The sequence below is a fragment of the Duganella guangzhouensis genome (genome assembly GCF_009674535.1).
GTDB classification, from domain to species: domain Bacteria; phylum Pseudomonadota; class Gammaproteobacteria; order Burkholderiales; family Burkholderiaceae_D; genus Rugamonas; species Rugamonas guangzhouensis.
Map to the genome: position 1 here is coordinate 1 of NZ_WKJK01000017.1, position 57671 is coordinate 57671.

At 63.8% G+C, this 57671-nt stretch carries 45 protein-coding genes, 1 pseudogene and 2 riboswitches (1 of these 48 running past the window's edge); of the genes and pseudogenes, 30 read left to right on the top strand and 16 right to left on the bottom strand.

The window, feature by feature from the left end; all coding sequences use genetic code 11:
• The coding region (locus GJ699_RS25970) for a phosphopantetheine-binding protein (protein WP_154381861.1) at window positions 1-971 on the top strand (971 nt) is incomplete at its 5' end.
• Window positions 972-974: 3 nt separating this feature from the next.
• Window positions 975-7121: a non-ribosomal peptide synthetase gene (locus GJ699_RS25975; protein ID WP_154381863.1), complete on the top strand. Its 6147-nt coding sequence runs from the start codon at window positions 975-977 to the stop codon at window positions 7119-7121.
• Window positions 7122-7169: 48 nt separating this feature from the next.
• On the opposite strand, the gene GJ699_RS25980 is transcribed toward GJ699_RS25975, so the two are convergent.
• Both GJ699_RS25980 and GJ699_RS25985 read right to left on the bottom strand, forming a co-directional pair.
• Window positions 7170-9344 (bottom strand): TonB-dependent siderophore receptor, encoded by a 2175-nt coding sequence (locus GJ699_RS25980; protein ID WP_195763652.1) that lies wholly within the window; start codon window positions 9342-9344, stop codon window positions 7170-7172.
• 46 nt (window positions 9345-9390) lie between these two features.
• Window positions 9391-10851, bottom strand: coding sequence for a diaminobutyrate--2-oxoglutarate transaminase (locus GJ699_RS25985; RefSeq protein ID WP_154381867.1), 1461 nt, complete (start codon window positions 10849-10851; stop codon window positions 9391-9393).
• 132 nt (window positions 10852-10983) lie between these two features.
• Here GJ699_RS25985 and GJ699_RS25990 point away from each other — a divergent pair, with 132 nt between their 5' ends.
• Window positions 10984-13326 (top strand): penicillin acylase family protein, encoded by a 2343-nt coding sequence (locus GJ699_RS25990; protein ID WP_154381869.1) that lies wholly within the window; start codon window positions 10984-10986, stop codon window positions 13324-13326.
• Here GJ699_RS25990 and fhuF read toward each other — a convergent pair.
• A complete protein-coding gene (fhuF, locus tag GJ699_RS25995) occupies window positions 13308-14060 on the bottom strand; it encodes a siderophore-iron reductase FhuF (RefSeq protein WP_154381871.1) in 753 nt (250 codons plus the stop codon). The two genes, GJ699_RS25990 and fhuF, sit on opposite strands and share 19 nt — an antisense overlap.
• Window positions 14061-14212: 152 nt before the next feature.
• Here fhuF and GJ699_RS26000 point away from each other — a divergent pair, with 152 nt between their 5' ends.
• Window positions 14213-15868: a cyclic peptide export ABC transporter gene (locus GJ699_RS26000; protein WP_154381873.1), complete on the top strand. Its 1656-nt coding sequence runs from the start codon at window positions 14213-14215 to the stop codon at window positions 15866-15868.
• Window positions 15865-17100, top strand: coding sequence for a PepSY-associated TM helix domain-containing protein (locus GJ699_RS26005; RefSeq protein ID WP_154381875.1), 1236 nt, complete (start codon window positions 15865-15867; stop codon window positions 17098-17100). Before GJ699_RS26000 ends, GJ699_RS26005 begins: the two co-directional genes overlap by 4 nt.
• Before the next feature lie 7 nt (window positions 17101-17107).
• Here the strand turns inward: GJ699_RS26005 and GJ699_RS26010 are convergent, their stop codons facing one another.
• Together GJ699_RS26010 and GJ699_RS26015 are read right to left on the bottom strand one after the other, a co-directional pair.
• On the bottom strand, window positions 17108-17674 hold the full coding sequence (locus GJ699_RS26010) for a manganese efflux pump MntP (protein WP_154381877.1): 567 nt from the start codon (window positions 17672-17674) through the stop codon (window positions 17108-17110).
• 28 nt (window positions 17675-17702) lie between these two features.
• Window positions 17703-17839, bottom strand: a riboswitch (yybP-ykoY riboswitch).
• 55 nt (window positions 17840-17894) lie between these two features.
• Complete coding sequence (locus GJ699_RS26015; RefSeq protein WP_154381879.1) at window positions 17895-19076, bottom strand: methyltransferase domain-containing protein; 1182 nt, start codon at window positions 19074-19076, stop codon at window positions 17895-17897.
• A gap of 189 nt (window positions 19077-19265) precedes the next feature.
• Between GJ699_RS26015 and mqo the strand changes: the two genes are divergently transcribed.
• Window positions 19266-20984: a malate dehydrogenase (quinone) gene (gene mqo, locus GJ699_RS26020; protein ID WP_154381881.1), complete on the top strand. Its 1719-nt coding sequence runs from the start codon at window positions 19266-19268 to the stop codon at window positions 20982-20984.
• A gap of 35 nt (window positions 20985-21019) precedes the next feature.
• Here the strand turns inward: mqo and GJ699_RS26025 are convergent, their stop codons facing one another.
• Complete coding sequence (locus GJ699_RS26025) at window positions 21020-22192, bottom strand: ABC transporter substrate-binding protein (protein WP_154381883.1); 1173 nt, start codon at window positions 22190-22192, stop codon at window positions 21020-21022.
• 217 nt (window positions 22193-22409) lie between these two features.
• Here GJ699_RS26025 and GJ699_RS26030 point away from each other — a divergent pair, with 217 nt between their 5' ends.
• A complete protein-coding gene (locus GJ699_RS26030; RefSeq protein ID WP_154381885.1) occupies window positions 22410-22919 on the top strand; it encodes an SRPBCC family protein in 510 nt (169 codons plus the stop codon).
• Here the strand turns inward: GJ699_RS26030 and GJ699_RS26035 are convergent.
• Window positions 22864-23805, bottom strand: a complete 942-nt coding sequence (locus tag GJ699_RS26035; protein WP_154381887.1) for a LysR family transcriptional regulator — start codon at window positions 23803-23805, stop codon at window positions 22864-22866. The two genes, GJ699_RS26030 and GJ699_RS26035, sit on opposite strands and share 56 nt — an antisense overlap.
• Window positions 23802-24677, bottom strand: a complete 876-nt coding sequence (locus GJ699_RS26040; RefSeq protein ID WP_154381889.1) for a LysR family transcriptional regulator — start codon at window positions 24675-24677, stop codon at window positions 23802-23804. The genes GJ699_RS26035 and GJ699_RS26040 overlap by 4 nt, the downstream gene beginning before the upstream one ends.
• 99 nt (window positions 24678-24776) lie before the next feature.
• On the opposite strand from GJ699_RS26040, the gene GJ699_RS26045 reads away from it, so the two are divergent.
• From GJ699_RS26045 to bioB, 13 genes and pseudogenes are all read left to right on the top strand, one after another.
• Window positions 24777-25277 (top strand): lactoylglutathione lyase family protein, encoded by a 501-nt coding sequence (locus GJ699_RS26045; protein ID WP_154381891.1) that lies wholly within the window; start codon window positions 24777-24779, stop codon window positions 25275-25277.
• Complete coding sequence (locus GJ699_RS26050) at window positions 25270-26262, top strand: zinc-binding dehydrogenase (RefSeq protein WP_154381893.1); 993 nt, start codon at window positions 25270-25272, stop codon at window positions 26260-26262. Before GJ699_RS26045 ends, GJ699_RS26050 begins: the two co-directional genes overlap by 8 nt.
• Window positions 26263-26290: 28 nt before the next feature.
• The gene (locus tag GJ699_RS26055; RefSeq protein ID WP_154381895.1) at window positions 26291-27409 is read left to right on the top strand and encodes an NADH:flavin oxidoreductase/NADH oxidase; all 1119 of its coding nucleotides are present in this window, start codon (window positions 26291-26293) and stop codon (window positions 27407-27409) included.
• A gap of 2 nt (window positions 27410-27411) precedes the next feature.
• The gene (locus GJ699_RS26060; RefSeq protein WP_229262299.1) at window positions 27412-28830 is read left to right on the top strand and encodes an MFS transporter; all 1419 of its coding nucleotides are present in this window, start codon (window positions 27412-27414) and stop codon (window positions 28828-28830) included.
• Between the two features lie 322 nt (window positions 28831-29152).
• A riboswitch (guanidine-I (ykkC/yxkD leader) is annotated at window positions 29153-29262 on the top strand.
• Between the two features lie 56 nt (window positions 29263-29318).
• Window positions 29319-30320: an ABC transporter substrate-binding protein gene (locus tag GJ699_RS26065; RefSeq protein WP_154381897.1), complete on the top strand. Its 1002-nt coding sequence runs from the start codon at window positions 29319-29321 to the stop codon at window positions 30318-30320.
• A 5-nt stretch (window positions 30321-30325) separates the two neighbouring features.
• Window positions 30326-31159 carry an ABC transporter permease gene (locus tag GJ699_RS26070; RefSeq protein WP_195763653.1) on the top strand — a complete coding sequence of 278 codons (834 nt, stop codon included), beginning with the start codon at window positions 30326-30328 and terminating at the stop codon, window positions 31157-31159.
• Between the two features lie 3 nt (window positions 31160-31162).
• Complete coding sequence (locus GJ699_RS26075) at window positions 31163-32011, top strand: ABC transporter ATP-binding protein (protein ID WP_154381901.1); 849 nt, start codon at window positions 31163-31165, stop codon at window positions 32009-32011.
• Complete coding sequence (locus GJ699_RS26080) at window positions 32008-32778, top strand: urea amidolyase associated protein UAAP1 (RefSeq protein WP_154381903.1); 771 nt, start codon at window positions 32008-32010, stop codon at window positions 32776-32778. Before GJ699_RS26075 ends, GJ699_RS26080 begins: the two co-directional genes overlap by 4 nt.
• Before the next feature lie 9 nt (window positions 32779-32787).
• Window positions 32788-33435, top strand: a complete 648-nt coding sequence (locus GJ699_RS26085; protein WP_154381905.1) for an urea amidolyase associated protein UAAP2 — start codon at window positions 32788-32790, stop codon at window positions 33433-33435.
• Between the two features lie 8 nt (window positions 33436-33443).
• Entirely contained in the window at window positions 33444-37052 is a 3609-nt protein-coding gene (gene uca / locus GJ699_RS26090) for an urea carboxylase (protein ID WP_154381907.1), read from the top strand.
• 11 nt (window positions 37053-37063) lie between these two features.
• On the top strand, window positions 37064-37936 hold the full coding sequence (locus tag GJ699_RS26095) for a TorF family putative porin (RefSeq protein WP_154381909.1): 873 nt from the start codon (window positions 37064-37066) through the stop codon (window positions 37934-37936).
• Complete coding sequence (gene atzF, locus GJ699_RS26100) at window positions 37926-39713, top strand: allophanate hydrolase (protein WP_195763654.1); 1788 nt, start codon at window positions 37926-37928, stop codon at window positions 39711-39713. The genes GJ699_RS26095 and atzF overlap by 11 nt, the downstream gene beginning before the upstream one ends.
• 10 nt (window positions 39714-39723) lie before the next feature.
• Window positions 39724-40536, top strand: a pseudogene (gene bioB / locus GJ699_RS26105) (biotin synthase BioB); the annotation flags it as partial.
• A gap of 47 nt (window positions 40537-40583) precedes the next feature.
• On the opposite strand, the gene GJ699_RS34730 reads toward bioB, so the two are convergent.
• The 3 genes from GJ699_RS34730 to GJ699_RS26115 form a co-directional block, all read right to left on the bottom strand.
• Window positions 40584-40952, bottom strand: a complete 369-nt coding sequence (locus GJ699_RS34730) for a Fic family protein (protein WP_229262300.1) — start codon at window positions 40950-40952, stop codon at window positions 40584-40586.
• 142 nt (window positions 40953-41094) lie between these two features.
• Window positions 41095-41532 (bottom strand): Fic/DOC family N-terminal domain-containing protein, encoded by a 438-nt coding sequence (locus tag GJ699_RS34735; RefSeq protein ID WP_229262301.1) that lies wholly within the window; start codon window positions 41530-41532, stop codon window positions 41095-41097.
• Window positions 41533-41575: 43 nt separating this feature from the next.
• Window positions 41576-42457: a DMT family transporter gene (locus tag GJ699_RS26115; protein ID WP_154381913.1), complete on the bottom strand. Its 882-nt coding sequence runs from the start codon at window positions 42455-42457 to the stop codon at window positions 41576-41578.
• A gap of 46 nt (window positions 42458-42503) precedes the next feature.
• Between GJ699_RS26115 and GJ699_RS26120 the strand changes: the two genes are divergently transcribed.
• Entirely contained in the window at window positions 42504-43061 is a 558-nt protein-coding gene (locus GJ699_RS26120; protein ID WP_229262302.1) for an XRE family transcriptional regulator, read from the top strand.
• A gap of 70 nt (window positions 43062-43131) precedes the next feature.
• Window positions 43132-44529, top strand: coding sequence for a branched-chain amino acid transporter BcaP (gene bcaP, locus GJ699_RS26125; protein WP_371867673.1), 1398 nt, complete (start codon window positions 43132-43134; stop codon window positions 44527-44529).
• On the opposite strand, the gene GJ699_RS26130 is transcribed toward bcaP, so the two are convergent.
• The 4 genes from GJ699_RS26130 to GJ699_RS26145 all read right to left on the bottom strand — a co-directional run bounded on the left by GJ699_RS26130 (window position 44499) and on the right by GJ699_RS26145 (window position 49185).
• Complete coding sequence (locus tag GJ699_RS26130; RefSeq protein WP_154381915.1) at window positions 44499-45521, bottom strand: XdhC family protein; 1023 nt, start codon at window positions 45519-45521, stop codon at window positions 44499-44501. The two genes, bcaP and GJ699_RS26130, sit on opposite strands and share 31 nt — an antisense overlap.
• Complete coding sequence (locus GJ699_RS26135) at window positions 45521-47710, bottom strand: xanthine dehydrogenase family protein molybdopterin-binding subunit (protein ID WP_154381917.1); 2190 nt, start codon at window positions 47708-47710, stop codon at window positions 45521-45523. Before GJ699_RS26135 ends, GJ699_RS26130 begins: the two co-directional genes overlap by 1 nt.
• 10 nt (window positions 47711-47720) lie before the next feature.
• Window positions 47721-48179 carry a (2Fe-2S)-binding protein gene (locus GJ699_RS26140; protein WP_154381919.1) on the bottom strand — a complete coding sequence of 153 codons (459 nt, stop codon included), beginning with the start codon at window positions 48177-48179 and terminating at the stop codon, window positions 47721-47723.
• Window positions 48180-48285: 106 nt separating this feature from the next.
• Window positions 48286-49185 carry an AraC family transcriptional regulator gene (locus GJ699_RS26145; protein ID WP_154381921.1) on the bottom strand — a complete coding sequence of 300 codons (900 nt, stop codon included), beginning with the start codon at window positions 49183-49185 and terminating at the stop codon, window positions 48286-48288.
• Between the two features lie 203 nt (window positions 49186-49388).
• Here GJ699_RS26145 and GJ699_RS26150 point away from each other — a divergent pair, with 203 nt between their 5' ends.
• The 5 genes from GJ699_RS26150 to GJ699_RS26170 all read left to right on the top strand — a co-directional run bounded on the left by GJ699_RS26150 (window position 49389) and on the right by GJ699_RS26170 (window position 53905).
• Window positions 49389-50057: a carboxymuconolactone decarboxylase family protein gene (locus tag GJ699_RS26150; RefSeq protein ID WP_154381923.1), complete on the top strand. Its 669-nt coding sequence runs from the start codon at window positions 49389-49391 to the stop codon at window positions 50055-50057.
• Between the two features lie 2 nt (window positions 50058-50059).
• Window positions 50060-50479 carry a (R)-mandelonitrile lyase gene (locus GJ699_RS26155; RefSeq protein WP_154381925.1) on the top strand — a complete coding sequence of 140 codons (420 nt, stop codon included), beginning with the start codon at window positions 50060-50062 and terminating at the stop codon, window positions 50477-50479.
• 114 nt (window positions 50480-50593) lie between these two features.
• The gene (locus GJ699_RS26160; RefSeq protein ID WP_154381927.1) at window positions 50594-51643 is read left to right on the top strand and encodes an NAD(P)-dependent alcohol dehydrogenase; all 1050 of its coding nucleotides are present in this window, start codon (window positions 50594-50596) and stop codon (window positions 51641-51643) included.
• Window positions 51644-51650: 7 nt separating this feature from the next.
• Window positions 51651-52847, top strand: a complete 1197-nt coding sequence (locus tag GJ699_RS26165; protein ID WP_154381929.1) for an MFS transporter — start codon at window positions 51651-51653, stop codon at window positions 52845-52847.
• Window positions 52844-53905, top strand: a complete 1062-nt coding sequence (locus GJ699_RS26170) for an AAA family ATPase (RefSeq protein WP_154381931.1) — start codon at window positions 52844-52846, stop codon at window positions 53903-53905. Before GJ699_RS26165 ends, GJ699_RS26170 begins: the two co-directional genes overlap by 4 nt.
• Here GJ699_RS26170 and GJ699_RS26175 read toward each other — a convergent pair.
• On the bottom strand, window positions 53893-54786 hold the full coding sequence (locus GJ699_RS26175; protein ID WP_154381933.1) for a LysR family transcriptional regulator: 894 nt from the start codon (window positions 54784-54786) through the stop codon (window positions 53893-53895). The two genes, GJ699_RS26170 and GJ699_RS26175, sit on opposite strands and share 13 nt — an antisense overlap.
• 124 nt (window positions 54787-54910) lie before the next feature.
• On the opposite strand from GJ699_RS26175, the gene GJ699_RS26180 reads away from it, so the two are divergent.
• The 3 genes in view from GJ699_RS26180 to GJ699_RS26190 are tightly spaced (at most 10 nt apart) and all read left to right on the top strand, a layout consistent with a single transcriptional unit that may run on beyond the window.
• Window positions 54911-56038 carry an HlyD family secretion protein gene (locus GJ699_RS26180; protein ID WP_154381935.1) on the top strand — a complete coding sequence of 376 codons (1128 nt, stop codon included), beginning with the start codon at window positions 54911-54913 and terminating at the stop codon, window positions 56036-56038.
• Window positions 56035-57606, top strand: a complete 1572-nt coding sequence (locus GJ699_RS26185; RefSeq protein ID WP_371867674.1) for an MDR family MFS transporter — start codon at window positions 56035-56037, stop codon at window positions 57604-57606. Before GJ699_RS26180 ends, GJ699_RS26185 begins: the two co-directional genes overlap by 4 nt.
• 10 nt (window positions 57607-57616) lie before the next feature.
• A protein-coding gene (locus GJ699_RS26190) for an efflux transporter outer membrane subunit (protein ID WP_154381938.1) crosses the window boundary here: on the top strand, window positions 57617-57671 show its beginning. Its footprint extends 1370 nt past the window's final position; the window shows 55 of its 1425 coding nt (coding positions 1-55); its start codon is at window positions 57617-57619; its stop codon lies off the right edge, out of view.

The following is a 57671-nucleotide window of genomic DNA, read 5'->3' on the forward strand; positions in this document are numbered from 1 at the left end:
AGCTGATTAACAGCTACGGCCCGACCGAAACCGTCATCACGTCGGTGGTTCAGGACTGCGCGGCGTACCTGCAAGGCGACTTGCCGCTGCCGGCACAGATGCCGATAGGCCGGCCACTGGCTGGCCGTCATTGCCATGTGCTGGATGCGAACCTGTCGCTGACGCCACCGGGCGTGCCGGGCGAGCTGTATATCGGCGGCCCGCTGCTGGCACGTGGCTACATGGGCCGCGCCGGCCTGTCGTCGGAGCGCTTTGTGGCGGACCCGTTTGACGACGCGGGCGGGCGACTGTACCGCACCGGCGACCTGGCGCGCTGGAACAGTGCGGGCCAGCTGGAGTATCTGGGTCGTACCGACCATCAGGTGAAAATACGCGGCTTCCGCATTGAACTGGGCGAGATCGAAGCGCGCTTGCTGGCACTGCCGGACGTATCGGCCGCAGTGGTGGTCGCACTGGCCGCACCGGGTGGCAGCCAGATGCTGGCCGCCTACGTCGCAGGCGCACCTGGTGCAGCGCCGGACGCACAGGAACTGCGCGCCGTACTGGCCGCGCAACTACCAGACTACATGGTGCCATCCTCGTTGACCGTGCTGGACGCGTTGCCGCTGAATGCCAACGGCAAGATCGACCGCAAAGCGCTGCCGGCACCAGACTGGGATGCCGGCCAACGTTACGAAGCGCCGCAAGGCGCGGCGGAACAGGCATTGGCCGCGATCTGGTCGGAAGTGCTGGACCTCGAACGCATCAGCCGTCATGACAATTTCTTTGAGCGGGGCGGACATTCGCTAACGGTCATGAAGCTGGCGGCGGAACTGCGCCAGCGCCATGGTGTCAGCATACCGCTGCGTACCGTGTTCGAATCACCAACGATTGCAGCGCTGGCCGCCATCCCCGCGCTGCAAGGCTTGAATGGCAGCGCCAATGGCGATCTCGCGGCAATCGATGCCTTACTCGCAGAACTGGAATCCTGATATATGCAATTTGATCCACTCCAACTCGCCGAGCGGGTTGCCGCTTTACCCGCAGAGAAGCGCAAGGTTCTGCTGCAAAGATTGACCGAACAAGGTGTCGATGTCGCTGCACTGCCGATCGTGAAAGCGCCTCGCACTGGAGCGCTGCCGCTGTCTCATGCTCAGCGCGGCCTATGGCTGACATGGCGTCTCGCGCCAACCAGCGCGGCCTACAATATGGAAGGCACGCTGGTGCTGCGCGGTGCGCTCGACGTGGCCGCCATGTCCAGCGCTGTCGATGCGTTAGCGGAGCGGCATGAAGTCTTGCGCACCGTATTCCGCGCGACGGCTGATGATGATGCCGAACAGCTGATTGTGGCTGGCAGCGGGAACGCACTGGAGATCGTCGATCTGTCGGTGCTGGCAGCGGAAGCACGCTTGGCGCGCGCCGCTGAACTGGTCGCGGAAAACGCCAGCACGCCGTTTGATCTGGAATCCGGCCCGGTATGGCGCGTGCGTTTGCTGAAACTGGACGCGCAAACGCATTGGCTGTCTATCGTGGTTCACCATATTGTTGCCGATGGTTGGTCCGCCTCCGTGCTGATGCGCGATCTGGGCGCCTTGTATGCGGCGCACGCGGGAAAGTCCGCCGTTGCGCTGCCTGATTTGCCGATCCAGTTTGCCGACTACGCGTTGTGGCAGCGCGACTGGGCGGCGGCGGGAGAGCTTGATCGCCAATTGGCTTACTGGCAGACCAAGTTGGGTGGCGACCATGCGCCGCTGGCATTGCCCCTCGATCGCGCGCGTCCGCGTGAACGTTCCGATGCGGCGGCGCGCCATGCTTTCGTGTTGCGCGGCGCGAGCGCTATCGCAGTTCAGGCGCTGGCCGAAAAACATGGCTGCACGCGCTTTATCGTGATGCTCGCGTTGCTGAAGCTGACGCTTGCCCATCTTTGCGGCGCGCAGCATGTATCGGTTGGTTCGCCGGTCGCCAACCGCCAGCGCGCGGAAACGCAAAATCTGCTTGGCTATCTGCTGAATGTTCTGGTGCTGCGCACGCGCGTGGATCTGGGCGCCAGCTTCGATCATCTGTTGGAACAGGTGCGCTCCACGGTGCTGGATGCGCAGTCGCATGCGGATTGTCCGTTCGATCTGCTGGTATCGTCGCTGCAAGTGCGGCGCGAGGCGGGCGTGCATCCGCTGTTTCAGGTCAAATGCACGGAACAGCAACAGGTGGCTGGTGTCGCCGGTTTCGGCGGATTGGAAACCAGCGTGTACGACGGCGCGGCCAAACTGGCGCACTTTGACCTGAGCCTGGACTTTGCCGCCAAGGATGGCGAGATTGTTTGTGGGCTGGCTTATGCGTGCGATATTTTCGATGCCGGAACGATAGCGGCTATCGCCGATCTGATGGAAACGCTGCTGCTGCGCGTCGTCGGCGCGCCCAATCAGGCGCTGGCCAGCCTGCTGCCTGAACGCGGCCTGGCGCATTGTGCCGGGGAGACGCGGTCGCGCGATCTGGACGATGATGTGCTGACGTGTTGGCGCCGCGCGGTGATCGCAACGCCGGATGCGGCGGCTGTACGTTATGAAGAGCAGGTTGTCAGTTTCGCTCAGCTGGATGGCCTGAGTGATGGTCTGGCATTGCAATTACGCGAACAGAGCGTGGGACCGGAAGTCCGGGTCGGTGTCTATGCTCCGCGCTCGGCTGAACTGGTACTGGGGATGCTGGCGGTCTTCAAGGCCGGCGGCGCCTATGTGCCGCTGGACCCGGCGCTGCCGCCAGAGCGCCTGCGTTATCAAGCGCAAGACAGCCAGATCGCGGTGCTGTTGCACGCGGACTTGCCGTCATGGGAAAGCGAGGTGCCGCGACTGGCGCTCAATACCGATGCCCCAGCGAGCAATGCAGGACTGACGCCAGTGCCAGTCACACCTGGTCAGGCGGCCTATGTGATTTACACGTCCGGCTCGACCGGCAAGCCGAAAGGTGTGATCGTCAGCCGTGGCGCGCTGGCGAATTACGTCGCCGGTGTTCTGGAGCGCCTGAGCACAGGCACCAGCAGCATGGCCATGGTATCGACTGTCGCTGCGGACTTGGGACACACCGTACTATTTGGCGCCTTGTGCGCCGGACGTTTGCTGCACCTGATTTCGGCCGAACGCGCTTTCGATCCTGACCGTTTTGCCGAGTACATGGCGCGTCATCAGGTCGGCGTGCTGAAGATCGTTCCTAGTCATCTGCAGGCACTGCTCAGTGCCGCCGATCCGGCTGCCGTGCTGCCATCGGATTGTCTGATTGTCGGCGGCGAAGTCACACGCTGGCCATTGCTGGAGAAATTGCATGCGCTGCGGCCTGCCATGCGCGTGCTGAATCATTACGGTCCCACCGAAACAACGGTAGGCATCCTGACGCAGCGCGCGGAAGTTGCCACCCGCGCAGCGGCCAGCCTGCCTTTGGGGCATCCGCTGCCCAACAGCCAGGTGTGGGTACTGGATGAAAAATTGGAAGCCATGCCGATTGGTGGCGTAGGGGAGTTGTATCTGAGTGGTGCCGGCGTGGCGCGCGGCTATCAGATGCGTCCGGGTCAGACGGCCGAGCGTTTTGTCGCGCATCCGTTTGCAGAGGGCGAGTGCATTTACCGCACCGGCGACCGTGTGCGCATGCTCGACGATGGCGCGCTGGAATTCCTCGGACGCGTCGACGATCAGGTCAAGATAAGGGGCTACCGCGTGGAATTGCGCGAGCTGGTGCAAGCCCTGTTGTCGCAGTCCGGCGTGGCCGCCGCCGAAGCGATCGCCCGGGATGGCGAGGATGGCCGCAGCCGTTTGTATGCTTACGTCGTCGCGCAGGCCGGCCAGCAACTGGACGGAACTGCCCTGGCTGCGCGGCTGGCTGACAGCCTGCCCGACTACATGGTGCCCAGCGCGGTCATGGTGCTGGATGCGATGCCACTCAACGCCAACGGCAAGATAGACCGCAGGGCTTTGCCGGAACCCGCGCGTGCCGCAGTAGCAAGCGATGCGCCGCAAGGCGTTATGGAGCAGGCCTTGGCCGAGGTTTGGTGCGAGGTGATGGGACTTGACAGCGTAGGCCGCCATGATAACTTCTTTGAACTGGGCGGTGACTCGATACTGAGTTTGCAGATCGTGGCGCGCAGCCGCAAGCGTGGCTACAAGATCGCCCCCAAACAGCTGATGGAGCGGCAGACGATAGCCGCGCTGGCGGCACTGGCGCAGCCTTTAGCCACTGCGACGCCGCCTGTCGCCTTGCCGGCCGCACCAGTTGCACCAGCGGCACCGCAGGCCGCCGGTCTGCTGCCGGTGCAGCAGTGGTTCTTCGAGCAGGAATTCGCGACACCGACGCATTGGAATCAGTCCATACTGCTGGCTGGTCCGGAAGCCGTCGATGCTGCGGGCATCGGCGCCATCATCGCGCAGCTGGTTCAGCACCACGAGGCGCTGCGGACCCGGTTCTTCTCTGGCACGACTGGCTGGATGCAGCAGCCTGGCGTCGCGGGAGACATCTTCCGTAGCGTGGATTTGAGTGGCGAAACAGATATCCCGGCCGCCGTGACACGTGTGGCATCGGAATACCAGCGCAGCCTGCGTTTCGATCTGCCGTTCCGCGCGGTCTGGATGCAGCTCGGCACCGGACGCGGAAACCGCCTGCTGCTAGTGGCACACCACCTGATTGTCGATGGTGTCTCTTGGCGCGTCATACTGGAAGACTTGCAAACCCTGTACGCGCAGAACGGCGCCGCATTGCCGGCTAAGACCAGCACTATCCTCCAGTGGGGCGACGCGCTGAACCGATATGCGCGCAGTCCGTCGCTGACCACGCAGTTGCCATATTGGCGTGCCCTGACGGCCACCGAGCCGTCGCTGCCCGCCGACCACCCAGACGCCAGTAATACGCTGGCAGATGCGCATACCTTGCAAGTTCACCTGGATGCCGAACAGACCGCGCAATTGCTGGGCGCCGCGCACAAGGCGTATCGCACTCAGGTCAACGATCTGCTGCTGGCGGCGTTGACGCGCACACTGTGCACATGGGCGCAGCGTGACAGTGTGCTGATCGAACTGGAAGGCCACGGCCGCGAGGATTTGTTTGACGGCCTGGATCTGAGCCGCAGCGTTGGCTGGTTCACGGCGCTCTATCCGGCACGGCTGGAAGGCGCTGCTGTGGATGCGGGCGCACTGATACAGTCGGTCAAAGAGCGGCTACGCCAGGTGCCGGATCGTGGCCTTGGCTACGGCGTGTTGCGCTATCTGACGCGTGATGCCATGCTGAGTAACGCCGCCGGAAAACCGCAAGTGACGTTCAACTATCTTGGCCAGACTGGCCAGACGCTGCGCCAGGATACGCCATGGCAGTTGGCGTCGGAGAGCGCTGGCACCAGCCGTGCGGCGGATAGCACGCGCCGTAGCTGGTTCGATGTCGGCGCGATAGTGTTGGATGGCCGCCTGCAATTGAGCTGGACGTTCAGCCGCGCATTGCACGCTGATGCGACCGCGATGGCGCTGCTGAACAGCTTCCGCGACCAACTGCAACTGCTGATCGCGCATTGCCGCAGCGGCGCAAGCGGGGTTACGCCGTCTGATTTTCCATTGGCGGGACTGAATCAGCAGCAGCTGAATGCCGCTGGTCTGCCATCCGCGCAGCTGGAAGACTTGTACCCGTTGTCGCCGATGCAGGCCGGGATCATGTTCCATCGCATGCTGACGCCGGCCGGCAGCGCGTACGTCAACCAGCTGGCTGTCGATATCGACGGCCTGGATGCGGCGCGCTTTGCGCAGGCCTGGCGCGACGCGGTGGCCCGACACGCGATTCTGCGTACGGGCTTCATTCTGCATGAACAGGGGCCATTGCAGTGGGTCAGCCGCAGTGCTGAACTGCCGGTGCGAGAACTGGACTGGCGTGAACGCGCGGACCTGGCGCCAGCGCTGGAGCAGCTGGAGCAGGATGATCTGGCGCGCGGCTTCGATATGGCGCAGCCGCCGCTGATGCGCCTGACGCTGATACGCGTCAGCGATACGCGCCATCGCGTGATATGGACCCGCCACCATCTGTTGTCTGACGGCTGGAGCAGCTCGCGCCTGCTCACCGAAGTATTGGGTCGTTATGCTGGCAAGCCGCCAGTTGGCGAACCGCCACCGTATCGCGACTACATCGCCTGGCTGGCTGCACGCAATGGGACCCTGGACGGGTCGGCGCGGATGTACTGGAGCGGGTTGCTGGCCGGGCTGGAGCAGCCTACGCGGCTGGCGAACCGCCCACAAGTGCCTAACCAGGACTACTGCTATTACCATGATGTGCTGGATGCGCGCGACACCGCATCCTTGTCCGACTATGCGCGTGCCGAGCGTGTGACCGCGAACACCTTGATTCAAGGTGCCTGGGCGCTGCTATTGCAAATGCATACCGGCCGACGCAGCGTGGCCTTTGGTGCGACAAGCGCCGGGCGACCGCCTGAACTGGCGGGCGTGGAGCAGATGATGGGATTGTTCATCAATACCTTGCCGGTGCTGGCGGCACCGCATGCGCAGCAGGATCTCGGTGAATTCCTGCGTGCGTTGCAGGCGCAGAATCTGGCGTCGCGCGAGCATGAGCAAGTCCCGCTGTACCAGATCCAGCGCTGGGCCGGGAAGCCTGGCCAATCGCTGTTCGATACGTTGCTGGTGTTTGAAAACTATCCAGTCGACCGCGCCTTGCGGCAGGATAGCATGGGCGGTTTGGTCTTCGGCGCCATGAACAGCCGCGAGGAAGTCAATTATCCATTGACGCTGACGATAGACATGGGCAGTACCTTGAGTATCGAATACGCCTATCAGAGCGCGTCGATCGGCACAGCTGCGGTCCAGGCCATGGCGGCACAGTTGCGTAGCTTGTTGCTGGCAATCGCGGGCCGTCAGGTAAGCACGGTTGGCGATGCCGTCAAGTTGCATGCTGCGCCGGAAGGCATCAGCGAACATGCCATGGCTGCGCTGTGGACCGAGCTGCTGGGCGTAGAACGGATAGGACGCCACGATGACTTCTTTGAACTCGGCGGCCACTCGCTGCTGGCGCTGCGGCTGATCAAGATGGTGGAACAACGCCTGCCGCAACTTCGTCTGACGCTGGCGGCTTTCATGCAGGCGCCGACGGTAGCGCAAGCCGTCCGGCAGGCGTAAAAAAACCGGCCGCAGTGCAAACTGCGGCCGGTCTTGAGATGATACTGATTACCAGTGATAGGTGGCGGTGACCAGCACCTGGCGCGGATCGCCGTAGTTGCAGTAGCCGCTGCCGCATTCGGCCAGATAGCTGCGGTCAGCCAGGTTTTTGACGTTCAGCGCATATTTCCAGTGTGCCTGCTGGAAGTTCAAGCCTGCGTCGACAACGGTGTAGGCGGGGACGTGGTAATTTTCGCCGGACGACACGGTGGAGCCGACGTAGCGCACGCCGCCGCCCAGGCGCAGACCAGGCAGGCCCAGAGCCGAGAACTGATAGTCAGCCCAGGCGGAAGCCATGTTGCGCGGCGTGTTCGGTTGACGCGAACCGACTGAAGCCTGGTCGGCGGCGCTGGCCTTGGTGATCTTGGCGTCAGTGTAAGTATAGGAGGTGATCAGGCGCAGGGCGCGGCTGATGTCGGTGCGAGCCTCCAGTTCCAGGCCGCGCGCACGCACTTCGCCCAGCTGCACCGAGTAGTCGGTATCAACCGGGTCCGGCGACAGCACATTGCTTTGGGTGAGCTGGTACAAGGCGGCCGACAGCAGGGTGTTGCTGCCTGGCGGTTGATAGCGCACGCCGGCTTCATATTGCGTGCCCTTGGTGGGCTTGAAGCGATTGCCCAGACGGTCGCTATCGCTCTGTGGCTGGAAGGACTGGCTGTAGCTCACATAAGGCGCGACGCCGCCATCCGCCAGGTAGACCAGGCCCGCGCTGCCGGTGGTGGCGCTGTTTTTCTCTTCGCTCCAGTCGGTGACGAAGTAATCGCTGTTGCGGTACTTGACGTCGTCGTGGCGCGCGCCGACGACAGCGACCCAGCGCTGGTCGACCTTGATCTGATCTTGCGCATAGACGCCAACCAGACGTTCTTTGCGACGATAACCATCCGAGCCGTCGTCACCATATGGCTTGGCGCCATAGACCGGTGCGAACAGGTCCAGTGGCGCGATGAATTGGTAGGCGCGCAGGCGGCGGTTATCGGCATCGCTGCCATCGACGCCAACCACCACCTTGTGCGCCAGCGCGCCAGTGTTGAAATCACTTTGTAAATACGCGTCCACGGTCCACGCTTTAACGTGTTCCATGCGCTGTACCGCAAAGCGGGTCAGGGTGCGCAGGTCATCCAGCAAGGAGTCGCGGCCGGCGTAATTCCAGTGCATCAGCGCGTCGCTGTGGCGTGCCGCGAAATTGAGGCTGGTCTGCTCGTTCAGCTTATGCGAAATCAGTACCGCGATATTTTTGTGGGTGTCTTCCTTTTTATCGGTAGGCTCGCCCAGATTGCGGCCGGGCGGCAGTATGCCGTTCGGGTTGTACAGCAGCGAACCTTCAGGCGCCACGCCCCATTGACGGTTGTAGCGTGATTTCTGATATTGCGCCAGCAGGGTGATCGAGGTATCGGCCGAGGGCTTCCAGGTCAGCGCCGGCGCGACATACAGGCGGTTGTCCGGCACGAAGTCGATGAAGGTATTGCTATTGCGTTTCAATGCCGTGAAGCGATAAGTCAGGCTGCCATCCTCATTGAGGGCGCCGCCGAAGTCGCCGGTGACCTGTTTGCGCTGATAGCTGCCGGCTTCCACGCTGATCTCGTGCAGCGTTTCGGCGGTGGGGCGCTTGGTGACCAGATTGACGATGCCGCCAGGTTCGGCGGCGCCGTACAGCAACGAGGCCGCGCCACGCAGCACGTCAACGCGCTCCAGGCCAAACGGCTCCTGCGTGCCGGTGAAGGTATTGCTGGGCGAGCGCAGGCCGTCACGGCGGATGCTGCTGTTGTCTACGCTGAAGCCGCGCAGCACGATATTGTCTGCATCGCGATAGCCATTGCCCTGGATGCCCACGCCGGGTGTATAGCCCAGTACCTCGCGCAGCGAAGTCGAACCTTGCGCCTCAATTTGATCGGCCGTCACCACTGACACCGACTGCGGCGTTTCGATCAGCGGCGTGTCGGTCTTGGTGGCGCTGGCGCTGCGCTTGGCGACGTAGCCATCCACCTTGCCGGTCGCGGTTTCCGCGATGGCCGTTCCGCTGACGGTCACTGTTGTCAGCGTTTTGTCATCGGTGGCAGGTCCGCCTTGCTGGGCATGGGCCGAGTTGCCGCTGAAGGCCACACCGGCCAGCGCTGCGTGCAGGGACAGCGACAGGACGCTACGGCGTAGGTGGTTTGGACGCGGAAGGTTGTCGTTATTTTTCATATGCGATGCTTTAGTCATACCTGGTTGATAAATCGTGATGGCCCGCTTATGCCGCCAGCGCGGACTGCAAGGGCCGTTGTAAATTGCGCCGCGCGTTTTGCACGGCGACGCTAAAGATGTCGAGTACGTGATCGAGCTGCTGCTCGGTGATGATCAGCGGCGGCAGGAAGCGCACCACGCTGCCGTGGCGTCCACCGAGTTCGATAATCAGGCCGTGGCGCAGGCACTCCGCCTGTATCGATTTGGCCATGGCGGTGGCGGCGGCGGGGTGGCCAAGACGGTTGCTTGCGCCATCCGGATCGATGACTTCGACACCGACCATCAGGCCACGCCCGCGTACGTCTCCCAGTTGCGGGTGCACGCCTTGCAGTTGGCGCAGGCCGCGCATCAGGCGCTGGCCCATGCGTTCCGCATGTTCCGGAATGGCCTCGCGGCGCAGCAGTTCAATCGTGGCCGAACCGGCGGCCATGGCCAACTGGTTGCCGCGGAAGGTGCCGGCGTGTGCGCCGGGCTGCCACAGGTCCAGCTCCTGCTGATAGATCACCACCGACAGCGGCAAGCTGCCGCCGATGGCCTTGGACAGCACCACCACATCCGGCGTGATGTCGCCATGTTCAAACGCGAACCATTTGCCGGTGCGGCCAAAGCCGGTTTGCACTTCGTCGATGATCAATGGCACGCCGGCGCTGCGCGACAGGCCCCGTGCGCCTTGCAGCCAGGCCGCAGGTGCTGGAATCACGCCGCCTTCGCCCTGCACCGCTTCAAAGATGATGCCAGCCGGCGCGGGGACGCCGCCCTCGGGATCGGTCAGCACGGTTTCCAGATAGCTCAGACCCGCCTGGACGCCGGCATCGCCGCCCAGCCCAAACGGGCAGCGGTAGTCATAAGGGTAGGGCATGAACTGCACGCCTTGCTGAATGCCGCCCAGCGGTTTCTTGGGCCCCAGTGACCCCATCAACTGCAGCGCGCCCTGAGTCATGCCGTGATAGGCGCCGTGGAAGGCCAGCATGGTGCCGCGACCGGTCGCGGTTTTGACCAGTTTGAGTGCCGCTTCAACCGCATCGGCGCCGGTCGGGCCGCAAAACTGGATACGGGCGTTACGCGATAGGGATGGCGGCAGGATGTCGAACAAATCCTGCATGAAACGGTCTTTGACTGGCGTGGTCAGGTCCAGCGTGTGCAGCGGCAGGCCGTCGTCCAGCACCCGGCGCAACGCTTCGATGACGACCGGATGATTATGACCCAGCGCCAGCGTGCCCGCACCGGCCAGGCAATCGATGAATACGCGGCCTTCGATGTCTTCCACATAAATGCCGTGAGCCCGCTTCAACGCCAGTGGAATGCGGCGCGGATAACTGCGCGCGCTGGATTCGTGGGCATCCTGGCGCTCCAACAGCGCATTTCGGGTAAAGGTATAAGGAGTGGTCAGCGCATGATGGCGGCTGGCCAGGTCGCGTCCGAGCGCTGCGGCGGATGCGCCGCTTTGCAGTGCGGGTTGTAGGGGCATAGGGGTTCTCCTGGAGTTCTCCGTTAGGTAGTGCTCCATAGACGTTCGAGTACATCGTTTGTTTAATCACTAAACACCGGCGGCGATGAAACGTCTTGAGCGGATCGACAGCATGCAGGGATCAATATGGGTATGAACGCAGTACGGCTGGCCTCCGCGCTGGCCGTGGGAATAACTTTGCTGGCCGCGCCGGCGGTGCAGGCCGAGACGCGGTTGCGCCGCACCACGGACGGCGTGGTCCACGTCCGCGCCACCGACTGGCGCGGGCTGGGCTTGGGCGTCGGCTATGCACAGGCGCAGGATGCCCTGTGCACGCTCGCCGACGCATTCCTTACCTTCGAGGGGAAGCGTTCTTATTATTTTGGCCCCGAGGCCAAGCCGGCGCACCATGCGACGTTCGGCCGCGCGCCGAATCTGGAATTGGATGTGTTTTTCCGCGCCGAGGCGGATGATGCGCTGGTGGCACGCTACCGTGCCGCCCAGCCAGAGGCGCTGCGGCAGATGGTGGAGGCGTATGCCGTGGGTTACAACCGCTATCTGGCGCAAGCCCGGCGCGCGCCTGCGGCGCAGGCACCGGCCTGCGTGCGTCAACCTTGGGTACGGGAGATTAGCGATGCCGATATTTACCGCCGCATGTATGCCGCGAATATCGCCGGTGGCTACGCGCGTTTTATTCCCGAACTGGCCAAGGCGGCGCCGGGACAGGCTGCGACTGACGGCAAGCCGGCGCTAGCCTCAATGGGGGGATTGGGCGGATTGGCCGGCCAGCTGTCGCACACCATAGGCGAATCGGCCGGCCTGGGTAGTAATATGATGGCCTTCGGCCGCCAGGCGACTGGCGCCGATGGCGTCCTGCTGGGGAATCCGCATTGGTACTGGGGTGGGCCGGACCGGTTCTACCAGATGCAGCTAACCATACCGGGCAAGATCGATGTCGCGGGCGTGGCCTTCCTTGGCATACCGGTGGTGATGCTGGGCTTTAACCAGCAGATCGCCTGGAGCCACACGGTGTCGGCGGCCCGCCGTTTCGGCTTGTTTGAACTGGCGCTGGACCCGGCCGATCCCACGCGCTATCTGGTGGACGGCAAGTCCGAGGCCATGCAGCAGCGTGAAATTGTTGTGCCGCTGGCTGGTGGCGGCAGCGTGCGTCGTGTCCATTACAGCAGCCGCTATGGCCCAATCATCGATCTGGGTGGACGCCATCCGGCATTCGGCTGGGGCGCGCAACGGGCGCTGGCGCTACGCGATATCAATAGTGACAACTTCCGTATCTTTAGCAATTTCCTCGACTGGGGTGGAGCGCATTCGCTGGATGAATTCATCGCCATTCAGAAGCGGGGCACGGCCACGCCGTGGGTGAATACCGCTGCGATTGGCCGTGGCGATCCGCGTGTCTGGTACGCCGACATGGGCGCGGCGCCGAATGTGCCGGATGCGCTGCGCAGCGAGTGCTCCGGTGCGTTGGCGAAGTATTTTGCGGCGGTCGATCCCTTGACGCCACTGCTGGATGGCAGCCGCAGTGCGTGCGACTGGCGTAGTGACAGCAATGCGGTGCAAAAAGGTGCGCTGCCCGCCACCGCCATGCCTAATCTGTTGACCGAACGTTATATCGCCAATATGAATGACAGCTACTGGCTGGCGCAACCGGCGACACCGCTGGAAGGCTATCCGCTGGTGCTGGGCGGCGAACGCAAGGCGCTGTCGCCGCGCGCCCGCTATGGTTATCAGCTGGCGGCTTCGCTGATGCGGCAGACGGCTGGCACGCCCGCCGCGCTGGCGCGGCAGTTGATGCATAGTGCGCTGGACCCGCGCAATGAAGCGGCCCTGCTATTCAAACAGCCCTTGCTGGAGCAGGCTTGTACCACACCGGATGTGGAGCGTGCGTGCCAGGTGCTGAGGCGCTGGAACGATAGCGCCAATCCTGGCGATCATGGTGCATTGTTATGGGATGCCTTCTGGTCTGAACTGGACGAGATCCCGGTGCAGGAGTTGTATGCCACGCCGTTCTCCTCTGAGGCGCCGTTGCAAACGCCGGCCGGTGTGCGGGCGGGTGAGGTCCGCGTAGGCCAGGCACTGCAAAGAGCGGTCGCACAGTTGGAGAAAAAAGGTTGGCGGCTGGATGAACCGCTGTCGGCCAGACTGACGGTACACAACGGCGCCCAGGTTCTGAATCTGTACGGCGGCTGCCATGACAGCGGCTATTTCACCGTGGTCTGCCAGCCCGGCGGTGGTTATGCGATGGATGCCAACACCCATGGCAACAGCTATTTGCAGGTGGTGTATTTTGCTGCGGACGGCGTGCATGCGCATACTTTGCTGGCGCACGGCCAGGGCGAACGGGCGCTGGATGGCGGTGCGGCCGATACTGCCGATACGGCCATCGCTCGCTACGTCCGCAAGGACTGGCTGCGCTTCCCATTTACGGAGCAGGAAATCCGTCGCGCGGCAGTCAGCACTCAGGTCTTGCGCGAATAACGCGGATCCAGCGGGCAGCACTCGCAGAACTCGCGATCCGGCATCAGATACACCAGGCAGCACTGGCGATGCAAGGTGTGGGTGATGCTGGTGCCGTCCTCGATCAGCGTTGCGCGGCGCAGGCGGGTATAGAGCGGATTGCGCTCGCCATTGGCGCGCTGCGGATTATCCAGCAGCTGATGGCGGTCGCTGGCGGCCAATCCCCGTAGCCCAAGCTGCGGTTCCAATGGTGACGCGTGCAGCAGCACGCTGTCGATATAGCGTGCCGCGTTCCCCCATAATATTTTCAGCGACACGCCGCTCATGCCCGCAAGTGCGCCAAACAGCGGCGCCAGGTGATGATCAAGCAGGGCGTGATAGCGCTGCGCGAAGCTGTCGCCCGTGTACGGCGTGCCCTGATCCGGCAAATAAAAGCGCCGCACCGCGCCGGCGGCATCGAATTCCAGACGGATGTGTTCCGGCGCGACCTCGAATCGATGACGCAGCAGCGTGGCCGCCACCATGACCGGTGGCAGCAGCGCTTCCAGATAGCTGCGGCTCCATGCCGAAGCGACCGGACGCGGATCGTCGCTGCCGCAATGGCGGGCATGATCCGACAGCACGGCCTTCAGCAAAGCCGGTTGTTGTATCAGACTGGCCAAGGTCGGCGCCTGCGGCGGCGCCGGTGCACAGCTCAGCGCCGCGCCGTACGGTTCCCATTCGCCGCGAAAGATGGGGGCCAGCACCTTCATCATGGGCGGCCTTGGTGGTGAATTGCATGCATGGAGAGCTAGACGGCTGGCGGCGTCAAAAAATTAGTAAACATCCGGCTGGCTCAGACGTCCTAAAGCGGAGCGGGCCTGAAATCCGCCATTTTCATGTTAACTGAGGCTTAATTGAGGTCTTCATGCTGTCTTATCTGATCCGGCAATCCCGCCAGTTGCTGACCGCCGCCGCGCTGGCCAGTATCGTATCCGGCACCTGTAGCGTTTTTTTGCTGGTGCAGGTGAACACGGCGCTGACCGCGAACGCCACCGAACGCGCTGATTTGGCCTGGATATTTGCCGCTGTCGCAGTCGGCACCATGGTGGCACGCATGATTGCGGCCGTGTTGTTTGAGCGTCTGAGCCAGCACGCCCATGCCGAATTGCGCAGCTATATATCGGCACGGGTGGTGGCGACCGACTACCGCAAGCTGGAAGCGCTCGGCGGTGCGCGCGTGCAGTCCGCGCTGTCCGAGCATAGCGCCCGGGTGGCGGACTTCTTTGTCAGCGTCCCGTCCATCATCATCAATGGCATCGTGGTGCTGGGCTGTCTGGTGTACATGGCGTGGCTGTCATGGCAGGTGTTTTGCGCGGCAGTGGTGGTGATCGGCCTGGGATCGCTGGGCTACCATCTGGCGCATTTGCGCGCGATCGGCCATCTGGATACCGCGGCGCGCGAGCAGGACAAGCTGTTCGATTATTTCCGTTCGCTGGTGGACGGCGCCAAGGAACTGCGCCTCAACCGGGCCAAGCGTGAGGTGTTTGCCGGGCAGGTACTGGGCCGCTCGATCGAGACGGTACGCCGCGAGCGTACGCTGGGGATGTCGATTTTCGTGGTGTCCGCCAGTTGGGGCAATTTCCTGGTGTATGGCTTTATCGGTCTGGTGTTGTTTGTGCTGGTCGGCGATGTGCCGGACCGCGCCCGCGTCATGACCGGCTTTGCGCTAATGTTCCTGTACATGATTACGCCGCTGGAGAATTTGCTGCTGAATGTCCCGCGCATCAATCTGGCGCGCGTGTCGGCGCGGCGCATCGAGAGTATCGCCAACGATTTGCCACTGTCGCTGCCATCCACCGTCATGACGCCGCCGGCACCGCTGCGCAGCCTGGTGCTGGACGGTGTGCGTCATAGCTACTATCACGAAGTCCACGACGACATCTTTTCGCTGGGGCCGATCCGCCTGGACTTCGCACCGGGGCAGATCACCTTCCTGGTCGGCGGCAATGGCAGCGGCAAAACCACGCTGGCCAAGCTGCTGGCGGGCTTGTATGTGCCGGAGGACGGACGCATACTGGTCAACGGCGAAAATATCGATGACGCAGGGCGCGACCGCTACCGCCAGCATTTCAGCGCCATCTTCGCCGACTTCCATTTGTTTGACAGTCTGCTGGATGGCGCCGGCGCCGATCTCGATGCACGCGCGAATGCCTTGCTGGCCAAGCTGCATTTGCAGCACAAGGTACAGGTCAAAGAGGGCGCCTTCAGCACCCGCGCGCTGTCGCAAGGACAACGCAAGCGACTGGCGCTGGTGGTCGCCTACCTTGAAAACCGTCCGTTCCTGATCTTTGACGAGTGGGCCGCCGATCAGGACCCGGTGTTCAAGGATGTGTTCTACCGCGAAGTGCTGCCGGAACTGCGCGCCATGGGCAAGGCCGTGCTGGTGATTTCGCACGACGACCGCTACTTCCCGCTGGCCGACCGGTTGGTGCGAATGGAAAATGGCCAGGTCATTTCGGTGGAGACGCACGCCGCACCGCAAATGCGTGAAGCCGCGACGCTGGAGCCGGATCTGGCATGACGCTGTCGGCCCGATTGCTGCCGCAACGCGGTTTGCTGGTTCTGTTGCACCGTTATGTAGGACTGGTGCTGGCGGGTTTTCTGCTCATCGCAGGCATCAGCGGCGCGCTGCTGGCCTGGAACGACGAGCTGGAAGCGCTGGCCGCGCCGGAGTTGATGCTGGTGACGCCGCCGCCCGGCGCGCGTCCGCTAGACGCGCTGCTGCTGCGCGAGAAAATGCTGGCCTATTTCCCGGGCCTGCAACTGCCTTACGCCGCGCTGCACATGGAGCAGGGCCGCAGCCTGATGTACTCGATCAAGCGCCGGCCGCCGGCAGCTGACGGCAGCATCGGCGACGATCAGGCTTTCATCAACCCTTACACTGGTGAGCTGCTGGGCACCCGCAAATGGGGAGATCTGGCGCAGGGACGTAAAAACTGGATGCCCTTTATCTACCGGCTGCACACGTCGCTGGTGCTGGGCACCGTCGGGACGTATGCGTTCGGCGTGATATCGCTGCTATGGACGTTGGATTGTTTTGTCGGCGCCTGGCTGACGTTCCCACCGCGTACCAGCAAGCCAGCGGCAAAGTCGTGGGGCGCGCGCTGGTGGCCGGCGTGGCGTATCCGTCGGGTCGGCGGACATAAACTGGTGTTCGATATGCACCGCGCCGGCGGCTTGTGGCCTTGGGCCTTGTTGTTGGTGATTGCCTGGAGCGGGGTTGCCTTCAATCTGAAGGAAGTCTATCAACCGGTCATGGCCAGTCTGTTTGCGCATCAGTTATCGGAGGATGCGTATCCGCCATTGGCCGAGCCACAGCTGCGGCCAGGCTTGGACTGGCGGGCGGCACGCGCGGTGGCGCGGCGCTTGATGGACCAGCAGGCTGCGCAACTGGGCTTCAGCATCGAAGGCGAGGATGCGCTGATGTACATTCCCGACCGCGCGCTGTATGTCTACGACGTCAAAAGCTCGCTCGACGTTGCACGCGTCAATGGCGTAACGCGCTTGATCTTCGATGCAAATAGCGGTGAACTCCGTGGCCGCTGGTTGCCCAGCGGAGCAGCCGCTGGCGACACCATACGGTCCTGGATCACGCTATTGCATCGCGCCGCAATCGGCGGTGTACTTGGTGGTGTCCCAATTAAAACGCTGATTAGCATGATTGGGCTAGCAACCACGGCGCTCAGCATCACGGGAGTCCTGATCTGGATGAAAAAGCGACGCGCCAGATCGTTGGCTTTGCCAGTCCGATAGGGGAAGATCAGGCGGCGCCAATGTGCTCGTACAGAATGGTGCAACCGATCAGAATCAGCACAATCCCGCCCAGCAGTTCGGCGCGTTTGCCGATCAGCCTACCCAGTGCGCGGCCAACCATCACACCGATGGTCACCATGAGGAAGGTGCTGAAGCCGATCGCCGCAGCGATCACATAGATATTCGCGTTGATGAAGGCCAGGCTGGCGCCCACCGCCATTGCGTCGATGCTGGTGGCAATGCCGGTTACCGCCAGCAGCGCGAAGGATTGCTGGTCCGGCGCGGCGGTTTCCTCTTCATCCTTGGAAAAACTCTCGCGTATCATCATCGCGCCCAGAATCAACAGCATGCCGAACGCGATCCAGTGATCCCACTGCTCGACATAGCGCGCCGCCGCCTGGCCGATGGCCCAGCCAATCAGCGGTGTGGTCCCTTCGATGACGCCAAAGATAAGGCCCATGCGCAGCGCTTGCCTCAAATTTGGTTTTTGAACGGTTGCGCCCTTGCTGACAGCAACAGCAAAGGCATCGGTAGACATGGCGAGGGAGAGGGCGGCGGTAGCTAAGAAATTCATGTGGCTTCCAGTTCGGGCATGACAAAAGGCATGCGATATGGCCCGACTGAGCATATCGCACACCTATGGTCTTGCCAAACCTTGCGGCTGTTCGCACCACGGCATTAGCGCCGAGTATGTTGATGCGAACGCTTCTTATTGTGAAGCAGGCTACTCCCCAGAGGGATGAAAATTATACCTTAGAACCACCAAACCCAGGTCCGACACCCTACAGCTGCGGCTAATCACTGAGCACTTTGTCGAGCGCGGCATGAATGCCGTTGATCACCTCTTGCACATCGCGCGCGTTGTCTTTGTGTTTGAGCACGAACAGGGATTTGCGCGCAGGAGTGTCGGAGAAGAACGCTCCCAGCTTGGCGTGTATCGCCCGTTCGATGGTGCGATCGCGCACCAGTCCATGGGCCGCGAATTGCTGTTCCCACCATACGGGGCTGGCCCAGACCAGGTGGCCGTGCAGCGGCCAGCCCAGCTCGTCGCAATGAAAACGGCCGTACAGCTGCTGTTCGCCCACAGCCTGCCACTGGCTGACATACGTGCCGAACACTTGGCCGAACACGTCGTCGGCGCCGAACATCGGCGAATTCAGATAAAAGTAGCCATCTTTCGACACCAGCGCGGCAATCGCACTGATGTACTGGTCGAATTTAACCGGGTTAAGGTGCTCAATGATGTCCATCGCCAGCACCACATCGAAGCGGCGTTCAAATCGCGCCGTGAGCAGATCGGCGAACACCATGCGGTGCTTGATATTTTGGTAGGCCAGCGCAAAGGCGACGTGACTGACGTCGAGTCCGACCACGTCCACGCCGGCTTCTTCAAGCTGGCTGATGACGGCGCCGGTGAAACAGCCCAGTTCCAGGCAGCTGGTGGCGCCCATGCCTTGCACCAGGGCGGCCGTGATGCGCTTGTCGAGATCGATCTTCACGCCCCACACACCGACCCCGTCGTAATAGCGATGGTGTGCGATGGCATGTTCCATGAAGTCGAAATCGGCGTCGCTGTCAGCCTTGAACAGAAGTAGCGGCACGCCATCGGACGTGGTTTCGCGCTCGTAGCGCTCGGGATGGAGTTGCACCAGGTCGGGTAGCTGGTGCGGCGGGATCAGTTGTTTCAATACGGTCGACATGAATTCGCTCGACGACAGCAGGTCTTTTGCGGCGGCGTCGATGGATTTGCCACTCTCCAGTTGATCGACCAGATTGCTGAGGCCGTTCTGGTCGGGCGCGCGGTCGAGTATGCCACGGTACAGCGCGTCCGCGACGTCGGCCGGCGCGTATTGCAAGGGCGGCTGTGGCTCTGGCGGTGCTGGTTCTTCCTTGCGCGCGCGCACCGGCAGGGGATTCAATTTATCGGCAATTTTCTGCAGTACAGAGCGCGCGGAGGTATGAATTGAAAGATCCATCTTGATCCCATGGGAGTGAGGTGACGCAGCAAGAGTACCATTTTGATAATGTTGAATAGTCACACTTTGTCACTGGTCGCCGATAAATGTTATTCATTATTTTTAACTTTGGTGGAATTTCGGTTAACCACAATGGTTGAACTTTCCGGTGCGCGCTAAGATGCGCGACATTTCTTAAAAGGAACCCCCATGAGTCAGACCAATAATCAGAACACGGCGGCGGACGCCAAGCGCGGACGCTTCTCCCGACGTCGGTTTATCGGCGCGACCGTCGGCGCCGCCGCCGTGTGGGGTGGCTACTCGGCGTTCTTTGGCGGCCAATTCCGCGCCGACAAGGCCGACCGCAAGGTCGATGTGCTGCTGATCGGCGGCGGCATCATGAGCGCGACGCTGGGTGTTTATCTGTCTGAACTTGAACCGAGCTGGACCTTCGAAGTGTTCGAGCGTCTGGACAAAGTGGCGGAAGAGAGCTCCAACGGCTGGAACAACGCCGGCACCGGCCACTCGGCATTGTGCGAACTGAACTACACGCCAATGGACGACAAGGGCAAGGTGCAGATCTCGAAGGCGGTGGAGATCAACGAGAATTTCCAGATCTCGCGCCAGTTCTGGTCGCATCAGGTGCGCAAGGGCGTGCTGGGCAATCCGCGCGAATTCATCAATTCGACGCCGCACATGAATCTGGTGTTTGGTGAAGAAAACCGCACCTTTATTAAGAAGCGCATCGAGGCGCTGAAGGCATCGCCGCTGTTCGCCGGCATGGAAATGACCACCGATCCGGTCAAGATCAAAGAGTGGATTCCGATCATGATGGAAGGCCGTAAAGCCGACGAGGTGGTGACCGCCACCCGCTCGCCGCTGGGCACCGACGTCAATCTGGGCGCGATCACCCGCCAGTTTTACCAGCACCTCGGCAACCACGCCGGTGTGAAGATTTCGACCGGCCACGAAGTGCGCTCGATCACCCGCAACGACGATGGATCGTGGCGTGTGTCGGCGTTCGACATCAAGGACAAATCCAAAGTGCAGACGGTGGACGCGGGCCACATCTTCATCGGTGCCGGCGGCGCGGCGTTGCCGCTGCTGCAGTTGTCGGGCATCCCGGAGGCCAAGCAGTATGGCGGCTTCCCGGTCGGCGGCGAGTTCCTGGTGACCGAGAATCCGGCCATTACCGCGCGCCACCTGGCCAAGGTATATGGCTTGGCCGATACCGGCTCGCCGCCGATGTCGGTGCCGCATCTGGACACCCGCGTGCTGGATGGCAAAACCGTGATTCTGTTCGGCCCGTTTGCGACCTGGTCCAGCAAGTTCCTCAAGAATGGCTCGTACTTCGATATGGCGAAGGCGAGCACGCCGTCCAACATCGTGCCGCAACTGCAGGTCGGCATGCATGAATTCGCGCTGGTCAAATACCTGGCGCAGCAGCTGGAGCTGTCCAAAGAAGAAAAAATGGCGGCACTGCGCCGTTACATGCCGGAAGCCAAAGACGAAGACTGGCGTCTGTGGCAGGCCGGCCAACGGGTGCAGATCATCAAGAACGTGCCGGGCCAGGGCGGTGTCCTGAAGCTGGGCACCGAAGTGGTGGTGTCGGCGGACCGTTCGGTGTCGGCCTTGCTGGGCGCGTCGCCGGGCGGCTCCACCTCGCCGGCGATCATGCTGTCGCTGCTGGAAAAAGCCTTCCCGGATCAGATGAAAACGCCGGCCTGGCACGACAAGATTCGCGAGATCGTGCCGTCCTATGGGCAAAAGCTGAACGAGAATCCGCAGCTGCTGGCGACCGAATGGGCCACCACCGCCGAAACCCTGCAGCTGGCGATTGCCTCGCCTGCACTGGAAGGTTACAGCGCCGGCGTCCAGCCCGCAGACAAGCCGGGGCTGGTGAAGAAAGTGCCGGATATCGCGCTGTAACGACTGGGGCGGCCGTATCCACGGCCGCGCGGCGATTATTTGCCGCTATCTTTCTGGTTGGTGAATTCGTCGAACTCGACGTTGTAGACTTCGTTGCCGACTTTTTCTACCTTGCGCACGTACACCGTTTGCACAATGTCGCGCGTGGCCGGATCGATTGCGATCGGTCCGCGTGGGCTGTTGAGTTTGATGGTCTTCAGAATCTCCATCGCCTTGTCGCCATCGATCTTGCCGTTCAGCTTGCGTGCCACCTCGTAGATGGCCGCCATGCCGTCATAGGCGCCGACCGCCATGAAGTTGGGCCGGCCGCCGTTCGGATTGGTGGCGGCAAAACTCTTCAGGAAGGCCGCATTCTCGGGCGACTTGTGGGCCGCCGAATAGTGGAAGGTGGTGATCACGCCGAGAGTGGCGTCGCCCATCGCCGGCAGCACGTGGTCGTCGGTGAGGTCGCCGGTGGCGATGATCTTGATGCCGGCTTCGGCCAAGCCGCGTTCACGATAACCTTTCATGAACGCGATGCTTTGCTCGCCCGCCGGCACGAAGATGAACACCGCGTCCGGTTTGGCATCCTTGATGCGCTGGATGTAGGGGGCGAAATCGGGATTGCGCAACGGCACCCGGATCGCCTCGGCGACGGTGCCGCCGCCCTTGGTCAGCTCATTCTTGAAGGCGGCTTCGGCGTCGATGCCCGGACCGTAGTCGGCCACCAGCGTGACCACTTTCTTGATCTTGTTTTTGACCGCCCAGGTCGCCATGGGCGCCGAGATTTGCGGCAGCGTCATGGAAAAGCGCGCGATGTAGTTGGACTTGGTGGTGATCACCGAGGTCGCCGCGTTCATGATGATCATCGGCTTTTTGGCTTGTTCGGCGATCGGCGCGACCGCCAGCGCTTCCGGCGTCAGGCCAAAACCGGCCAGGAAATCGACCTTGTCGCGCACCACCAGTTCCTGCGCCAGCCGCTTGGCGATTTCCGGCGCCGGGCCGGTACTGTCCTTAATGATGATCTGAATCTTCTTGCCAGCCACGCTGTCGCCGTGCTGCGCCATATAGGCTTTGATGCCACCTTCCATTTGTTTACCGTAATCGGCGAAGGGGCCGGAAAAGGGGGCGATCACGCCGACCTTGATGGTGTCCTGGGCCCAGCCGGCGGATGCGGCAATGGCCAGCGTGGCGTAAATAGTGAATCTGGCGAGGCGTTTCATGATCATGTCGGTCTCCTGTCGTTGGTGTTTTATGGGACAGCACTTACGCGGACCATGGTATCCAAACCGGGTTCGATTAACAACATGTTGTGCGATGATCGGCCACTATTAAATGACGGTTGATATCAGATTGGCTGATGGCAAGGATAAAATTATAGGATTGGATTTATTTCTGCGTCGGCTACACCATAGCGTTCATGCTAATCAATATCAGGAGTAAGACATGAACGCAATCATCTGGCCAGAGGGCTATGTCCCGGGCTACACCGAAAACTACGTCTCAAATGAAGTCATCGTGGCTGGCCTGAGCGCCGCCGACATCTGGCCGTTGCTGAGCGTGCCATCTCGCTGGCCGGCCTATTACGCCAACTCGGCCAATGTCCGTTTCTATGACGGCAAGGGGCCGGAACTGGCCGAAGGCGACCGCTTCTACTTCGAAACCTTCGGCTTCCCGGTCGAAGCGCAATGCAATGAGTATGTGCCGCCGGTGGCCGGTCAGCCTGGCCGCGTGGCCTGGCATGGCTGGGCCGGCGAAGAGGGCGCCGATGATCGTCTGGACGTGCACCACGCCTGGCTGGTGGAGGATCTGGACGGCGGCCGCGTGCGCATCCTGACCCAGGAAACGCAAAAGGGCAAGCCAGCCGCCGCGCTGGCCGCCACCAAGCCGAATCCGATGATCAACGGCCACCAGGATTGGCTGGACGGTCTGGTGTCGGCGGCGCGGCGCAATTAGCGAATAGCAGTTCGCGCAACCAGCGATGCGCCGGGTTGCGGTGGGTGCGCTCGTGCCAGGCCGCGACTTTGGTGAAGCCCGCCACGTCGATCGGCGGCTTGAATACCGCCAGCCCCGGCATGCCTGCCACCAGCCGGCTCGGCAGGATCGCCACCATGTCGCTGGCACGCAGGATGTCGGGCAGGATCAGGAAGCTCTTGACCGACAAGGTCACTTCTCGCCACTTGCCCAGTTTGGCCAGCGCCTCGTCGGTCACGCCGCGAAAGCTGCCGCCGCTATAGGACACCAGCGCGTGATCCAGTTCACACAGCTGATTGACGGTCAGGCGCTTGCGTCCCTGCAGCGCAGGATGGCCTTCGCGCAGCACGCACACATAGTGTTCCTCAAACAGATTGCGGGCGTGCAGATCGGGCGGCGTGCTGTCCGGCGTCACCAGCGCCAGATCGATGTCGCCGCGCTCCAGCTGCGCTTGCACCTGCTTGTCCTCTATCGGCACCAGCGCGATCTGGATGTGCGGCGCCTGCCGCTTGAGCGCGGACAGGAAGGGCACGGCGATGGCGCGCAAAGCGTAATCGGTGGCGGCGATAGTGAAGCTCAGCCTGGCGTTGGCCGGATCGAAGGCCGAAGGCTGGTGCAGCGCGCCGATCTGGCTGATGATTTGCTTCAGCGGCGCCGCCAGTTCCAGCGCGCGCTGGGTCGGCACGATGCCGCGCTGGGCGCGCACAAACAGTGGATCGTCAAAATTCTCGCGCAATCGGGTCAGCATGCCGCTCATCGCTGGCTGGGTCACGCCCAGGCGGGTGGCGGCGCGGGTGACGTTGCATTCGTCCAGCAATGCCTCCAGCGCTTTCAGCAGATTGAAGTCGAGTGCCTTGATGTTTTTCATTGCTTCCCCATGCGTTGCGACAGGTAGTCGATGGCGCGTTGCGCGCGCGCCGACAGCGGCCATTCGGCGCGGTGAATCAACCACAGCGTGTCGACGATGCCAGTGTCGCACTGGATCACGCGCAGTGCTTCCTGGCGCGCAAAGGCCTGGCGCGCAAAACGTGGAATCACCGTGAAGCCGAGGCCGCGCGCCACCGGTTCCAGGATCAGGCCGATCTGGTTGCTGAAGCCGCTACACGGCATATGGCGCATGCCGGGCGCGTCCGGGAAGCTGCGGCTCAGCAGCCGGGTCGCCATCGCTTGGCCGTCAGGATGGTCGATGAAGCCGAGCGCGACCAGGTCGTCCCAGTCGTGCAGATCGCGCTCGGCCGGCAGCACCAGTTCCAGCGGCTCTTCCGCGAAGCGCTGCGCCGTCAACCGGCTGTCGTCGGGGCGCAGGGTTACCAGGCCCAGTTCGTAGCGATTGTCCAGCACCGCCGTCAGCACTTCGGCGTCGGGCGCAAAGCGGTGCCGCACCACCAGTTCCGGGTTGGCGCTTTGCAGCTCCAGCAGCCAGGGATACAGGCACAGGCCGATGCTGCCGGGCGTGATCAGCGAGATTTCGCCGCCGCCGTCCTCATCCTGGCGCAGGCGTTGACGCAGGCGGCGCTCGGCGTGATCGGCGTCGCGGCAGTAGTCGAGCAGGGCGGCGCCGGCCGGCGTCAGTTCGATCTTGCGCGGGCGGCGGATCAGCAGCGGTCCCAGCTCGTCTTCCAGTTGGCGCAAATGCTGGCTCACCGCCGCCTGCGTCAGGTCGAGACGGGCGCCGGTGCGGGTGAAACTGCCTTCCTCGGCCAGGATGGCAAAGGTGCGCAGCCAGTGGGGATTGAGCATGGTGGTATAAGCAGAATTTATCAAAGCAATAAAGTGTAGCTTATTTTATTTATCGCTGGCGGTCCATAGAATAGCTGGATTACGCTCCCAGAAAGGAAAATGATGTCACCTTACCCACGCAATTTTTCCCACATCGGCCTGTCGGTGACCGACCTCGATGGGGCGGTTAAATTTTATACCGAGGTACTGGGCTGGTATCTGATCATGCCGCCAACCACCATCACCGAGGACGACAGCGCCATCGGCGTCATGTGCACCGACGTGTTCGGCGCCGGCTGGGGTTCGTTCCGCATCGCCCATTTGTCGACCGGCGACCGCGTCGGCGTGGAGATTTTCGAATTCCGCAATGCGGAACGTCCGGCCGACAATTTCCAGTACTGGAAAACCGGCGTGTTCCACTTCTGCGTGCAGGACCCGGACGTTGAAGGCCTGGCCGCCAAAATTGTCGCCGCAGGCGGCAAGCAGCGCATGCCGGTACGCGAATACTTCCCTGGCGAAAAGCCGTACCGGATGGTGTATATGGAAGACCCGTTTGGCAACATTCTCGAAATCTACAGCCACAGCTACGAGCTGACCTATTCGGCGGGCGCCTATGCTTGAGCAGACCAGTTACCGCGCCTGGACCTGGCAAAAGGGCGGCGAGACCGGTGATTTGCGCCTGGAGCAACTGCCGCTGCCGCAGCCGGGCGCCGGCCAGGTTCTGGTGCGCAACCATGTGATCGGCTTGAATCCGGTCGACTGGAAAGTGCTGGGCGAAATGGGCGATGCCTGGCAGCCCGGCCACGTGCCCGGCGTCGATGGCGCCGGCGTGGTGGTGGCGCTGGGGCAGGGCGTGCCGGCGCATTGGCTGGGCCGTCGCGTTGCCTATCATCAGAATCTGCGCCGTCACGGCAGCTTTGCCGAATTCACCGCGCTTGACGCGCGCGCCCTGATGCAACTGCCGGACGCGCTGGACTTTGCCACCGCCGCCTCCTTCCCTTGCCCGGCCCTCACCGCATGGCAAGCGGTGGCCAAGTTGCCGCACATCGAAGGCGGACGCCTGCTGATCAACGGCGCCGGCGGCGCGGTCGGCAACTATCTGGTACAGCTTGCCGTGCGCGATGGCTGGCAGGTCAGTACAATATCGCATCAGCGCCACTGGCCTCGGTTGTGGATGCTGGGCGCCACCGATTGCAGCAGCGGTCCGGCGGCGGCTTCCGCTGAACCGGAAGTGCCGATGGTGGCCAGCTTTGACGCCGTGGTCGATTGCGTCGGGGCCGATCAGGCCGAGCGGCTGGCGCCGCTGTTGCTGGCCAATGGCCACCTGGTCTGCATCCAGGGCCGGATTGCGCAGTGGCCGTGCACTCCGTTCGGGCGCACCTTGTCATTGCACGAGGTGGCGCTGGGCGCGCTGCATGTGCACGGCGCCGACCGCGCCTGGCAAGAGCTGACCGCCGCCGGCGAGCAGATGCTGCAATCGATCGCGGCCGGCCAGATGCAGCCGGAGCCGCATCAGCTGCACGATTTCAGTGTGCTGCCGCAGACGCTGGAAGCGCTTAAGCACCGCAGTTTCTCGGGCAAGCCGCTGATTCAGCTGAGCTGGTAGTCCCGTAATTTTTACCGATGGAGTTTCAATGTCCTTGCTGTTCAGTCCTTACCAGTTAAAAGATGTCACCCTGCGCAACCGCATCGCGGTGCCGCCGATGTGCCAATACAGCGCGGTTGACGGCATGGTCAACGAATGGCATCTGGCGCATTACGCCAGCATCGCGCGCGGTGGCGCCGGGCTGGTGATCGTCGAGGCCACCGGCGTTTCGCCCGAAGGCCGCATCACGCCGGGCTGCACCGGCTTGTGGAACGATGCCCAGGCCGAGGGCATGGCGCAGGTGGCCGCCGTCATCAGGCATGCGGGCGCGGTGCCCGGCATCCAGATCGGCCATGCCGGCCGCAAGGCCAGCGCCAACAAGCCGTGGGAGGGCGACGACCATATTCCAGCCAGTGATGCGCGCGGCTGGGAAACCCTGTCGCCGTCGGCGCTGGCGTTTGGCGGTGGCCTGTCACGCATGCCACGCGCGCTGACGCTGGACGACATCGCCCGCATTCAGCGCGATTTCGTCGCCGCCGCCGTGCGCGCGCGTGACGCCGGCTTCGAATGGCTGGAACTGCACTTCGCCCACGGCTATCTGGCGCAAAGCTTCTTCTCGGTGCACGCCAACCAGCGCACCGACCAATATGGCGGCGACGTTGTCAATCGTGGCCGCTTCCTGCTGGAGACGCTGGCGGCGGTACGCGCGGTATGGCCGGAACGCTTGCCGCTGACGGCCCGCTTCGGCGTCATCGAGTTTGACGGCCGCGACGAGGAAACCTTGGCTGAAGCCATCGGCCTGACCCGGCAGATGCGCGCCGGCGGCCTCGATATGCTGGGCGTCAGCATGGGCTTCTCGACGCCGGAGGCGTCGGTGCCGTGGGCGCCGGCCTTGCTGGCGCCGATTGCCGGCCGGGTGCGCAAGGAGGCCGATATTCCGGTCTCGACCGCGTGGGGCATAGCCGAACCGGCGCTGGCCGAACGCACGCTGGCGGACGGCCAGCTGGATCTGGTGATGATCGGCCGCGCCCATCTGGCCAATCCGCATTTCCCGTATGACGCCGCGCTGGCGCTGGGCGAGGCCAAACCGGCACGCGTGCTGCCGCCGCCGTATGCGCACTGGCTGGGCCGCTATAAAGGCCCGGACGCCACCGTGGCGCAGTCCTGAGCATGCCCGCGATGAGCAACGCCACGCGCGACTTCGATGCGACCCGCCTGCGCTGGGTGACCTGGCTGGTGACCGGGGCGATGTTTATGGAAATCCTCGACGGCGCCATCATCGGCCCGGCGCTGCCGGCCATGGCGCGCGCGTTCGGGGTGACGCCGCTGGAACTCAACATCGGCATCAGCGCCTATTTGCTGGCGGTCGGTATCTTCATCCCGGCCAGCGGCTGGATCGCGGACCGCTACGGCACGCGCCGGGTGTTCATGGGCGCGATCGCGCTGTTCACTGTCAGCTCGGCGCTGTGCGCCATGGTGCACACGCTGCCGTCGTTTGTGGCGGTGCGCATCGTGCAGGGCTTCAGCGGCGCGCTGATGGTGCCGGTGGGGCGCCTGGTCATCCTGCGCAAGATGCCGCAGGAACGGCTGATGGCGGCGATGTCGGCGCTGGTATGGCCGGCGCTGGTGGCACCGGTGCTGGGGCCGCCGCTGGGCGGCTTCATCGCCCAGCACATCGGCTGGCACTGGATCTTCCTGATGAATGTGCCGCTGGGCGTGCTGGCGCTGTTTGCCGCCTGGCGTCTGGTGCCGGACGTGCGCGGCGACCAGCGCACCCGCTTCGACTGGCCCGGCTTCCTGCTGTGCGGCGCCGGCACCTTCACCCTGCTCAGCGGGCTGGAGCGGCTGGCGGGACAAGTCGATGCCGTCAATCTGCTGCTGTGCGGCGGCGGGTTGGTGCTGCTGACCGCCGCTTTCCGCCATTTCGGCCGCGCCAGCGAGCCGATGCTGGCGCTGACATCCTTGAGCGTGCCCACCTTCCGCATCACCGTGTTCGGTGGCACGATGGCGCGGATGGCGATCGGCGCCGCGCCGTTTTTGCTGGTGCTGATGTTCCAGGTCGGCTTTGGCCACGACGCCACCACCTCCGGCCTGCTGGTGCTGGCGCTATTCGCCGGCAACCTGCTGATGAAAACCATCACCACCCAGATTCTGCGGGTGTTCGGTTATCGCCGCGTCTTGCTGGGCAATGGCGCGTTGTGCGCGGCCAGTCTGGTGGCTTGTGCCGCGCTCAACGTCGACACGCCGCTGTGGTTGACGGTGCTGGTGCTGCTGTTTGCCGGCATGACGCGCTCGATGCAGTTCACCGCGCTCGGCACCATCGGCTTTGCCGACATTCCCAAACAGGATATGGCGCACGCCAATGGCTTGTCCAACACCATCAGCCAGCTCGGCATGGCGGCCGGCATCACGCTGGCGGCGATGTCGGTTCGGGTGGCGCACACCGTGCTGGACGGCCCGGCCGCGAACGATTACCGGATCGCGTTCCTGGTGCTGGCGCTGGCGGTCGTGGCCAGCCTGGTCGGCATCGCCCGCCTGCCGCGCGACGCCGGCAACCACTTCATCGACCGAGGCAAGCGCGGCCGCTAATTCAACGGCGTTGATTCTGGCGGTAGAGCCAGGGATGGCGGTGCATGGGCTGCATCGCGATCAGTTTAAGAATGGCGACGGTGATGCGGGCCAGGTGGCGCGGAACAGTATGCATGGGTTCTCCCGGTTGAACGACTCTAGCGTTGAAGAGCAATTCCGATGCCCGCGCCATGCATCCGGTTTGAGCGTCAGCTGCACACATGTGGTGCTCGGTTGCACCATGGAGGTGCCAATCAGGCGCGCGCAGCCCCGAAAAAGCTGGCACAGGTTTTGCTGCACTGATAAGCAACGAGAGGTGGGCCGACGTCAGTTGCGCACATCTTGAGATGGTGGCTAGGGTTCCGGCTGTGTACACACAGCGCTGGTCCGAGAGCCGCCGGTTCTAGCCGCTACGCGGCGGGAGCTACACGGAGGGATAAAAGCCCGGGAGAACGATTACGCCAGTGATCGCTCGCCTCCCGTTTTGTCCAACCTAACGGAGCTCCTACATGCGCATCTTCCAATTGCACCGCATTCTTCGTCGTTCGCTGCTCACGCTGGCAGCCTGCAGTTTTGCTCTGGGCGCGACCGCGCCGGCCCGCGCCGAAATCAAGGTCGGCCTGTCCGACTGGCCGGGCTGGGTGGCCTGGTATGTGGCGGAACAGCAGGGCTACTTCAAAAAGAACGGCGCCGACGTCAAGCTGGTCTGGTTCGGTAATTACACCGATTCGGTGGCGGCGCTGTCGGCCGGCCGCCTGGACGCCAACTCGCAAACCTGGTCGGACACCATGGCGCCGCTGGCCAAGAAGGTCGATCTGAAAGCGGTTCTGGTCAACGACAATTCGGCCGGCAACGACGCGCTGATGGTGTCGCCGAAAATCCATTCCTTCGCTGAACTCAAGGGCAAGCGCATCGCGCTGGAGCAGTACAGCATCTCGCACTTCGTGCTGGCCACCGCGCTGGCAAAGAACGGCATGTCGATCAAGGATGTCAACGTGGTCAACCTGTCGGCTGGCGATGCGGCGGCAGCCTTCATGGCGGGCCGCGTCGATGCCGCCGTGGTGTGGAATCCGTGGGTGAGCAAGATCGAAACCAGCGGCAAGGGCCGCGCGCTATTCACCTCGCGCGACATGCCGGGCCTGATTCCGGACCTGCTGGTCGCCAACGGCAAATCGCTGCGCGACAAGAACAAGCGCCAGGAACTGGTTGGCATGATACGCGCGTGGTTCGAGGCCGAAGCCTATATCCGCAGCCATCCCGATGATGCGGTCAAAGTCATGTCGAAAGTGGTGGGCCTGAAGCCGGCCGAATACAAGGTGTTCCTGCCGGGTACCCGCTTCTTCGGCGCCGCTGAAAATACCACCGCCTTCGCGCCGTCCTCGCCGGAGTCGCTGCTGGCATCCGCACCAGTGATCTACCGCTTCCTCAGCGAGAACAAGCTGATCGCCGGTACGGTGGATTACAGCGCCGGCCTGGATAGCTCGCTGCTGCAAGACGCGCTGAAAAAATGAAGCCGATGCAGAACGACCTTTCCGCTCTGCCCAAGCGGGTGCGCAACCGGCGCTCGCCATGGGCGGTGCACGGCGAGCTGGATGGACGCGCGCGGCTGCTGCTGGCCTGCGTTGGCTTCGGCGTGCCGTTCGCGCTCTGGCTGCTGATCTCCCTCGAAGGCTGGGCCGATCCGGTGTTCCTACCGCCGCCATGGCAGGTGGCCGCGCAGGTACTGGACTGGTACCGCGAGGGCGATCTGACCACCGACATCCTGGTCAGCATCAGCCGCGTGCTGGGTGGTTTCCTGCTGTCGGCGGCGATCGCGCTGCCGCTCGGCGTGGTGATCGCCACCTGCGCACCGGTGCGCGCGTTGCTGGAACCGCTGACGGAGTTCTCGCGTTATCTGCCGGCGGTGGCCTTCATCCCGCTGATCATGCTGTGGGTCGGCATTGAGGAAAGCGCGAAGATCACCGTGATCTGGGTTGGCGTGTTCTTCCAGATGGTGCTGATGATCGCCGAGGATGTGATCCGTGTGCCGGCCGCGCCGGTGGAGGCGGCGCGCACCATGGGCGCCACCAACGAGGAAATCATCCGCCATGTGCTGATACCGGCGGCGCGACCGGCCATGCTGACTACGCTGCGTTCCACCATGTGCCTGGCGTGGACCTATCTGGTGGTGGCGGAGCTGGTGGCGGCGAATTCCGGCCTGGGCTTCTCGATTCTGAAGGCGCAGCGCTTCCTGCAGACTGACCGCATCTTCACCGGCATTCTGCTGATCGGCCTGATCGGGCTGTTGACCGATCAGGCATTCCGCTGGCTGCACCGGCGCTGCTTCCCCTGGTATCACCTGAGAGGATAAGTCATGACACCCAAGATTTCTGTATGCGGCCTGTATAAATATTACGGCCGCAGGGGAGCGCGCACCCTGGCGCTTCAGCATGTGGACCTGGATATCGCCCCCGGCGAGTTCGTGACGCTGGTCGGCGCCTCCGGCTGCGGCAAGTCGACGCTGCTGCGCACCATCGCCGGCCTGGAGGAATACGAGGACGGTACCATCCGCTGCAACGACAAGGACGTTGATGGTCCCGGACCGGATCGCGCCATGGTGTTTCAGAGCTATAGCCTGTATCCGTGGCTGACGGTCAGCGCCAATATCCGCTTCTGTCGCCGCCTGGCTCACCAGCGCGCGCAGACCAGCAGCGAGATCGAAATCGCCAGCGGCCGCGCCGATGCGCTGATCGATCTGATGGGACTGCGCCATGTGGCCGATGCCTATCCGGCCGAACTATCCGGCGGCATGCAGCAGCGCGTGGCGATCGCCCGCGCGCTGATGTCGCGCCCCGACGTGCTGTTGATGGATGAACCGTTTGGCGCGCTGGATGCGCAAACCCGCGAAGTGATGCACGACCTGATACGCCATGTGTATCAGCTGGAGAAAACGACGGTGGTGTTTGTCACCCACGACGTGGAAGAGGCGATCTATCTCGGCCAGCGCGTGGTGGTGATGGCGCCGCATCCCGGCCGCATCGATTCCGTGCTGGAGGTGCCGTTTGGTGCCGAGCGCGATCAGGATCTGAAGCTGGCGCCGGAATTCCTGCAACTGAAGCGCCAGATCCTGCAGCGCATCCGCGAAACCTCCGGCGTGCGCACCGACCTTGAACAACTTGAAAAACTGACCCGTACCGCATCCGCAGAAAGGAATGCATCATGATCGCATTCGATAACGAAACCGCCGCCCAAGCCGCCTTGCTGGCGCCAGACCTGGATCCCGCCCGCGTGCTGTGGACCGAACGCTTTCCCGGTGGCGCGCACTGGTCGTACCGCGCGCGGCGCGGCACCACGCTGCGCTTCATCGATGTCGATGGCGGCGCCAACGCGTCGGTGCTGCTGTACCGCGCCGACGAGCGTCACGAGCGCCTGAATATTCCGGATACGCTGAAAGCCCAGCACACCGCGCATCTGAGCGCAGGCCATGTGCTGTATTCCGACATGGGCCGCATCCTGGCCTCGGTCAGCCGCGATACGGTTGGCTGGCACGACCCGTTGTGCGGCGTATCGGACGCCGCCATGGTGCAGCAGCGTTATGGCAGCCATCGTTATCAGGAACACCGCAACGCCATGCACCGCAACGGCAAGGACAGTCTGCTGGTCGAAATGGGCAAGTGGGGACTGGGCCTGCGCGATTTTGTGCCGGGCGTGAACCTGTTTTCCAAGGTGATGGTGAACAGCGACGGTGCGCTGCGTTTCGTGCCGGGTCATTCGCGTGCTGGCGCTTTGGTGGAGCTGCGTTGCGAGATGGACGTGCTGGTGCTGATCTCAACCGCGCCGCATCCGCTCGATCCACGCGCCGATTACGCGCCGGGCAAAGTCGCGCTGGTGGCCTGGGATTCCGGCACCGCCGGCGCCGACGACATTTGCCGCCTGTCCTGCGCTGAAAACGGCCGCGGCTTCCAGAACACTGAAATCATCTATCGCTAAGGAGACATCATGCAAACGCTCAGCGAAAGCAAGCTTGACGCGGCTCACGCCTTGTCCGACACCTATCTGCCGGCCGGCGAACCGTGGCTGCACAAACTGAAACGCGGCCAGACCATGCGCATCGTCGACCTGGAAGGCAATCAGGCGGTGGACACGATTTTCTACAACGCCGATGACAACGAGGAAAGCTACAGCGTCACCGACACGCTGCTGCGCCAGGGCGGCATCTATCTGTCCACTGGCTCGGTGCTGTATTCGAATCGTGGCCGCGCCATGCTGACCATCGTGGCCGATACCTGCGGCCGTCACGACACGCTGGGCGGCGCCTGCGCGGCCGAGAGCAACACCGTTCGTTACGCGCATCAGAAAAAATTCATGCATAGCTGCCGTGACAACTATCTGCTGGCGATGGCGCACGCTGATATCGGCTTGGGTAAGCGCGATCTGGTGCCGAACGTGAACTTCTTCATGAACGTGCCGGTGACGGAGGAGGGCAAGCTGACCTTCGAAGACGGCCTGTCCGCGCCGGGTAAATACGTCGAGCTGCGCGCCGAGATGGATGTCTGGGTGTTGGTTTCCAACTGCCCGCAGCTGAACAACCCCTGCAACGCCTACAACCCAACCCCGGTCCGCTTCGTGATCTGGGACGCTGTCTGAGGACTACCATGTTTGAGAAAATACTGATCGCAAATCGTGGCGAGATCGCCTGCCGTGTGATCCGCACCGCGCGCAAACTGGGCATCCGTACCGTGGCCATTTATTCGGAAGCGGACGTGGAGTCGCTGCATGTGCGCCTGGCCGACGAAGCGGTGTGCGTTGGCCCCGCCGCCGCAGCCGAAAGCTATCTGGCCGCCGACAAGGTACTGGATGCGGCGCGCCGCACCGGCGCCCAGGCGATCCACCCCGGCTATGGCTTCATGAGCGAGAACGCCGCCTTTGCCGAGGCTTGCGCGGCCGAGGGCATCGTTTTCATCGGCCCGACGCCGCATCAGATGCGCGCTTTCGGCTTGAAGCACACCGCGCGCGAACTGGCGCAACAGGCCGACGTGCCGCTGCTGCCGGGCACCGGTCTGCTGGATAGCGTGGACGAGGCGCTGGTGGCGGCGGAGCGCATTGGCTTCCCGGTGATGTTGAAGAGCACCGCCGGCGGCGGCGGCATCGGCATGCGCTTGTGCCATGACGCGAACGACCTGACATCGGCCTACGCGTCGGTGCGCCATCTGTCCGAGAATAACTTCAAGAACAGTGGCATCTATCTGGAGAAGTTCGTTCAGCGCGCGCGTCACGTTGAGGTACAGATTTTCGGCGATGGCAAGGGCGACGTGGTATCGCTGGGCGAGCGCGATTGCTCGGTACAACGCCGTAACCAGAAGGTGATTGAAGAGACGCCGGCACCGGGACTGGCTGAAAGCACGCGTCAGGCATTGGCCGCCACCGCCGTCCGGCTGGGGAAATCGATAGCCTATCTGTCGGCCGGCACGGTGGAATATGTGCTGGATGCCGACACCGGCGCGTTCTACTTCCTGGAAGTGAACACGCGCCTGCAGGTGGAGCATGGCGTGACCGAAGAAGTGTTCGGCGTCGATCTGGTGGAGTGGATGATACGCGCCGCCGCCGGCGAGTTCGCGCTGCCGGCGCAAGCCGCGCTGGTGCCGGCAGGTCACGCCATGCAGCTACGCGTTTACGCCGAAGACCCGGCGCGCAATTTCCAGCCCTCGTCCGGCGTGCTGACGGCGGTGGACTTCGTGCCTGGCCTGCGGGTCGATACGTGGATCGAACGCGGCATCACCGTCAGCCCTTACTACGATCCGTTGCTGGCCAAGCTGATTGTGAAGACCGATAGCCGCGAGGCTTCAGTCGCGCAGTTGGTCAGCGCCTTGCAGCACAGCCGCATCGACGGCATCGAAACCAATTTGTCTTATCTGGCGCGCATCCTGGCGTATGGCGAATTCACCGCCGGTCGCCAGATCACGCAGATGCTCGCCTCCATGGACTTCACGCCGGATACGGTGGAAGTGCTGGATGGCGGCATTCAGACCACGGTGCAGGATTATCCCGGCCGCATGGGGCTGTGGGCGGTCGGCATTCCGCCATCGGGTCCGATGGATTCGTACGCGCACCGCGTCGCCAATCACCTGCTGGGCAACGACGGCGCCGCCGCCACGCTGGAGATGACCTTGCAGGGTGCGGTCCTGCGCTTCAATACCGCTTGCACGGTGGCGCTGGCGGGCGCCGATCTGGGCGCGTTTGTCAGCACCCCGACCGAACGGCGCGATCTCGCCAACTGGGCAGTGCACCACATCGGCGCCGGTGAAATTCTGCGCTTCACCGGTGTGCGCGGTGCCGGCGTGCGGGCTTACGTGGCGTTTGCCGGCGGACTGGATGTGCCGCAGTATCTGGGCAGCCGCGCCACCTTCACGCTTGGTCAGTTCGGCGGCCACGGTGGCCGTGCGGTGCGCGCTGGCGATATCCTGAAACTGAAACCCCAGGCGGCGCTTGCACGCGCCTTGCCTGCGACGGCGGTGCCGGCCTATAGCCATCAATGGGAAATCGCGGTGCATTACGGCCCGCACGGCGCGCCGGACTTCTTCCGCGACGACGACATCGCCATGTTCTTCGGTACCGACTGGCAGGTGCACTTCAACTCCAGCCGTACCGGCGTGCGTCTGGTCGGGCCGAAGCCGCAATGGGCACGTACCGATGGCGGCGAGGCAGGCCTGCATCCGTCCAACATCCACGACAATGCCTACGCCATCGGTTCGATCGACTTCACGGGCGACATGCCGGTGATCCTGGGGCCGGATGGGCCTAGCCTGGGCGGCTTTGTGTGTCCGGCGGTGATCGTGTCGGCGGATTTGTGGAAAATGGGCCAGCTCAAGCCCGGCGACACCGTGCGCTTTATCCGCGTGTCGGTGGACGAGGCGGCGGCGTTGCGCGTCGCGCAGGAGGAGGTGTTCGCAGATACTGCGACCGCGCGCCCAGTCTGGACGCCACCGCGCTCTGCGGCCGGTGACGCGCAGTCGGCCATCGCCGGCACCGCGCGTCTCGCGGACGGCACGCCGGCCGTGTTCCGCCGTGCCGGTGATGACTATCTGCTGGTGGAATTCGGCGAGCAGGTACTGGACATCAATCTGCGCTTCCGCATCCACGCGTTGATGGTGGCACTGGAGCAGGCGCAGATGGCTGGCGTGGTCGATCTGACGCCGGGTATCCGCTCACTGCAAGTGCACTTCGATCACCGCAAGCTGCCGGTCGCCGCGCTAATGGACCGCATCGCCTCGCTGGTCGCCACCCAGGGCGCGGTGGAGGACATGGTGGTGCCATCGCGGATCGTGCATTTGCCGCTGGCCTGGAATGATACCCAGACCCGCCTGGCGATCCAGAAGTACGAAACCACCGTGCGGCCTGGCGCGCCCTGGTGCCCGAGCAATATCGAATTCATCCAGCGCATCAATGGGCTGGACAGCGTGCAGGATGTCTACGACGTGGTGTTCAACGCCAGCTACATGGTACTGGGCTTGGGCGATGTCTATCTGGGGGCGCCGGTCGCCACGCCGGTCGATCCACGTCACCGCCTGGTGACCACCAAGTACAACCCGGCACGCACCTGGACGCCGGAAAACGCGGTCGGCATCGGTGGCGCCTATCTGTGCGTGTACGGCATGGAAGGGCCGGGCGGCTATCAGTTCGTCGGCCGCACGGTGCAGATGTGGAACCGCTATCGCCAGACCGCCAGCTTCCGCGACAACAAGCCATGGCTGCTGCGTTTCTTCGATCAGATCCGCTTCTATGAAGTCAGCGAAGAGCAGTTGCTGGAGCATCGGCGCGATTTCCCGCTGGGCCGTTTCGATGTTCGTATTGAGGAAACCACTTTCTCGCTGGCCGACTACAACGCTTTCCTGCGCCGCGAGGCGGATTCGATTACGGCCTTTAAGAGCCGCCAGCAGGCCGCGTTTGAAGCGGAGCGCGAGCGCTGGCGCGTTAGCGGCCAGGCCGATTGGAGCGCCGAGGAAGCCGGCGGTACCGATGGCGGCGAGGCCGAACTGCCACCGGGTAGCCAGTACGTGTCAGCGGTGGTGCCGGGCAGTGTATGGCAGATCGTCGCCGCCGCCGGCACGCAGGTGCGCGAGGGCGACACGCTGGCGATTCTGGAATCGATGAAGATGGAAATCGCGCTGAAGGCGAGCAGCGACGGCACGGTAACGGAGTGGCTGGTAGGCGAGGGCAAGGCGGTGGCCGCCGGCCAGCATGTAGCGATATTCAAAACCCTTTGAGAGAGCGAACCATGAAAATGAAAGCAATGACCGTAGCAAGCGTAGTGTGTCTGTCCCTGGCTGGCGCGGCGCGCGCGGATGACGCGACCCTCACCGGTCACGTTGATTTGGTCAGCAAGTACATCCTGCGTGGTATCAGCAGCACCTATGGCCCAAGCAAGCCGGGTGTCGGCAACGCGAACGCGGATGCACCGGAATCCGAACACCCTGCGCTGCAATGGGGTGCGGATTGGACGCATCCGGATGGCTTCTATGCCGGTTACTGGGCTTCGCAGATCAACTACTCGTATCGTCAGCTGGGCAAGTCCTATTCGGACCGCAGCATTACCGACTTCCAGCGCGATAAATCGGTCGAAAACGATTTTTACGGCGGCTACAACGGCAAGGCGGGCGAGGTAGGCTACACGGTCGGCTTCACCGGTTACTACTATCTGAACAGCAAATACTCGAATGCGCTGGAGACCAAGCTGGGACTGAGCTACGGTCCGTTCAGCGCGGCCGCGCAGACGCTGTTGAAGGACGTCGTCTGGGGCAACAAGGGCGACACCTACTGGACGCTGAACTACAGCCAGCCGTTGCCTGCCGATATCACGCTGACCGCGTCGCTGGGCTTCTATAGCTACAAGAAGCAGGGCCAGTTCCTCGGCAGTACCGACACCTACACCGGCGCCGCCTGCGCGGCCGGCAGCAGCTTTGTCGTCAACGGCTGCTTTAGCGGCGGCGCGCCGAAATCGTCCGGCTTCCGTCATCTGATCGTCGGCATCACCCAGCCGATCGGCAGCAGTGGCTTTACCTGGGGACTGCAAGGCTTGATCGGCGGCGACAACCGCTTTGGCGTATCGCAGGACAGCCGTGTCACCGGCACGATCAGCTATGGCTTCTAAGGAGAGCATGATGGAACTGGCGACTTTACAAGCAGCTTATCGCGATGGCAGCCTGACGCCCTCGCAATGCGTGCAGCAGGTGTTGGACCGCATCGCCTCTAGCGGGCGCGATGAAATCTGGATCAGCCGGGTGGACGAGGCGGCGCTGCACGACACCGCGCGCGAGCTGGATCGCCTGCTGACGGAAGAGGGGCACGGCGTGCTGGCGCGCCTGCCGCTGTTTGGCGTGCCGTTTGCGGTCAAGGATAATATCGATGTTGCAGGCATGCCGACTACGGCGGCCTGTCCCGCCTTCGCTTATACGCCGCAGCGCTCCGCAACGGTGGTGGAACGCTTGCAGGCGGCCGGCGCGATCCTGATCGGCAAAACCAATCTGGACCAGTTCGCGACTGGACTGGTGGGCACCCGCTCGCCGTATGGCCCGGTGCGCAATGCCATCGATCCTGAATATGTGTCCGGCGGTTCCAGCGCCGGTTCCGCCGTGGCGGTGGCGCTGGGACTGGTCGGCTTCTCGCTGGGCACCGACACCGCCGGCTCCGGCCGCGTACCGGCGGGGCTGAACAACATCGTCGGCCTGAAGCCGACACCTGGTCTGCTCAGTACTCGTGGCGTGGTGCCTGCTTGCCGCACACTGGACTGCGTGTCGATTTTCGCGCGCACGGTGGCGGACAGCTGGCAGGTGAGCCAGGTCGCCGCTGGCTACGACCGGGAAGATCCATACTCGCGCCAGATCACCATGCGCGGTCCACAGCGGCGCGGCTATCGCATCGCGATTCCGGCGCAGCTGGAATTCTTTGGCGACGCCGCCGCCGAACAAGCGTTTGCCGCCATGCTGGCCAGCCTGCGCGAGCGCGCCGATTGCAGCATCGACGTCATCGACTACGCGCCATTCCGCGATGCCGCCTCGCTGCTGTACCAGGGGCCGTGGGTGGCCGAGCGCCTGGAGGCCGCCGGCCCGCTGCTGGCCGCGCAACCGGACGCGGTGCATCCGGTGGTGGCCGGCATTGTCCGGCAGGGCACAGACTATAGCGCGCTGGATGCGTTCAAAGGCCAGTACAAGCTGGCCGCGCTCAAGCGCGCCGCCGAGGAAGCGCTGGCCGGCTATGACTTCCTGCTGGTGCCAACCACGCCGACCATGCCGCGCATGGAGGCGGTGCTGGAGCAGCCGGTGCTGCTGAATTCCCAGCTTGGCTACTACACCAATTTCGTCAACTTCTTCGGCATGGCGGCGCTGGCGGTGCCGGGCCGGCAGCGCAGCGATGGTCTGCCGGCCGGCGTCACGCTGATCGGTGCTGGTGGCGCCGACCACGCGCTGGCCGCCGCCGCGCAGGCGCTGTTCGAAGCCGCTGCCGCAGCGCCGGTGGCATCCGCGCCGCTGGCGTTCAACGAACCGACGGTGCAACTGGCGGTGGTGGGCGCGCATCTGGAAGGCCAGCCGCTGAACTGGCAACTGGTGGAGCGTGGAGCGCGCAAGCTGATCGCCACGCAAACGGCGCCGCAGTATCGCCTGTACGCACTGCGTAACACCACGCCACCCAAGCCTGGCCTGGCGCGCGTGACGGAGCAGGGCGCGGCAATCGAGATCGAAGTGTGGGAACTGCCACTGCGCCGCTTTGGCGAATTTGTCGCGGAGATTCCGCAGCCCTTGGGCATCGGTTCGCTGGAGCTGGCGGATGGCCGCTGGGTCAAAGGCTTCATCTGCGAGCCGGCGGCGATTGCCGATGCCGAGGACATCACGCCATTCGGCGGCTGGCGTGCCTATCTCAAACGCGGATAAGGAGCGAGGAATGTCTGCACAACCGTTGGTATTTCATCGCCCGCTGTCGCCGCAACCGATAGGCGAGTGGAGCGTGGAGGCGGTGGCGGCCTTGTTCGCGCTGCCGTTTCCCGATCTGATGGCGCGCGCGCAGGAGGCTCATCGCGCGCATTTTCATTCGCTGCAGGTGGAGCTGGCGACGCTGCTGTCGATCAAAACTGGCGGTTGCGAGGAAGATTGCGGTTACTGTCCGCAGGCGGCGCGTTACGACACCGGCGTTGAAGCGAAGAAGATCCTGGACGTGGACGCCGTGATCGCCGCCGCCAAAAGTGCCAAGGCCAACGGCGCCACGCGCTTCTGCATGGGCGCGGCCTGGCGCAGTCCCAAGGAGCGTGATCTGGAGAAGGTTGAGCGCATGGTGCGCGAGGTGAAGGCGTTGGGGCTGGAGGCGTGCGCCACGCTCGGCATGCTGGAGCAGGGACAGGCCGAGCGTCTGCGCGACGCGGGGCTGGACTACTACAACCACAATCTCGACACCGCGCCCGAATTCTACAACCACGTTATCTCGACCCGCGATTACCAGGATCGTCTGGACACGCTGGATCACGTGCGTGATGCGGGCATGAAGGTGTGCTGCGGCGGCATCGTCGGCATGGGTGAAACGCGCCTGCAGCGTGCGGGCCTGATCGCGCAACTGGCCAATCTGGAGCCGTATCCGGAATCGGTGCCGATCAACCATCTGGTGCAGGTGAAGGGCACGCCGCTACATGACGTCGAGCCGCTCGATCCATTTGAGTTTGTCCGCACAGTGGCGGTGGCGCGCATCACCATGCCGACCGCACGCTGCTGGCCCGGCTCGGCATGCACATCGCGGTGAGGACCGATGCTCAGTTATCTGGATAGTAGTTCGATGTACGCCATGTAGCCGTAGTTGCGGTTCTTTCGTTGTCCACTCATCTCTTGCACGATACCCAGATCGGCAAGTGATTTCACGGCGGCGTTGGCTGTGGGGTAGCTGGTATCTAGTCGCCGCTTGACTTGGTCGACTGTAAATCGTGGCATCACCGGCAGCGATTCAAACAAGCGGTAGGCGATCGCTCCGGCTGTGGGCGAAGCCAGTAGCCTGCGGCGATCATGGGCGATCAGTGTCGCGAGTTCGACGACCGTGTGCTCGGCCTGAATGGCGGCGCTCACGACACCGTCCAGGAAGAAGCCTATCCAGGCTTCCCAGTCGCCGGCATTACGTGTGCCGGACAGCAAACGATATCAGGGCGACATTGACCAGTGGCGGCAGGTGAGTGTGAGCGGTATGGATGAAGCGTTCCAGGTCGCTGAGCAACTGTGGCAGACGTTCGGGTGGCGGCGGGACAAAGACCGCGTTGGCAGGGCGCGCGCCGCCAATTCAATTCTGCGAGCGTCGTAGTTCGCCTGGCTGTTTGCCCGCGCCGCGCGCACCGTCGAGTAGCATGCGATGTGCCTCGCAGAGCAGGCGCATGCTGATAGGCAGTCCATTTTCAGCCTGCAGGTTGTCGCGTACAAAATGGAATGCGCGCAGGTAGTTGCTCACTTCCTCCACGTCGGCCGGGTTATCGACTTCCATGCCGGCTTCGTTTTCGAATAGGTCGTCCAGCGTGGCTTGCGTGCCTTCGATCTGCGACGTCAGCAGGGCTTCCTTGCGTATTGAGCCGTAGATGAGCCAGTTTTCCGAGGGAACGAGGCCGGCGACGCCATTGAGCCGTGCCAACGCCAGTTCAGCCGCTCGGTTGGCTGCCGCGTACGAGTCGGATGCGATTGGTGGCGCCTCAGGCGACAACAGACCAGTTCCGGTTAAGCGCGGCATTTTAAAGAATCCTTTAATAGCGCGATCTATATTAAAGCATTCTTTAATTTGAGGTTTGCTCTTGCTTGCTCAGCGCGGAGGTTTCGCCGATGACGCTGGCGCTGACGATCATGGCGGCGCCGAGTACCGCCAGCATGGGAATGTGCTCGCCGGCCAGCAGGCCGAACAGGCCGGCCCAGACCGGTTCGCCGGCGTAGATTAGCGTGGCTTTGGTGGCGCTGACCTGGCGCTGCGCCCAGTTCATCACGTACTGGATGGCGGCGCTGGCCGCGCCCAGCGCCAGTGCGCACACCAGGAACAGCGGCGCGTAGCCGGGCAGGCTTTCGCCGGCCACCGGCATCGCTGCGAACGCCAGCAGGGAAGCCACCGCCAGCTGGGTGACGGTCACCCGCGCCAGATTGACGCGCTGGCTGTAGTGGCCGATCAAAATGATCTCGGCCGAGATGGCAAGCGCACCCAGCGCGGTCAGCAGCTCGCCGTAACCAAGTCCGCCACGGATGCCTTCCGGCCCGGCCAGGCAGGCCAGTCCCGCGAACGACAGCGCCGCGCCGGCCAAGGCCGCGATATGCGGCCGCTGGCGCTGGAACAGCCATTGCAGCAGCGGCACCATTGGCACGTAAAACGCGGTGATGAAGGCGGATTTGCTGCTGGTGATGTATTGCAGTCCCTGCGTTTGCAGCGAGTAGCCGGCAAAGATGGAGGCGCCGATGGCGAGCCCGGCGCCCAGTTCCAGTGCGGTGAAGCCGCGCAAATGTTTGCGGCTCAGCACGGCGGCAATCAGGGCGGCGATGGCAAAGCGGGTGCCAACAAACGCCAGCGGCCCGGCGCTCTGCACCGCAGTGTGGACCACCAGAAAAGTGCCGCCCCAGATCATGGTGACGATCACCAGCGACAGCACGGCCCAGCGAGGATTTAGTGTATTCATGGTAAGATATGCGCAAAATATTTCTCATATTATGATGCGCAATATATTGCCCAGTCAAGAAACTTCCTCGCCCGCGCTGGCCCACGCGGCCGAAAACGTGCGCCGCTACCGACAGCAGCAGGGGCTCAGCCAGTCCGAATTGGCCACGCGCGCCGGCCTGAGCCGCCGCATGATCAATGGCCTGGAGGCCGGCAGCGTCAACATCAGCCTGTCGAATCTGGACGCGATCGCGTTGGCGCTGGGCGTGCGCTTTGTCGATCTGGTGCGGCCGGCGCAGGCCGACAATCGCGACATCCGCAGCGTGATGTGGCGCGGCGCCGGCGCCGATAGCCAGGCGATGCTGCTGGGCGCCGCCCCGGCCGGCAATATGGTGGAGTTGTGGACCTGGTCGCTGCACCCCGGCGACCGTTACGACGCCGAGCCGGACGCCCAGGGCTTTTCCGAGATGATCGTGGTGACGGCGGGCACGCTGCACATTGTGTTCGAACACGAGACGCGGCAGCTGGCGCTGGGCGAGTTTGCCATCTTCAGCAGCGCGCAGCGCTATGCCTATGTCAATCCGTCGGAGCTGACGGTGCGCTTTATTCGCAACGTGATCAGCTGACTTTTTTGCATTTTCCCTACCGGCCTGACATACTGCCGCGCTTTACAAGTAAAGCAAGGGGAGGGCAGTTGTGAGTATCTGGAGAACCAAGGATTTTGACGCCATGCGCGCTGCCAGCGCCCAGCCGGGCGGACTGCGCAAGGTACTGGGGCCGGTCGATCTGATCCTGATGGGCATCGGCGCGATTGTCGGCACCGGCATCTTCGTGCTGACCGGTAGCGGCGCCTCGACCGCCGGGCCGGCGCTGGTGCTGTCGTTCGTGGTGGCCGCATTTGCCTGCGGTTTCGCCGCGCTGTGCTATGCGGAGTTTGCCTCCATCCTGCCGGTGGCCGGCGGGATTTATACCTATAGCTATGCCATCCTCGGCGAGCTGGTGGCGTGGATGATAGGCTGGGATTTGATTCTGGAATATGGCCTGGTGACGTCGGCCGTGTCGGTCGGCTGGTCGGGCTATTTCCAGTCGCTGCTGGGCGGCTTTGGCCTGCACATTCCGGTGGCGCTGTCGGCCGCGCCGGGCGCGCTGCCGGGCGTGACCACCTTCTTCAACCTGCCTGCGTTTGTCATCATGATGGTGCTGACCGTGATGCTGTCGCTGGGCGTGCGCGAGTCTGCGCGCATCAACAACATCATGGTGGTGGTGAAGATAGGCGTGGTGCTGCTGTTCATTCTGGTCGGCACGCGCCATGTGTCGCCGCCGAACTGGCATCCGTTCATGCCGTATGGCGCCACCGGCGTCATGAGCGCGGCGGCGCTGGTGTTCTTTGCCTTCATCGGCTTCGACGCGGTGACCACGGCGGCGGAAGAGGTCAAGAATCCCAAGCGCGATCTGCCGATCGGCATCATCGGATCGCTGGCGATTTGCACGCTGCTGTATGTGGTGGTGTCGGCCATCATGACCGGGATTGTGCCGTTCACGCAGTTCAAGGGTGTCGATCACCCGGTGTCGCTGGCGCTGCAGTTCGCCGGTGAAAACTGGTTCGCCGGGTTTGTCGACCTGGGCGCGATTCTGGGCATGAGCACCGTGATTCTGGTGATGGCGTTTGGCCAGAGCCGCGTGCTGTATGCAATGTCGCGCGACGGCCTGCTGCCGAAGCGCTTGTCGGCATTGAATGGCGCCGGCACGCCGATCGTGGCGACCTGGCTGGTTGGCATTGTGTTTGGCCTGCTGGGCGCACTGGTGCCGCTGCAAGTGCTGGGCGAGCTGGCGAATATCGGCACGCTGGCGGCGTTCTGCCTGGTGTCGCTGGCGGTGATTGTGCTGCGTCGCAAGCGTCCGGACTTGCAGCGCGCGTTCCGCTGCCCTGGCGTGCCGGTGATCCCGGCGCTGGCCATCCTGTTCTGCGGCGCGCTGATGGCCTTCCTCAGCGCGATCACCTGGATCGCCTTCACCGTCTGGCTGGCGATCGGGCTGGTGGTGTATTTCACGTACGCGCGCCATCATTCGGTGCTGGCTACCTCCTCGGTCTGACAGAACGCGCCTGGCGACGTGGCGCCGCTGGCAAGACGTCGCGCGATCGGCGCGTCGTGGCGCACGGCGGTCATTTCGGCCACGATGGCGACCGCGATTTCCGGTGGTGTATGACTGCCGATCGGCAGGCCCACCGGGCCGTGGAGTCGTTGCAGTTCGGCCGGCGAGAAATCGAAATGCTGCATCAGTCGCTCGCGCCGGCGCGCGTCGTTGAGACGCGAGCCGACCGCGCCCACGTAGAATGCTGGTGAACGCAATGCTTCCAACAGCACCAGGTCATCCAGCTTGGGATCGTGGGTGAGGGCGACCACGGCGCAGCGGGCGTCGGCGTGCAGCGCGAGGAAGGCGTCGTCGGGCATGGTGGTCAGCAGGCGTGTGCCGGGCACACGCCATTCGGCGCCGTATTCCTCGCGCGGTTCGCAGATGGTGACGTCGTAATCCAGCGCCTGCGCCATCTGCGCCAGATAGTACGAGATCTGGCCGGCGCCGACGATGAACAGCCGCCATTGCGGGCCGTGCACGGTGCGCAGCTGTTGGCCATTCCACTGCAATTCGTCGCCGCGCTGCGCGTTGGAGAGCGTGCTGCTGCCTCCGAGCAGATCGATTTCCCGTACCACCAATTCCCCCTGTTCCAGCCGCGCCGCCAGTTGATCCAGCTGGGCAGGATCGGGCTGCGGCTCGATCACCAGTTCCAGCGCGCCGCCGCAGGGCAGGCCGTAACGCGCCGCTTCTTCCTGAGTGACGCCGTAGGGCAGCGCGAACGGCTGCGCGCCGGCCAGGCGACCATCGCGCATGCGGGCGATCAGGTCGTCCTCGACGCAGCCGCCGGAGACCGATCCCACGGTCATGCCGTCATCGCGCAACACCAGCCAGGAACCGGCCGGACGCGGCGCCGAGCCCCAGGTGTGGGCCACGGTGACCAGCGCCAGGCCGTGGCCTTCGGCCGCCCAGCGACGGGCGGCCTCCAGTACTTGCAAGTCGACGCTTTCCATCAGGCTTGCAGTTCCTCGCTGCGCAGCGGCAGATTGCGCAGTCGCTTGCCGGTGGCGGCGGCCAGCGCGTTGGCCACGGCTGGCGCCAGCGGTGGCACGCCCGGTTCACCGATGCCGGTCGGCTTTTCGGCCGATGGCAGGATGTGCACTTCCACCTTGGGCATTTCGGTGATGCGGATCGGCGCGTAGTCGTGGAAGTTGGATTGTTCGACCGCGCCATCCTTCAACGTGATGGCGCCGTGCAGCGCGGCCGACAGCGCGAAGCCAACGCCGCCCTCGACCTGCGCCCGCACCACGTCCGGATTGACCACCATGCCGCAGTCCACTGCGCACACCACGCGGTCAACGCTGAAGCTGCCGTCGCTGTTGACGCTCACTTCAGCCACTTCCGCGACAAAGGTGCCAAAGGCTTCATGCACCGCCACGCCGCGCCCGCGTCGCGTGCCTGGCTGGCCAGCCGCCAGCGGCTGGCCCCAGCCGGCTTTGTCGGCGGCCAGACGCAGCACGCCGGCGTGGCGCGGATGTTTATCCAACAGTGACAGCCGGTAGGCCACCGCGTCCTGGCCGGCCACCGCCGCCAGTTCGTCGATGAAGGTTTCGGTGGAGTAGGCGGTATGGGTCGAGCCCACTGAGCGCCACCAGTGCACCGGCACCGGAACATCGGTGGGCGTGTGCAGTTCGACCCGCAGCGCCGGTATGCCATACGGCAGGTTGGACGCGCCTTCGACCGACACGCCATCGATACCATCCTTGACCATGCCGCTGAACGCGGTGCCGGTCAGGATGGACTGGCCGACCAGCCGGTGACGCCAGGCGGCGGGGCGGCCGTCGGCGCCCAGCGTGGCTTCCAGCGCGTGGTGGAAGGCAGGACGGTAGTAGCCGCCTTTGGTGTCGTCCTCACGCAGCCATACCATCTTGACCGGTTCGCGGCGCTTGGCGGCTTTGGCGATTTGCACCGCTTCCAGCACGTAGTCGCCGTCCTTGCTGGCGCGGCGACCGAAACTGCCGCCGGCGTACAGCATGTTGATCTTGACCTGTTCGGGACGTAGTCCCAGCAGTGCGGCCACCGCCGGCTGGTCGATCGACTGGAATTGGGCGCCGTACCAGAGTTCGCAATCCTGCTCGCCGATGCGGACCACGCAGTTCAGCGGTTCCATCGCGGCGTGGGCCAGATACGGGAAGTCGTAGCTGGCGCGCAGCACGCGTTCCGCTCCGGCCAGGGCGGCGTTGGCATCACCGTCGTTGCGCGCCACCGCGCCGGGTTGTTGTGCCAGCGCGCGGTAGCGGGTCATCAGTTCATCGGTACTGAGTGTGGAAGCTTTGCTGTCGTCCCACGTTACTTGCAGCGCGTCGCGGCCGTTCTTTGCGCTCCAGGTGTCCTTGGCCAGCACGGCGACGCCGCTCGGGATCTGCGCCACTTGCAACACGCCTTTGACGGCCAATGCTTTGCGAGCATCGAAGGATTTGACGGTGGCGCCGAAGCGCGGCGCATGCGCCACCACGGCGGTCAGCATGCCGGGCAGATGGACGTCCTGCGTGAAACGCGCGCGGCCATTGATCTTGTCGCTGCTGTCTTTGCGCGGCGCCTGTTTGCCGATTAACTTGAAGTCCTTGGGCGATTTCAGCGTGACGTCGGCCGGCACCGGCAGTTTGGCGGCGGCAGCGGCCAGTTCGCCAAAGCCGGCTTTGCGGCCCGACGCCGCGTGCGAGACCACGCTGTCGCTGACGCTGATGTCGGCGGCCGGCACGCTCCACTGTTGGGCGGCGGCGTTGACCAGCATGGCACGCGCGCTGGCGCCAGCCTTGCGCATCTGCTCCCAGGAATTGGCGATGGCGGTGCTGCCGCCAGTGCCTTGGAAGGGGCCGAACATCAGGTTGTTGTAGCGGCTAGCATCGGCCGGCGCGCCTTCGACGCGAACCTGGCGCCAGTCTGCGTCCAGTTCTTCGGCCACCAGTGTGGCCAGGCCGGTGTAGGCTCCCTGGCCCATTTCGACGTGCTTGGAGATGACGGTGATTGCGCCGTCGGTGCCGATGCGGATGAAGGCGTTCGGTTCGAATGCGGGCGGTGCGGCCGCAGCGGCGGCGGTTGCGCCGGGCAGGTAGATGGCAAGTGTCAGGCCGGCCGCGCCTTGTGCCGCCTGGCGCAGGAAGCCGCGGCGGCTGTGGTTTTCAATGCGGGTGGTGTCCATGGTCGTCCTTTCAGGCCAGCGCTTGCGCGGCTTCGTGGATGGCGGCGCGGATGCGGACGTAGGTGGCGCAGCGGCAGATGTTGCCGGCCATGGCGGCGTCGATATCGGCGTCGCTGGGCTTGCGGTTCTGCTGCAGCAGTGCGACCGCGCTCATGATCTGGCCGGACTGGCAGTAACCGCACTGCACCACGTCGAGCTTTTGCCAGGCCGCTTGCACGACTTGGCCGACGCGGGCATGGTCCACGCCTTCGATGGTGACGATTTTCTTGCCGACGGCGGCCGACACCGGGGTGCTGCACGAGCGCACCGGCTGGCCATCCAGATGCGCGGTGCAGGCGCCGCACAGGCCCATGCCGCAGCCGTATTTGGTGCCGGTCATTTGCAGGGTATCGCGCAGCACCCAGAGCAGCGGTGTGTCGGGCGCGGCATCGACACGGCGGATGTTGCCGTTAATGTTCAGGGTAATCATGCCAGTTCTCTCCGGTCAGTGGAAATGCAGGCTTGCATGGTAAGCAGCCCGCGCGCGGAGGTGATAGCCTGATCGCCTGAGTTTCTTGCCTGATCCTATTTGGTGTTCACGCCGCGATTGCGCCGCGCCGCAGACCTTCGATGTCGCGCTTGGGCGGTGCGCCGAATTGGCGGCTGTATTCACGGCTGAATTGCGATGGACTCTCGTAGCCGACGCGGAAGGCGGCGCTGGCGGCGTCCAGGTGATCGTTCAGCATCAGCCGCCGCGCTTCGTTCAGGCGTAGCCACTTCTGGTACTGCAAAGGACTCATGGCGGTCAGTTGGCGGAAGTGGTGGTGCAGGCTGGAGCTGCTCATCTTCACCTTCAGCGCCAGTTCGTCGATGCTGAGCGGCTGGGCGTAGTGCACGCGCAGCCAGTCGATCACGCGCGCAATGCGGAAACTCTGGCTGCCGGCCGAGGCGATCTGCCGCAGACGTAGCGCCTGATCGCTTTGCAGCAGGCGGTAATGGATTTCCTTCTCGATCAAGGGCGCCAGCACGGCGCAGTCTTGCGGCTTGTCGAGCAAGGCCAGTAAACGCTGCATCGGTTCCAGCAGCGCCGGCGTCATGATGCCGACACCGGCCGCGCCGTGGCTGGCTGTGTCGTCGGGTGGCGGCGGCTCGGCCTGGGCGGCCAGTTCCGCAATCAGGCGCAGATCCAGCCGCAGCACCAGGCCGAGGCAGGGCTGTTCCGGACTGGCTTGCAGCACCTGCGAGCTGCCGGGCAGATTCATCGACGTCACCAGGAAGCGGCTGCTGTCGTAGCTATAGGCTTGCTCGCCAATCACCAGCTGCTTGGCGCCCTGCGCCACCACCACAATACTGGGTTCGATCAGGCAAGCGGTGGGCGCTGTCGGCTGGTCGCGCCGGTACATGCCCAGATTGGGCAAGGGCGACTGCCAGTTGTCAGCGGTGCGGGTCCAGCGGCTGATCGTCGCCGCCAGTTCGGCGTGGGGAGATGTCTGCATGGCGAAGTGGGTGAATTAACCGGTCATGATAGCGTGCCACGGCGCGGCTGGGGCGTGGTGCATTTACTTGACCTTATGAGCGCTGTTCATTAATTGCCCGCTGCGCCATTCATGAATAACGCTCATATCGGCATTGCGCCGTAGCCGTCTACTCGCATCATGCGCTTGACCCTACACTGAGCGTTGATTGAAAGGAGAGTCCGATGTCTATCCCCGCATTTGAACATTACACCAACGAGCTGCTGCTGGGCGATGTGTGGCAGCGCCCCGGCCTGTCGCCGCGCGATCGCGGCATCGTCACCGTGGCGACGCTGATCGCCCGCAATCAGTCGCAGGAGCTGCCGTTCTATCTGAATCTCGCTATGGACAACGGCGTCAAGCCGGGCGAAGTGGCAGAAGTCATTACCCATCTGGCGTTCTACTCTGGCTGGCCGAATGCCAGCGCAGCCGCGCGCGTCGCGCAGACGGTATTCGCTGAGCGCGATATCAGCACGGAGCAACTGCCGGCCGCGAAGGTGCCGCTGCTGCCGTTGGACCAGGCAACGGAAGCGGCGCGCGCCAGCATGGTGGAACAGAACTTCGGCCAAGTGGCGCCGGGCGTGGTCAAGTACACCACCGAGGCGCTGTTCCGCGATCTGTGGCTACGACCCGGCCTGGCGCCGCGCGATCGCAGCATGGTCACGGTCAGTGCGCTGGTGGCCTCGGGCCAAGTGGCGCAGATCACCTATCACCTCAACCGCGCCATGGATAACGGTCTCTCCGAGGCCGAAGCCGGCGAGATGCTGACTCAGTTGGCCTTCTATGCCGGCTGGCCTCACGTGTTCTCCGCCATGCCGGTATTTAAAGACGTCTTCGCTAAACGAAAGGAATAATCATGGAACTCAAACGAGCAGGTTCACAGCCATCGGTCAAAGGACCGGAACAATACTTCACCGGCACCGTCCGCATCGATCCGCATCATTCGGCCAGCGCGCCGGCGCGGGTGTCGGCCGCCAGCGTGACCTTCGAGCCGGGCGCGCGCTCGGCCTGGCATACGCATCCGCTGGGGCAGATCCTGATCGTCACCGCTGGCTGTGGCTGGACCCAATGCGAGGGCGAGGCCAAGGTGGAAATTCGCGCCGGTGATGTGATCTGGTGCCCGCCCGGCCACAAGCACTGGCACGGCGCCACCGCCACCACGGCCATGACGCACATCGCGGTGCAGGAATCGCTGGATGGCGTGGCGGTGGTCTGGCTGGACAAGGTTCGCGATGAGGATTATCTGAGTCCACTAGGCGAAGTGCACGCGCATTAAGTGATTCCGATCATGGATCTATGAATGGGCGTCATAAGGCCATGCAAATTCCGGCCCGTTTTTGTGCCCGTTCCGCCGTTATCATGCTCGCCTCAAGTAATGAAAGGAATACCCATGACTGTCAAAGCCTACGGCGCTCACGCCGCTGACCAAGCCCTCGTCTCGATGGACATCACCCGCCGCGCGCCGGGCGCGCATGACGTGCAGATCGACATCGCCTTCTGCGGCGTATGCCACTCGGATCTGCACACCGTGCGCTCGGAATGGGCAGGCACCGTGTTCCCTTGTGTGCCGGGTCACGAGATTGTTGGTCGCGTGTCGGCGCTGGGCGGCCATGTCAGCGGCTTCAAGGTCGGTGATCTGGTGGGCGTTGGCTGTCTGGTCGACAGCTGCCAGCATTGCGAAGAGTGCGATGCGGGCCTGGAAAACTATTGCGACAATATGACCGGCACCTACAACTTCCCGACCGCCGACGCGCCGGGCCACACGCTGGGCGGCTACGCCGAGCAAATCGTGGTGCATGAGCGTTATGTGCTGCGCGTCAGCCATCCGGAGCAGCAGTTGGCCGCCGTTGCGCCGCTGCTATGCGCCGGCATCACCACCTATTCGCCGCTGCGCCACTGGAACGTGGGACCGGGCAAGAAGGTTGGCATCGTCGGCATCGGCGGTCTCGGTCACATGGGCATCAAGCTGGCGCGCGCGATGGGCGCGCATGTGGTGGCGTTCACTACCTCCGAGTCCAAGCGTCAGGATGCGGAGGCGCTGGGCGCGCATGAAGTGGTGGTGTCGAAGGATGCCGCCGCCATGGCCAAGCATGCCAGCAGCCTGGATCTGATTATCAACACGGTGGCGGCGCCGCACGATCTGGACGCTTTCGTCACGCTGCTGAAGCGCGATGGCACCATGACGCTGGTGGGCGTGCCGGCCGAACCGCATCCGTCGCCGGCGGTGTTCAATCTGATTGGCAAGCGCCGCGCGATTGCCGGCTCGATGATCGGCGGGATCCCGGAAACCCAGGAAATGCTGGACTTCTGCGCCCAGCATGGCATCGTGGCTGACATCGAAATGATCCGCGCCGAGGATATCAACGCCGCCTACGAGCGCATGCTCAAGGGCGATGTCAAATACCGCTTCGTGATCGACAGCGCGACGCTGGCCGCCTGAGATTCCTATGCAAAGCAATGTACTGAGCTCTGTGGACAACAGGGCGGGGCAGCCTGCTGCCTGGGGCGCGGTACTGGCGATGGCGCTGGGGGCGTTTGTGCTGGTGGCGTCGGAGTTCATGCCGGTCAGCCTGCTGACGCCTATCGCCGCCGACCTGCACATCACGGAAGGCCAGGCTGGCCAGGCGATTGCGATCTCCGGCGCGTTTGCGCTGCTGACTAGCCTGTGCATCAGCCGCCTGGCCGGACGGCTGGACCGCAAGGTGCTGCTACTGGCCATGACCTTGCTGATGATTGTCTCCGGCACGGTGGTGGCGTTTGCGCCCAACTACTTCGTGTTCATGGTCGGCCGCGCGCTGATCGGGGTGGCAATCGGCGGCTTCTGGTCGATGTCGGCGGCGGTCGCAATGCGCCTGGTGCCGGATCAGCAGGTGCCGCGCGCGCTGGCCATCGTCAACGGCGGCAATGCGTTGGCGACGGTGATCGCGGCGCCGCTGGGCAGCTTCCTCGGCACGCTGATCGGCTGGCGCGGCGCGTTCTTCTGCGTGGTGCCGATGGCGGCGCTGGCCTTGGTCTGGAAGCTCGCCAGTCTGCCGGCCATGCGCAGCGAGGCCGCTCAAGGGGGCAATGTGTTCCGCCTGCTGGCGCGGCCGGTGGTTGCCTACGGCATGCTGGCGGTCAGCCTGTTCTTCATGGGGCAGTTTGCGCTGTTCACCTATCTGCGGCCGTTCCTGGAAGGCGTGACGCGGCTGGATGCCGCCGGCCTGTCGCTGATGCTGCTGTTGATGGGCGTAGCAGGTTTTGTCGGCACCACGCTGATTGGCGGCTTTTTAAAAGAGGGCTTGTACCGCACGCTGATCATCACGCCATTGCTGATGGCGGCGATCGCGCTGGCGCTGATGGCCTTCGGCCAATTGACGGCGGCGGTGGCGTTGCTGTTGGCGGTATGGGGGCTGGTTGGCACGTCAGCACCGGTCGGCTGGTGGACCTGGCTGGCGCGCACCTTGCCGGATGATGCCGAAGCCGGCGGCGGTTTGATTGTCGCCGTGGTGCAGCTGGCCATTATGCTGGGCGCCACGCTGGGCGGCTTGATGTTCGACGCCAGCGGCTACCGCGCCACGTTTGAGCTGAGCGCGGGGGGGCTGATGATCGCCGCCGTCATGGCAATCATGACGGCACGCGCCAGCCGGCAGGCTGCCGCTTGACGGCGTTCGCACCGCTGGCCGAGCTGCTTCGTCCGCGCACGCTGGATGAGGTGCTCGGCCAGCGTCATTTGCTGGCGGCGGGTGGAGCGCTGCGTCGGCCGCTGCATTCGATGCTGCTGTGGGGACCGCCCGGCGTCGGCAAGACTACGCTGGCGCGGCTGCTGGCTGCGGCGGGCGGCGGTGAGTTGTTGGCTGTGCCGGCGGTGCTGAGCAGCCAGCAAGAGCTGCGCGCCGCGCTACAGCGCGCCCAGGAACGTCAGGCCGCCGGCCAGCGCACGGTGCTGTTCATCGATGAAGTTCACCGCCTGGATCGCACGCGCCAGGCCATGCTACTGTCAGCCTTGTCGCCGGCCACGCTGCTGATTGCGGCCACCACTGAAAATCCCTCCTTTGCATTGGCGCCTGCGCTGCTGGCGCGTTTGCGCGTGCACGTGCTGTGGCCGCTCGATGAGCATGATCTGCGCCTTCTGCTGGAGCGTGCCATGCGGCGCGCGCTGGCGCATTTATGCTTTGATGCCGAGGCGATTGCCAGGCTGGCCGCGTGGGCCGATGGCGATGGACGGCGTTGTCTCAATCTGCTGCAACAGACCGGCGCCGCCGCCGATGCCGCCGGCATCACCAGCGTCGACGCGGCGTTTGTGACGCAGGCGCTGAACCAGCAGGGCAGGCGCTTCGACAAGGGCGGCGACCAGTTCTACGATCAGATCTCGGCGCTGCATAAATCGGTGCGCGGTTCGAATCCGGATGCGGCGCTCTACTGGCTGGCACGCATGCTCGATAGCGGCACCGATCCGCGCTATCTGCTGCGACGCCTGACGGCGATGGCCTGGGACGATGTCGGCCTGGCCGATCCGCGCGCGCTGCGCATGGTGGAGCTGGCGGCTGAGAGCTGGCAGCGCGACGGCACGGCCGATGCGCATCTGGCGTTGGCGCAGGCGGCGTTGTATTTATCGGTCACCACGCGCAGCAATGCCAGCGCGATGGCGGTGATGCAAATGCGGCAGTATGTGCGCGAGGGCGGGGCGCCACCTGACGGCGGCCAGGCTTATTCCTTGTAGCGAATCGCTTCGATCACCAGCGCCAGTGCGCGCGAGGAGTTGCGGCGGCTCGGGTAGAAGGCGTGCAGGCCGGCGAAGGCCGGGCAGCAGTCGCGCATAACGGCCGTCAGCCGGCCGGCGTGTATATGTTCGGCCACCATGCTCTCCGGCAGAAACGCCAGCCCGCAGCCGGCCAGTGCCGCGTCCAGCATCGGATAGACGCTGGTGAACATGGCTTGGCCGCGCACCCGCGCTTCGACTGGCTTGCCCTGATCCAGTAGTTCCCACGCATAGGTGCCGCCGCTGCTGGGCAGGCGCAGTACGATGCAGTTATGGCGCAGCAGTTCCTGCAGTGTGGTGGGCGCGGCACGCTGCGCGAGGTAGCTGGGCGCGGCAACGATCAGCATTGGCACATCGGCGGTCAGGCGCACCGCGATCATGTCCTTTTCCACCTGGTCGCCATGGCGCACGCCGATGTCGTAGCTTTCGGCGGCGATGTCCACCAGCCGGTATTCCGAGCTGATTTCCACATTCAAATCGGGATATTCACGCAGCAGCGGTGCGATGCGCGGCCACAGCACGGTGTCGACCGTGTGGTCGATGGCGGTGATGCGCACCGTGCCGGCCGGCTTGTCTCCGAGGTCGCTGATGGCGGTGATCTCGGCCTCGATTTCCTCCAGCCTTGGCGCGACATTTTGCAACAGCCGTTCACCAGCTTCGGTGGGCGAGACGCTGCGGGTGGTGCGCGTCAGCAGGCGCACGCCAAGCCGGCTTTCCAGTCCGCGAATGATGTGGCTCAGCGCCGATTGCGTCATGCCCAACTTGGCGGCGGCGCGGGTGAAGCTGCGCTCTCTGGCCACGGCCAGGAACACGAGTATGTCGTTGATGTTGTCGCGTGCCATCCAGTGGGTTCCAAAAAAGATGGCGAAATCATACACGAGCCGGGCATCTGGCAGGATTTCGACAAAGATTATACAATCGTGTGAATTAACACGTTTGTGTGAATTTCTGACGATAGAGGACGGTATGAGCGAAGAAGGACAAAAAGACAACGGCCAGGCCGAGGCGCCGGCGAAGAAGCGCTCGGTGCGCGGCGTGATGAGCGTGCTGGGGGCGCTGGCGGTGCTGCTGGGCGGCGGTTGGTTCCTGTATCACCACTTCGTGGGTCAATACTACGAGGAGACCGATGACGCCTACCTGCGCGCCGACGATGTGACAGTGTCGCCCAAGGTGGGCGGTTATGTCGCACAGGTGCTGGTCAAGGAAAACCAGGACGTGAAGGCTGGCCAGCCGCTGGTGCGCATCGACGCGCGCGACTATGACGCTCAGGCCGAGCAATACCAGGCGCAGATCGAGGTGGCCAAGGCCAACGCCGACGCGGTGCGGGCCCAGATCGACGAGCAGCAATCGACGGTGGCGCAGATGCGCGCGCAACTGGCATCGGCGCGCGACAGCGCCGCTTTCTCCAAGCGCGAGGTGGAACGCTATGCGCCGCTGGTGGAAATCGGCGCCGAAAACGCCGAAGCGCTGGCCACGCGCCGCAATCAGGCCGACCAGTCGGCACGCCAGGTCGCGGCCCAGCAGGCGGCGCTGGACAATGCCGAGAAGCGCATCGCTTCGTTGCAGGCGCAGGTGCGTCAGGCCGAAGCGCAATCGGGCAGCTCGCGCGCCCAGCTGAAAACGGCGGAAGTCAATCTGGAATCGACCCAGCCCATCGCCAGCGTGGCCGGCCGCATTGGTGACCTGACGGTGCGCCTCGGTCAGTTCGTGCAGCCGGGCACGCGTCTGATGTCGATCGTGCCGCTGGATACGCTGTACATCGCCGCCAATTTCAAGGAAACCCAGATCGGCCGCATGCGCGTCGGCCAGCCGGTCGAGATCAAGGTGGATGCCTTGCCGGGCCTGAAGCTGCGCGGTCACGTGGATAGCCTGGCACCCGGCACCGGCGCGCAGTTCTCGCTGCTGCCGCCGCAGAACGCGACCGGTAACTTCACCAAGATCGTCCAGCGCGTGCCGGTGCGGATTGCGATTGACGCCGGCCCGGAAACGCGTCGCGTGCTGGTGCCCGGCCTGTCGCTGAAGGTGGAAGTGGACACCACCAACGCCAAGGACGCGGTGCAGCAGATCCGCGAGCATGAAGAGGCCCGCAAGTGAGCGAGCAGGCCAAGACCGCGCCACCTGCGCCGGTCCGCAAGGAGCCCGAACGCGCTGACGCTGCCGCGTGGCTGGCGGTGGCCGCCGGCACGTTGGGCGCGCTGATGGCGACGCTGGATATCTCCATCGTCAACTCATCGCTGCCCACGATTCAGGGCGAGATCGGCGCCAGTGGCACCGAGGGCACCTGGATCGCCACCGGTTATCTGGTGGCGGAGATTGTCATCATTCCGTTGTGCGGCTGGCTGGAACGGGTGTTCGGCCTGCGCACCTTTTTGCTGGTGGCGGCGGCGCTGTTCACCGCGTTCTCGGTGATGTGCGGGATGTCTACCTCGCTGGGCATGATGATCGTCGGCCGCGTGGGGCAGGGCATCACCGGCGGCGCCATGATCCCGACCGCGCAGACGATTATCGCTACCCGTTTGCCGCGCCACCAGCAGGCGATTGGCACGGCGATGTTTGGCGCGACCGCGATTCTGGGACCGGTGATTGGGCCGCTGATCGGCGGCTGGCTGACCGAGCATCTGAGCTGGCACTATGCGTTCTTCCTCAATATTCCAATCTGCGCCGGGCTGATGGTGCTGCTGCTGGTTGGTTTGCCGTATGAGAAGCCGCGCATGCAGCAATTGGCGGAGGCGGATTGGGCCGGCATCGTTGGCCTGGCCTGTTTCCTTGGAGGGCTGACGGTGGTGCTGGAAGAAGGACAGCGCGAGCAGTGGTTCTCTTCCAGCCTGATTGTGTGGCTATCCTTGCTGTCGTTGAGCGGCTTTGTGCTGATGATGATCGGGCAGATGACGGCCAAGCGGCCGGTGATCCGTCTCAAGCTGCTGCTTAGCCGTCAGTTCGGCAGCGTGGTGGTGATGGGGACCATGATCGGCATGGTGGTGTATGGCACCTCGTATGTGATTCCGCAGTTCCTGGCCACGGTGTCCGGCTATAACTCGATACAGTCGGGCGAGATCGTGGCGCTATCCGGCGTACCGAGTTTGCTGATGATGCCATTGATACCGATCTTGTTCCGCAAGTTCGACATCCGTGTGGCGGTAGGCTTCGGGTTGTCGGTGCTGGCCATCAGCGCTTATATGGAAACCGATCTGACCGCGCTATCGTCCGGTGCCGAGTTCATTCCGTCGCAGCTGATGCGCGGCCTCGGCACCATCTTCGCGATGATGTTCCTCAGCCAGGCCGCGATTCAGTCGGTGAGCCGCGAGTTCGCGGCCGATGCGTCCGGCCTGTTCAACGCGGCGCGCAATATGGGCGGCTCGTTGGCGCTGGCCGGGGTGGCGGTGGTGCAGGACCAGCGGTTGTGGTTCCATCAGCGCCGGCTGGAGGAAACGCTGAACGCCAACCGTGGCGGTGTGCAGGATTATGTGGCGGCACAGGCGCACGCGTTGGGCGGCGTGCCGCAAGCGTTGCAAAGCCTGAACGGCACCATTCAGATGCAGGCGCTGACCATGACTTATATCGACCTGTTCTGGATACTGGCGGTCGGCATCTGCTGCGTGATTCCGCTGGTGCTGTTCCTGCGTCCACTGGACAGACATGCCGCGCCGCAGGCGGGGCATTAAGGAGAATTTGATGAAATTACGTTTTATTCCGTTGGCGCTGCTGGCTGCATTGGGCGGCTGCACCA

What these genes read in the sequence shown, in the direction of transcription:
- GJ699_RS25975 (WP_154381863.1), top strand. Translation starts at nt 975, where the DNA reads ATGCAATTTGATCCACTCCAACTCGCCGAGCGGGTTGCCGCTTTACCC.
- GJ699_RS25980 (WP_195763652.1), bottom strand. Translation starts at nt 9,344, where the DNA reads ATGAAAAATAACGACAACCTTCCGCGTCCAAACCACCTACGCCGTAGC.
- GJ699_RS25985 (WP_154381867.1), bottom strand. Translation starts at nt 10,851, where the DNA reads ATGCCCCTACAACCCGCACTGCAAAGCGGCGCATCCGCCGCAGCGCTC.
- GJ699_RS25990 (WP_154381869.1), top strand. Translation starts at nt 10,984, where the DNA reads ATGAACGCAGTACGGCTGGCCTCCGCGCTGGCCGTGGGAATAACTTTG.
- fhuF (WP_154381871.1), bottom strand. Translation starts at nt 14,060, where the DNA reads ATGATGAAGGTGCTGGCCCCCATCTTTCGCGGCGAATGGGAACCGTAC.
- GJ699_RS26000 (WP_154381873.1), top strand. Translation starts at nt 14,213, where the DNA reads ATGCTGTCTTATCTGATCCGGCAATCCCGCCAGTTGCTGACCGCCGCC.
- GJ699_RS26005 (WP_154381875.1), top strand. Translation starts at nt 15,865, where the DNA reads ATGACGCTGTCGGCCCGATTGCTGCCGCAACGCGGTTTGCTGGTTCTG.
- GJ699_RS26010 (WP_154381877.1), bottom strand. Translation starts at nt 17,674, where the DNA reads ATGAATTTCTTAGCTACCGCCGCCCTCTCCCTCGCCATGTCTACCGAT.
- GJ699_RS26015 (WP_154381879.1), bottom strand. Translation starts at nt 19,076, where the DNA reads ATGGATCTTTCAATTCATACCTCCGCGCGCTCTGTACTGCAGAAAATT.
- mqo (WP_154381881.1), top strand. Translation starts at nt 19,266, where the DNA reads ATGAGTCAGACCAATAATCAGAACACGGCGGCGGACGCCAAGCGCGGA.
- GJ699_RS26025 (WP_154381883.1), bottom strand. Translation starts at nt 22,192, where the DNA reads ATGATCATGAAACGCCTCGCCAGATTCACTATTTACGCCACGCTGGCC.
- GJ699_RS26030 (WP_154381885.1), top strand. Translation starts at nt 22,410, where the DNA reads ATGAACGCAATCATCTGGCCAGAGGGCTATGTCCCGGGCTACACCGAA.
- GJ699_RS26035 (WP_154381887.1), bottom strand. Translation starts at nt 23,805, where the DNA reads ATGAAAAACATCAAGGCACTCGACTTCAATCTGCTGAAAGCGCTGGAG.
- GJ699_RS26040 (WP_154381889.1), bottom strand. Translation starts at nt 24,677, where the DNA reads ATGCTCAATCCCCACTGGCTGCGCACCTTTGCCATCCTGGCCGAGGAA.
- GJ699_RS26045 (WP_154381891.1), top strand. Translation starts at nt 24,777, where the DNA reads ATGATGTCACCTTACCCACGCAATTTTTCCCACATCGGCCTGTCGGTG.
- GJ699_RS26050 (WP_154381893.1), top strand. Translation starts at nt 25,270, where the DNA reads ATGCTTGAGCAGACCAGTTACCGCGCCTGGACCTGGCAAAAGGGCGGC.
- GJ699_RS26055 (WP_154381895.1), top strand. Translation starts at nt 26,291, where the DNA reads ATGTCCTTGCTGTTCAGTCCTTACCAGTTAAAAGATGTCACCCTGCGC.
- GJ699_RS26060 (WP_229262299.1), top strand. Translation starts at nt 27,412, where the DNA reads ATGCCCGCGATGAGCAACGCCACGCGCGACTTCGATGCGACCCGCCTG.
- GJ699_RS26065 (WP_154381897.1), top strand. Translation starts at nt 29,319, where the DNA reads ATGCGCATCTTCCAATTGCACCGCATTCTTCGTCGTTCGCTGCTCACG.
- GJ699_RS26070 (WP_195763653.1), top strand. Translation starts at nt 30,326, where the DNA reads ATGCAGAACGACCTTTCCGCTCTGCCCAAGCGGGTGCGCAACCGGCGC.
- GJ699_RS26075 (WP_154381901.1), top strand. Translation starts at nt 31,163, where the DNA reads ATGACACCCAAGATTTCTGTATGCGGCCTGTATAAATATTACGGCCGC.
- GJ699_RS26080 (WP_154381903.1), top strand. Translation starts at nt 32,008, where the DNA reads ATGATCGCATTCGATAACGAAACCGCCGCCCAAGCCGCCTTGCTGGCG.
- GJ699_RS26085 (WP_154381905.1), top strand. Translation starts at nt 32,788, where the DNA reads ATGCAAACGCTCAGCGAAAGCAAGCTTGACGCGGCTCACGCCTTGTCC.
- uca (WP_154381907.1), top strand. Translation starts at nt 33,444, where the DNA reads ATGTTTGAGAAAATACTGATCGCAAATCGTGGCGAGATCGCCTGCCGT.
- GJ699_RS26095 (WP_154381909.1), top strand. Translation starts at nt 37,064, where the DNA reads ATGAAAATGAAAGCAATGACCGTAGCAAGCGTAGTGTGTCTGTCCCTG.
- atzF (WP_195763654.1), top strand. Translation starts at nt 37,926, where the DNA reads ATGGCTTCTAAGGAGAGCATGATGGAACTGGCGACTTTACAAGCAGCT.
- GJ699_RS34735 (WP_229262301.1), bottom strand. Translation starts at nt 41,532, where the DNA reads ATGCCGCGCTTAACCGGAACTGGTCTGTTGTCGCCTGAGGCGCCACCA.
- GJ699_RS26115 (WP_154381913.1), bottom strand. Translation starts at nt 42,457, where the DNA reads ATGAATACACTAAATCCTCGCTGGGCCGTGCTGTCGCTGGTGATCGTC.
- GJ699_RS26130 (WP_154381915.1), bottom strand. Translation starts at nt 45,521, where the DNA reads ATGGAAAGCGTCGACTTGCAAGTACTGGAGGCCGCCCGTCGCTGGGCG.
- GJ699_RS26135 (WP_154381917.1), bottom strand. Translation starts at nt 47,710, where the DNA reads ATGGACACCACCCGCATTGAAAACCACAGCCGCCGCGGCTTCCTGCGC.
- GJ699_RS26140 (WP_154381919.1), bottom strand. Translation starts at nt 48,179, where the DNA reads ATGATTACCCTGAACATTAACGGCAACATCCGCCGTGTCGATGCCGCG.
- GJ699_RS26145 (WP_154381921.1), bottom strand. Translation starts at nt 49,185, where the DNA reads ATGCAGACATCTCCCCACGCCGAACTGGCGGCGACGATCAGCCGCTGG.
- GJ699_RS26150 (WP_154381923.1), top strand. Translation starts at nt 49,389, where the DNA reads ATGTCTATCCCCGCATTTGAACATTACACCAACGAGCTGCTGCTGGGC.
- GJ699_RS26155 (WP_154381925.1), top strand. Translation starts at nt 50,060, where the DNA reads ATGGAACTCAAACGAGCAGGTTCACAGCCATCGGTCAAAGGACCGGAA.
- GJ699_RS26160 (WP_154381927.1), top strand. Translation starts at nt 50,594, where the DNA reads ATGACTGTCAAAGCCTACGGCGCTCACGCCGCTGACCAAGCCCTCGTC.
- GJ699_RS26165 (WP_154381929.1), top strand. Translation starts at nt 51,651, where the DNA reads ATGCAAAGCAATGTACTGAGCTCTGTGGACAACAGGGCGGGGCAGCCT.
- GJ699_RS26175 (WP_154381933.1), bottom strand. Translation starts at nt 54,786, where the DNA reads ATGGCACGCGACAACATCAACGACATACTCGTGTTCCTGGCCGTGGCC.
- GJ699_RS26180 (WP_154381935.1), top strand. Translation starts at nt 54,911, where the DNA reads ATGAGCGAAGAAGGACAAAAAGACAACGGCCAGGCCGAGGCGCCGGCG.